The sequence below is a fragment of the Candidatus Pelagibacter sp. RS40 genome (genome assembly GCF_002101295.1).
Classification (GTDB): domain Bacteria; phylum Pseudomonadota; class Alphaproteobacteria; order Pelagibacterales; family Pelagibacteraceae; genus Pelagibacter.
Genome location: NZ_CP020778.1, coordinates 958,015 through 1,015,685, shown reverse-complemented (window position 1 = coordinate 1,015,685; position 57,671 = coordinate 958,015). Strand labels below are relative to the sequence as shown.

At 31.6% G+C, this 57,671-nt stretch carries 48 protein-coding genes (2 of these 48 only partly in view); 21 read left to right on the top strand and 27 right to left on the bottom strand.

The window, feature by feature from the left end; translation table 11 throughout:
• Positions 1 to 8,429, bottom strand: partial view of a VCBS domain-containing protein gene (locus B8063_RS05275; RefSeq protein ID WP_085070195.1) — the 5' portion only. 256 nt of this gene lie to the left of the window's left edge; only the first 8,429 of its 8,685 coding nucleotides appear in the window; it begins with the start codon at positions 8,427 to 8,429; the stop codon falls past the left edge of the window.
• 174 nt (positions 8,430 to 8,603) lie between these two features.
• Between B8063_RS05275 and B8063_RS05270 the strand changes: the two genes are divergently transcribed.
• Together B8063_RS05270 and B8063_RS05265 are read left to right on the top strand one after the other, a co-directional pair.
• Complete coding sequence (locus tag B8063_RS05270; RefSeq protein ID WP_085070193.1) at positions 8,604 to 11,096, top strand: TolC family protein; 2,493 nt, start codon at positions 8,604 to 8,606, stop codon at positions 11,094 to 11,096.
• Entirely contained in the window at positions 11,096 to 11,341 is a 246-nt protein-coding gene (locus B8063_RS05265) for a hypothetical protein (RefSeq protein WP_085070190.1), read from the top strand. The genes B8063_RS05270 and B8063_RS05265 overlap by 1 nt, the downstream gene beginning before the upstream one ends.
• A 1-nt stretch (position 11,342) precedes the next feature.
• Here the strand turns inward: B8063_RS05265 and B8063_RS05260 are convergent, their stop codons facing one another.
• The 9 genes from B8063_RS05260 to B8063_RS05220 form a co-directional block, all read right to left on the bottom strand.
• Complete coding sequence (locus tag B8063_RS05260; RefSeq protein ID WP_085070188.1) at positions 11,343 to 12,281, bottom strand: hypothetical protein; 939 nt, start codon at positions 12,279 to 12,281, stop codon at positions 11,343 to 11,345.
• Positions 12,282 to 12,353: 72 nt separating this feature from the next.
• Entirely contained in the window at positions 12,354 to 12,773 is a 420-nt protein-coding gene (locus tag B8063_RS05255) for a secondary thiamine-phosphate synthase enzyme YjbQ (RefSeq protein ID WP_085070186.1), read from the bottom strand.
• 5 nt (positions 12,774 to 12,778) lie between these two features.
• On the bottom strand, positions 12,779 to 13,828 hold the full coding sequence (zapE, locus tag B8063_RS05250; protein ID WP_085070184.1) for a cell division protein ZapE: 1,050 nt from the start codon (positions 13,826 to 13,828) through the stop codon (positions 12,779 to 12,781).
• Positions 13,828 to 14,259, bottom strand: a complete 432-nt coding sequence (locus B8063_RS05245; protein ID WP_075521367.1) for a hypothetical protein — start codon at positions 14,257 to 14,259, stop codon at positions 13,828 to 13,830. The genes zapE and B8063_RS05245 overlap by 1 nt, the downstream gene beginning before the upstream one ends.
• Positions 14,259 to 15,533, bottom strand: coding sequence for an outer membrane protein assembly factor BamB family protein (locus B8063_RS05240; protein ID WP_198150952.1), 1,275 nt, complete (start codon positions 15,531 to 15,533; stop codon positions 14,259 to 14,261). The genes B8063_RS05245 and B8063_RS05240 overlap by 1 nt, the downstream gene beginning before the upstream one ends.
• A complete protein-coding gene (locus B8063_RS05235) occupies positions 15,526 to 16,167 on the bottom strand; it encodes a hypothetical protein (RefSeq protein WP_085070180.1) in 642 nt (213 codons plus the stop codon). Before B8063_RS05235 ends, B8063_RS05240 begins: the two co-directional genes overlap by 8 nt.
• Positions 16,167 to 18,836, bottom strand: a complete 2,670-nt coding sequence (gene acnA, locus B8063_RS05230; RefSeq protein WP_085070178.1) for an aconitate hydratase AcnA — start codon at positions 18,834 to 18,836, stop codon at positions 16,167 to 16,169. The genes B8063_RS05235 and acnA overlap by 1 nt, the downstream gene beginning before the upstream one ends.
• A gap of 2 nt (positions 18,837 to 18,838) precedes the next feature.
• On the bottom strand, positions 18,839 to 19,429 hold the full coding sequence (locus tag B8063_RS05225; protein WP_085070176.1) for a LysE family translocator: 591 nt from the start codon (positions 19,427 to 19,429) through the stop codon (positions 18,839 to 18,841).
• A gap of 5 nt (positions 19,430 to 19,434) precedes the next feature.
• A complete protein-coding gene (locus tag B8063_RS05220) occupies positions 19,435 to 19,776 on the bottom strand; it encodes a tRNA-binding protein (protein ID WP_085070899.1) in 342 nt (113 codons plus the stop codon).
• Between the two features lie 27 nt (positions 19,777 to 19,803).
• Here B8063_RS05220 and argE point away from each other — a divergent pair, with 27 nt between their 5' ends.
• The gene (argE, locus tag B8063_RS05215) at positions 19,804 to 20,982 is read left to right on the top strand and encodes an acetylornithine deacetylase (protein WP_085070174.1); all 1,179 of its coding nucleotides are present in this window, start codon (positions 19,804 to 19,806) and stop codon (positions 20,980 to 20,982) included.
• On the opposite strand, the gene B8063_RS05210 is transcribed toward argE, so the two are convergent.
• Both B8063_RS05210 and speB read right to left on the bottom strand, forming a co-directional pair.
• Positions 20,979 to 22,412 carry an aldehyde dehydrogenase family protein gene (locus B8063_RS05210; RefSeq protein WP_085070172.1) on the bottom strand — a complete coding sequence of 478 codons (1,434 nt, stop codon included), beginning with the start codon at positions 22,410 to 22,412 and terminating at the stop codon, positions 20,979 to 20,981. The two genes, argE and B8063_RS05210, sit on opposite strands and share 4 nt — an antisense overlap.
• A gap of 20 nt (positions 22,413 to 22,432) precedes the next feature.
• Complete coding sequence (gene speB / locus B8063_RS05205; protein ID WP_075521374.1) at positions 22,433 to 23,392, bottom strand: agmatinase; 960 nt, start codon at positions 23,390 to 23,392, stop codon at positions 22,433 to 22,435.
• Positions 23,393 to 23,445: 53 nt separating this feature from the next.
• On the opposite strand from speB, the gene B8063_RS05200 reads away from it, so the two are divergent.
• Entirely contained in the window at positions 23,446 to 24,174 is a 729-nt protein-coding gene (locus B8063_RS05200) for a putative zinc-binding metallopeptidase (RefSeq protein WP_085070170.1), read from the top strand.
• Positions 24,171 to 24,821 carry a peptidylprolyl isomerase gene (locus B8063_RS05195; protein ID WP_085070168.1) on the top strand — a complete coding sequence of 217 codons (651 nt, stop codon included), beginning with the start codon at positions 24,171 to 24,173 and terminating at the stop codon, positions 24,819 to 24,821. Before B8063_RS05200 ends, B8063_RS05195 begins: the two co-directional genes overlap by 4 nt.
• Here B8063_RS05195 and B8063_RS05190 read toward each other — a convergent pair.
• The 5 genes from B8063_RS05190 to B8063_RS05170 form a co-directional block, all read right to left on the bottom strand.
• Positions 24,814 to 27,036, bottom strand: coding sequence for a 3-hydroxyacyl-CoA dehydrogenase/enoyl-CoA hydratase family protein (locus B8063_RS05190; RefSeq protein ID WP_085070166.1), 2,223 nt, complete (start codon positions 27,034 to 27,036; stop codon positions 24,814 to 24,816). The two genes, B8063_RS05195 and B8063_RS05190, sit on opposite strands and share 8 nt — an antisense overlap.
• A 50-nt stretch (positions 27,037 to 27,086) precedes the next feature.
• A complete protein-coding gene (locus B8063_RS05185) occupies positions 27,087 to 29,120 on the bottom strand; it encodes an ABC transporter ATP-binding protein (protein ID WP_085070164.1) in 2,034 nt (677 codons plus the stop codon).
• Between the two features lies 1 nt (position 29,121).
• Entirely contained in the window at positions 29,122 to 30,006 is an 885-nt protein-coding gene (locus tag B8063_RS05180; protein WP_075521379.1) for an ABC transporter permease, read from the bottom strand.
• Positions 30,007 to 30,963, bottom strand: coding sequence for an ABC transporter permease (locus B8063_RS05175; protein ID WP_085070162.1), 957 nt, complete (start codon positions 30,961 to 30,963; stop codon positions 30,007 to 30,009). It abuts the gene before it with no gap.
• Between the two features lie 87 nt (positions 30,964 to 31,050).
• On the bottom strand, positions 31,051 to 32,538 hold the full coding sequence (locus B8063_RS05170) for an ABC transporter substrate-binding protein (protein ID WP_085070160.1): 1,488 nt from the start codon (positions 32,536 to 32,538) through the stop codon (positions 31,051 to 31,053).
• A 133-nt stretch (positions 32,539 to 32,671) separates the two neighbouring features.
• Here B8063_RS05170 and B8063_RS05165 point away from each other — a divergent pair, with 133 nt between their 5' ends.
• The 8 genes from B8063_RS05165 to B8063_RS05130 are packed head-to-tail and all read left to right on the top strand — an operon-like array spanning position 32,672 to position 41,019.
• Positions 32,672 to 33,898, top strand: a complete 1,227-nt coding sequence (locus tag B8063_RS05165; RefSeq protein ID WP_085070158.1) for an aminomethyltransferase family protein — start codon at positions 32,672 to 32,674, stop codon at positions 33,896 to 33,898.
• Entirely contained in the window at positions 33,898 to 34,587 is a 690-nt protein-coding gene (locus B8063_RS05160; protein ID WP_085070156.1) for a Type 1 glutamine amidotransferase-like domain-containing protein, read from the top strand. The genes B8063_RS05165 and B8063_RS05160 overlap by 1 nt, the downstream gene beginning before the upstream one ends.
• Positions 34,584 to 35,741: an alpha-hydroxy acid oxidase gene (locus B8063_RS05155; RefSeq protein ID WP_085070155.1), complete on the top strand. Its 1,158-nt coding sequence runs from the start codon at positions 34,584 to 34,586 to the stop codon at positions 35,739 to 35,741. The genes B8063_RS05160 and B8063_RS05155 overlap by 4 nt, the downstream gene beginning before the upstream one ends.
• A complete protein-coding gene (locus tag B8063_RS05150) occupies positions 35,742 to 37,484 on the top strand; it encodes a thiamine pyrophosphate-binding protein (RefSeq protein WP_085070153.1) in 1,743 nt (580 codons plus the stop codon).
• 3 nt (positions 37,485 to 37,487) lie between these two features.
• Complete coding sequence (locus B8063_RS05145) at positions 37,488 to 37,823, top strand: hydroxyisourate hydrolase (RefSeq protein WP_085070151.1); 336 nt, start codon at positions 37,488 to 37,490, stop codon at positions 37,821 to 37,823.
• 15 nt (positions 37,824 to 37,838) lie between these two features.
• On the top strand, positions 37,839 to 38,984 hold the full coding sequence (locus tag B8063_RS05140) for a dimethylsulfoniopropionate demethylase (RefSeq protein ID WP_085070149.1): 1,146 nt from the start codon (positions 37,839 to 37,841) through the stop codon (positions 38,982 to 38,984).
• Between the two features lie 26 nt (positions 38,985 to 39,010).
• On the top strand, positions 39,011 to 40,135 hold the full coding sequence (locus B8063_RS05135; protein ID WP_085070147.1) for a thiolase family protein: 1,125 nt from the start codon (positions 39,011 to 39,013) through the stop codon (positions 40,133 to 40,135).
• A 5-nt stretch (positions 40,136 to 40,140) separates the two neighbouring features.
• Positions 40,141 to 41,019, top strand: coding sequence for a branched-chain amino acid aminotransferase (locus tag B8063_RS05130; RefSeq protein ID WP_085070145.1), 879 nt, complete (start codon positions 40,141 to 40,143; stop codon positions 41,017 to 41,019).
• 8 nt (positions 41,020 to 41,027) lie between these two features.
• Here B8063_RS05130 and B8063_RS05125 read toward each other — a convergent pair whose 3' ends face one another.
• The 6 genes from B8063_RS05125 to B8063_RS05100 all read right to left on the bottom strand — a co-directional run bounded on the left by B8063_RS05125 (position 41,028) and on the right by B8063_RS05100 (position 47,488).
• A complete protein-coding gene (locus tag B8063_RS05125) occupies positions 41,028 to 41,882 on the bottom strand; it encodes an ABC transporter permease (protein WP_075521585.1) in 855 nt (284 codons plus the stop codon).
• A gap of 2 nt (positions 41,883 to 41,884) precedes the next feature.
• Positions 41,885 to 43,147, bottom strand: coding sequence for an ABC transporter permease (locus tag B8063_RS05120; RefSeq protein ID WP_075521586.1), 1,263 nt, complete (start codon positions 43,145 to 43,147; stop codon positions 41,885 to 41,887).
• Between the two features lie 63 nt (positions 43,148 to 43,210).
• Positions 43,211 to 44,335, bottom strand: coding sequence for an extracellular solute-binding protein (locus tag B8063_RS05115; protein ID WP_085070143.1), 1,125 nt, complete (start codon positions 44,333 to 44,335; stop codon positions 43,211 to 43,213).
• A gap of 106 nt (positions 44,336 to 44,441) precedes the next feature.
• Complete coding sequence (locus tag B8063_RS05110; RefSeq protein ID WP_075521588.1) at positions 44,442 to 45,527, bottom strand: ABC transporter ATP-binding protein; 1,086 nt, start codon at positions 45,525 to 45,527, stop codon at positions 44,442 to 44,444.
• Between the two features lie 44 nt (positions 45,528 to 45,571).
• Positions 45,572 to 46,741, bottom strand: a complete 1,170-nt coding sequence (locus B8063_RS05105) for a M24 family metallopeptidase (protein ID WP_085070142.1) — start codon at positions 46,739 to 46,741, stop codon at positions 45,572 to 45,574.
• A complete protein-coding gene (locus tag B8063_RS05100) occupies positions 46,742 to 47,488 on the bottom strand; it encodes a maleate cis-trans isomerase family protein (RefSeq protein ID WP_085070140.1) in 747 nt (248 codons plus the stop codon).
• A gap of 58 nt (positions 47,489 to 47,546) precedes the next feature.
• Here B8063_RS05100 and B8063_RS05095 point away from each other — a divergent pair, with 58 nt between their 5' ends.
• Genes B8063_RS05095 through B8063_RS05085 form a run of 3 tightly spaced genes read left to right on the top strand, consistent with a single transcriptional unit; the run spans position 47,547 to position 50,011 of the window.
• Positions 47,547 to 48,407, top strand: a complete 861-nt coding sequence (locus tag B8063_RS05095) for a DMT family transporter (RefSeq protein WP_085070137.1) — start codon at positions 47,547 to 47,549, stop codon at positions 48,405 to 48,407.
• Between the two features lie 2 nt (positions 48,408 to 48,409).
• A complete protein-coding gene (locus B8063_RS05090; protein WP_085070135.1) occupies positions 48,410 to 49,351 on the top strand; it encodes an NAD(P)-dependent oxidoreductase in 942 nt (313 codons plus the stop codon).
• Between the two features lie 18 nt (positions 49,352 to 49,369).
• Positions 49,370 to 50,011: a glycerophosphodiester phosphodiesterase gene (locus tag B8063_RS05085; RefSeq protein ID WP_085070133.1), complete on the top strand. Its 642-nt coding sequence runs from the start codon at positions 49,370 to 49,372 to the stop codon at positions 50,009 to 50,011.
• On the opposite strand, the gene B8063_RS05080 is transcribed toward B8063_RS05085, so the two are convergent.
• Entirely contained in the window at positions 50,008 to 51,135 is a 1,128-nt protein-coding gene (locus B8063_RS05080) for a TauD/TfdA family dioxygenase (protein WP_085070131.1), read from the bottom strand. The two genes, B8063_RS05085 and B8063_RS05080, sit on opposite strands and share 4 nt — an antisense overlap.
• Positions 51,136 to 51,315: 180 nt before the next feature.
• Between B8063_RS05080 and B8063_RS05075 the strand changes: the two genes are divergently transcribed.
• From B8063_RS05075 to B8063_RS05060, 4 genes are read left to right on the top strand one after another with little or no spacing between them, the layout of a single operon-like run.
• Positions 51,316 to 52,341 carry a quaternary amine ABC transporter ATP-binding protein gene (locus B8063_RS05075; protein ID WP_085070129.1) on the top strand — a complete coding sequence of 342 codons (1,026 nt, stop codon included), beginning with the start codon at positions 51,316 to 51,318 and terminating at the stop codon, positions 52,339 to 52,341.
• Between the two features lie 9 nt (positions 52,342 to 52,350).
• Positions 52,351 to 53,202 carry a HalD/BesD family halogenase gene (locus B8063_RS05070; protein ID WP_085070127.1) on the top strand — a complete coding sequence of 284 codons (852 nt, stop codon included), beginning with the start codon at positions 52,351 to 52,353 and terminating at the stop codon, positions 53,200 to 53,202.
• Positions 53,202 to 54,422 (top strand): Coenzyme F420 hydrogenase/dehydrogenase, beta subunit C-terminal domain, encoded by a 1,221-nt coding sequence (locus B8063_RS05065; RefSeq protein WP_085070124.1) that lies wholly within the window; start codon positions 53,202 to 53,204, stop codon positions 54,420 to 54,422. Before B8063_RS05070 ends, B8063_RS05065 begins: the two co-directional genes overlap by 1 nt.
• On the top strand, positions 54,423 to 55,205 hold the full coding sequence (locus B8063_RS05060; RefSeq protein WP_085070122.1) for an SDR family oxidoreductase: 783 nt from the start codon (positions 54,423 to 54,425) through the stop codon (positions 55,203 to 55,205). It abuts the gene before it with no gap.
• Here B8063_RS05060 and B8063_RS05055 read toward each other — a convergent pair.
• Genes B8063_RS05055 through B8063_RS05045 form a run of 3 tightly spaced genes read right to left on the bottom strand, consistent with a single transcriptional unit; the run spans position 55,202 to position 57,438 of the window.
• Positions 55,202 to 55,609, bottom strand: a complete 408-nt coding sequence (locus B8063_RS05055; RefSeq protein ID WP_085070120.1) for a GFA family protein — start codon at positions 55,607 to 55,609, stop codon at positions 55,202 to 55,204. The two genes, B8063_RS05060 and B8063_RS05055, sit on opposite strands and share 4 nt — an antisense overlap.
• Positions 55,610 to 56,551, bottom strand: a complete 942-nt coding sequence (locus tag B8063_RS05050; protein ID WP_085070117.1) for a 3-hydroxyacyl-CoA dehydrogenase NAD-binding domain-containing protein — start codon at positions 56,549 to 56,551, stop codon at positions 55,610 to 55,612.
• Positions 56,551 to 57,438, bottom strand: a complete 888-nt coding sequence (locus tag B8063_RS05045; protein WP_085070115.1) for a 3-keto-5-aminohexanoate cleavage protein — start codon at positions 57,436 to 57,438, stop codon at positions 56,551 to 56,553. The genes B8063_RS05050 and B8063_RS05045 overlap by 1 nt, the downstream gene beginning before the upstream one ends.
• A gap of 35 nt (positions 57,439 to 57,473) precedes the next feature.
• Between B8063_RS05045 and B8063_RS05040 the strand changes: the two genes are divergently transcribed.
• Positions 57,474 to 57,671: the 5' portion of a class II aldolase/adducin family protein gene (locus tag B8063_RS05040; RefSeq protein WP_085070101.1), read on the top strand. The gene runs 528 nt beyond the window's last position; 198 of the gene's 726 nt are visible here — the first part of the coding sequence; it begins with the start codon at positions 57,474 to 57,476; its stop codon lies beyond the right edge, outside the window.

Genomic DNA, 57,671 nt, shown 5'->3' with positions numbered 1-57,671 from the left:
TCAACTTTTACCCATTTAGGAATTTTGTCTCCATTTCTTAAAACAGCAATTCCTTTTTCAAGATTTGATTTAATTTCATCAGGTAAATCAATAATATATTTATTATCTCTAATATAAGGTTTTGGTTTTAAAACTTCACCTTTTACAATTTTTTCAATTAATTTTTTAGATTTTAATTTTGCATCGTTGCCATTTATTGATTTATTTTCTGTTTCATTATTTGTTTGTTCCTCATCAGATTGAATTTCTACATTTCCATCTTGATTGACTGAAATTCTTTCTTCAATTTCACCTGCAAACTCTCTTGCAAGTTCTCTATTTTGTCTTAATTGACTAGCATCAATTAGAACTGCAATTTCATATTCATTATTCTTTTCATCAATTCCGATTACTTTAAATTCTAATAAATCTACATCAAATGGAATTTCAGCAACAACAACACCTGTTTTTGGATTTACTTTTATCCAACTTGGTAATTCACTACCATCTTTCATCTCACCTTTGTATTTTACAAGTTTAACACCTGGATCATTAAATACTGAAAACTGTAGAACCAAAGTATCCTCGGGGTTACCCTCAGAAAATGTAGTATAGTTTCCATCTTTATCTATAAATTGAGCTCGAAGATCAATTAGTTTTAAAGCTTCATTAAATCTTAATATTTTAAATTGTCCTTCATAAAAATTTGTAAATGGTAGAGGTTCTCTATCTGGCAAAAGATAAGGATCTAATTCATTTAAGGATGCTCTTTGAACTAATGATCTAAATCCATCATCTAAAACTGCACCTGGATAGTTTGTGGTTCCAAATATTTCAATTGTAAACTGTGCGCTTGCTGTAAGACCGCTTATATCACTAATTGTATAAGTAAAATATTCATATAATTTTTCTCCTGGTTTTAAGGTATCTCTTAAACCAGAATTAGATATAAAGTTGTAACCTCCATCATTATAAAAAGTTATTCTGCCGTAGTTAGTTGTATATTCAGTACCAAAAGAAATTGTTGATCCAGTCTCACTTGATTTTCCAGTTCTTATAGAGTTCAGTGTAATATTATCGAAACGGTCATGATCAATATCATTATATTTTAAGTATTTATTTTCATCGTCAAAATGCTCTAATTCTGTATTTGTATCTAGGTCTAATGTTTCTTTATCATCTACAGCTTCTGGAGCATCATTAACTCCATTAATACGAATTTTAATTTCTGCAGTATCAGTTTGACCTGTGTCATCTGTAATTGTGTAAGTAAACGTTTCATAAATGTATTCACCAGCTGGTAGTTTTTTTAAATCTTCACTGTTTGGATCTAATTCATATGTATAGCTTCCATCTGAATTTAATATTAAAGTTCCATAAGTTCCTGTTAATGATGATCCAACAGTCCCTTCAGTTCCAGATCCCTCCTCTGTTCCTGTTTTAACTCCATTTACAGTTAAACTCGATCCCTCAACATCATTATCATTCGAAGTAGTACCATTTGTTGAGTTTTTTGAGATTGAAGGCCCACCAACAGTAATTTGATCATAGTCATCTCTTGCTTTCGGAGGCTCATTTGTTCCATTAATTGTAATTGTTAAAACTGCAATATCTGTGTCACCGTCTGTATCTGAAACTGTGTAATTAAAGGTATCAGTAACCGTTTGGCCACTAATTAATCTTGAACCTGATACTTCAATGTCATTATTTGCTTGATAGGTATATGAACCGTCTGCAAAAACAGTAAGTTTTCCATAAGTGCCTTCTAGTGGATCTCCTATTGTTCCAGCTGTTCCAGCTCCCTCAGTATCTCCTAATCTTATTGCAGTAATTTGATGTGTTAAGTAAGTATTCGCTGTGTCTACATCTGTATCATCATAATCTAATGAATAAGTAGAGTCGTATCCTCTTTTAACTGTTGCACCTTCTGTAACACTATCAGTATCATCTACTGCTATAATATCATCGTTTATACCAGTAATTGTAATTACTATGTTAGCTGTAGAAGCGTTAACATCATCATCATCTTTAATTTCGTAAACAAATGTATCTGTTACTGTTGCATCTTTTGTGATCGTTTCTGCTGCAGATTGATCGGCTGTATAAGAATATTCACCTGTACTATAAAGTGTTAGGGTTCCATAAGTTCCAGTAATATCTGAAGATCCTCCTGAAGCAACTGTTGTATAAGATCCTCCATCTGGTTTTGCTTGTGTTACTCTTAATGATGCATGCTCTGCCTCATAGGACGATCCACCATTATCATCATTGCCTAAAACACCTGTTCCAGAAACGCCAGCTGTACCAGTTGCAGCAGAGCCTCCTTCAGTAAATGCTGCTGTGTCATTCGCTGCTAATGGACCAAGTCCAGTAATTGTAATTGTTAAAGTTGCAGTTTCACCTCCTGCAGTGTAAGTAAATACATCCGTTGCAGTAGCTCCTACAACAAGAGCATCCTCATTATTGTCTAAATCTGTTAAATAAACATATGAACCATCTGCAGCAACCGTTAAAGTACCATACCGACCAATAACAGCAGAGCCTGCAGACGCCGAATTACCAGTGCTCGAAAGAGCAGTTCCATTTCCATCTGTTCCACTTGTATGTGCAACACTCGTAACTGTAGATACACCAAAATCATCTACTAATAAGTCTTCATCATCACCATCACTTACAGTGATGTTTGCATCTTCATTTACTGCATCTGTGTCATTTGTAAGATCTACTCCTTTACCAATAATTGTAATTGTTAAAGTAGATGTATCTGTTCCTCCTTGAGTATCACTTGTAGTAAATGTAAATATATCTGTAACAGTTTCACCGTTATTGAGAGATGCAGCATCGTTTGCTATATAGCTATAAGATCCATCTGCATTTAAAGTTAAGTCTCCGTAAAGTCCATCTATTTTAGCACCAACATCTGCCGTCTCATTATTCTTCGCAACTGATGCGCCCGCTGTATTCGTTCCACCGTTTTGTGTAACTGTTCCAACAACAATTAATGTATCATTTGCATCAACATCTGTATCATTTAATAACACATCCCCTGTATTACTTCCTGTTGAGGTTCCAGAAACAGCTGATCCACCATTTGAAACTGTTAATGTTCCACCTTCATGAATATACCCAGTATCATTTGTTGCAGATGGAGCATCGTTTACTCCAATTACTTTTATTGTGATTAAAGCGGTGTCCGTTCCAGTTCCATCAGAAACGGTGTAATTGAAATAGTCATAAACAATATCACCCGCATCCAATGCTTCTGTAGCTGAAATGCCTGTATTTGCTGTATAATTGTACGATCCATTAGCATTTAATGTAAGATCTCCATAAGTCCCTGTAAGAGCTTGCCCTAAAGTTCCTGCTGTACCAGACCCCTCTGTTGATCCTGTTCTAACTGAAGAAACTGTTAAAGTACCACCATCTGTATCTGTGTCATCCTCTAAAACATCTCCGTCATGCTCTCCATCTAAATCAATTAAATTGTATGGTGTTCTTAAAGCATACTCTTCAACAGTATCGTTACCATCTATTTCATGAACAAACATTTTAGTACCACCGGCACCAAATGTTATTCCAAATGGCATCGTACCACTATTTAATAAATTTATATTTCCATCTAGAGTTACAGATCCTGGTGTTACGTCAAAAGCATTATCTAATGAAAACTGATATATTTTATCATTAGACTGGCAGCCTACAAAAAATCTTTTTCCATCAGCGCTAAATGTAAAACTTCTTGGTCCACTAACTGCAGCAGCTAAAGAATACCCAGTTTCATAAGATGCAGTTGATAAATCATATGCAGTTGTTAATTTTATCTGTTTTAATACTTTATCTCCTCTATCAATTATATGAAATTTTTTACCATCATTACTTACACTTAAATTTAAATGTGCGTCCGTGTATCCTGTATCAAAGCTTGTTGAAGATGTTGGTGCTGCTATTGTTAATGATGAAACTTCAAAAGGAGATGAGGCATCATATGAACATATACGGTAAGAAGCAGTGCTATCACCAGCGACACCTCCATCCCAATTAAGTACAAAAAGTTTAGTACCATCAACATTCCATACATGACCTCTTGTCCAATCTCCCTGATCATTACTAAAATCGTCATCACCTGAATTATCTACACCGTTCCAATTAGTGCTTTTGGATACTAGATTTGATTTTGTTGAGGGATCAAATGCAGTACTTAAATCCCATTGATAAATTTTGTTTTGAGCATGTCCTGTAATATACATCTTCTTACCATCGCTACTAAAACTAATTCCAGTTCCATCATTTTCTTGTGCATGAACTGCAAAAGAATCTGAACCACCAGCATGTGTTGCTGCTGTTTCAGCATTAACGCCTGCACCATCTGCAACTGTTAAAGTGCTATTTTCCTCTACTGTCGCAATATTATCTGCAGCAGAAGGTGCGCTTATTCCAACAATTGTTATTGTAATTGTTGCAGTATCGTCTGCAGTATCTCCATCACTATCTGTAAGAGTGTAAGTAAAAACATCTGTAACAGTCTCACCACTATCGAGTGTGCTTATATCTTCGTTTGCAGCGTAAGTATAAGATCCATCAGCTGCCAAAGTTAAAGTTCCATATATTCCAACAACTGAACTTGATCCTGCTTCACCACTATTACTATTACTAGCTAAAGCGCCTCCAGAAGTATTAGTTCCTGAAGTGTGCTCATATGATGTTATTGACATTGTGCTATCACCATCTGCATCAGAATCGTTTTCTAAAGCACCGCCTGATGTGTCACCACTTTCATTATTATTGTTATCATCGGTACCATCTACACCTTCATCTGCCTCAACAGTTAAAGTAGATGCCTCTTGAATATAACCAGTGTCATTAACTGCTGCAGGAGCATCATCAACTCCTAAAATTGTAATAGTAATTGTTGCGGTATCAGTTTTACCAGTGCCATCAGTTACTGTATAAGTAAATGTTTCAGTTGCAGTTTGACCAGCCAACAATGTTCCAGCATTATTAGCATTGTAAGTATAAGAACCATCCGCATTTATTGTTAAATCACCATAATTTCCTTGAAAAACAGAGCCTATTGTACCAGATGCACCTGGAGCACTTTCAGATCCTAATTGAATACCAGTAACAGCTGTTGAAGATCCTGTATCGTTTTCCAAAACATCTCCTGTATGGTCTCCACTCTCGTTATCTTTATCAGTATCACTTCCATCTTCACCAGATGATCCATCAGTAACAGTTAATGTTGAGCCTGCATTTATTCTTCCTGTATCATCGGCTGCACTTGGAGTTCTGCCAGTAACTGTAATTGTTAAAGTAGATGTTCCACTTGGGTTTGTTTTTAAAGATCCACTGCTATGCTCAGTTAATTTTGAAGTTCCATCATTAAATATATAAGTGAATACATCATCGGCAGTTTCACCATCTGCAAGCGCTATGGTATTTGCATTACCAGTTGGATCATATGTGTAGCTTCCATTAGAGTTTAAAACTAATGTTCCGTATTGTCCTGAAACAGTCTCTGTATTACTAGAAAAAGTTGTTTGAGCTGAACCGCCAGCTGTTGTTGCTGTGATACTTGTAATTGTAAAATCATTTTCATCATCATCACCATCAACATCGGTATCGTTACCTAATATATCGTAACTAGATCCATCAGTTCTATTTAGAGATGAGCCAAGTGTAACTGAATCAGTATTTACAACACCTACAGGATCATCATTGATACCTTTTATAGTAATTGTTAGTCTAGTATATGCTTCATCAGTTCCATCTGTTGCTTTATAATCAAATTTATCAACAACCGTATCATTCAAATCCAATTCATCTGTATTGGTATTTGTTGCAGCATAACTATAAGAGCCATTAGGATTAATTGTAAGAACTCCATAAGTTCCTGTAATACTTGTTGAACCAGATACAGTAGTAAAACTTGGTGGATCAGCCAATGTATCTACATAACTTGCAAGTCTTACTCCATTAATTGATAAAGTATCTCCATCATCATCAACATCATTTCCTAATAGATCTCCCGTATGATCTCCATGATTACTATTAAAATCAGAGTCTGCTGCAATCTCTTGATCCCCTGTAAATGGAGATGAATCTAAACCATCATTGGCGCTTGCACCATCTGCAACTGTTAAAGTAAAATCTTCATAAACATAACCTGTATCAGCTTTTAAGTCGGGTGCATTATTAGCATCTGCAACACCAACAACTTCTATACTTAATTTTCCAATACTATTTTTATCCACTGGAGTTTCAATTGGTCTGCCCTGTTGTAGCGTTCCAATATTTGCTTCGTTGCTATCATCTTTAAGTATATAGGTGAAATGATCCTCTACTTCTTCTCCTGCTGCTAGACCGGAGTCTGTGAAAGCTGTATAAGTATATGTTCCATCTCTATTAACTGTTAAATTTCCATAGTTACCTGTCACTGTTTGTTGTGTAACCGTAGCTGATAATTCGCTTCCAGATGAAGCATGATTCTCATCTTCCCCTGCTTTTATTTCAGAAATATAAAAACCATTCCCAAAACTATCATTTGAGTCTCTATCGATGTCATTGTTGAGTAAATTATCTGAGGTCGAAATTGTTCCACCTTCAATTGTTGAAGCGGAATCGTTTACTGCAATAGGTGTATCATTTGCTCCATTTATGGTAATTGTTATTGTTCCAGTATCGGTACCACCATTACGATCATCAATTGTATAGGTGAATGATACCGTTTTACTTTCTCCAGCATTAATTGTATTTACCTCGTTAAATTGAGCCTTATTTACACCCCAACCTGTATAAGATAAAGATTTTTCATTATCATCGTACTTTTCGATATCAGGAGATGATTGTCTTACAGCATTAAATGCATACTTACCAGTTGATTGATGAATAAACAAATTTCCATACTTTGTATTAACAGAATTCCAACCCGAGGTTAAATCCTGTTCTTTGCCAATTTCAATCTCACCTGAATCTACTTTGTCATTACTGTTAGAGTCTGTAAATTTATCATATTTAATTTTTGTAATCGTTACTGTATCACCATCAGGATCTTCGTTGCCTGTTATAACATCTCCATAACCTCCATTAAGAGCTGCGTATTCATTTTCAGTTACTGATTGAGTGCTATTAGATGCAACAGGATCTTTATTTACAGCAGGAGGAGATGCAGCATCAACTATAATTCGCAGATAGTCACCAGGATCTTTATTTTTTGCACCACAAGTAATAGTTTTGCCTGAAAACGAAAACCAATCATCTTGTGTTGTTTGTGATGAACCACCATCTTCAAAACCTCTCTTTGATTCTGAGCCACCATAAGTATAACCACTTACCTCAAAATTCATTGTTCCAACTGTTTTTTTTCCTGTTTCTTGTCCATACATCACTGCTTTAATATTATTATCAAAGGTTACGGTAGCCACATTATTTCTGTCTGATTTATCATTTCTTTTTGCATTTAAAAAAAGAATGTAACTGTCATATTGAGTACTGGTGCTTGCTGTAAGAGGTGAGCCACTCGCAAATCTAATATCACCGTCACCAGCCTGAATTTTTCCTGAGCTTATTCCTGCTTTTTCTCTTGTAACATTCCACCAACCTGAATATGTTTTTGAGTTACCTTCGGTGTTTGATCTTAGATCCTTTATTGTATGGCTACCTGTATAAGCTGTAACATAACCTCCACTTACGCTTGCAATTCCATCTTCACCAACAGTATTTTTAGAGATTAAGAGATAAGATTTATAATCTACTACTTGAACATTTTTAGTTTCAACTATTCCATATTTTTTCTCTAAATCCCAATCCCCAACTTTACCCGTTAAATCATTGGATGCTGCAATATCTGCTTTTGTAAAATTGGATATTTTTTTTAATAAAGCTTCCCCTTTATCGTTTGCTGCAATGTTGCAACCATAAAAAAGGATATCGCCTTTTTTTGTTAAACTTTCACCAATACTACCTAAAGTTGATTTGTAATTTTCAATACTTTCATTTGTTAGGAGTGCATTTCCAAATAAAATTTGCCCTGCACTACCATGCCCAATTATATGTATGGCTGAATATTTTTTTCCGTTTACTAAAGTTTGCTCAATTTTTTTAAATCCATCTTCGTTTGTTTCAATAAAGTGAATTTCAACATTTTTTCTAAATGACTTTGCTAATTTTTCAAAATCTGGAACTTGTTTATCAATGAATACGATTTGTTTTCTTTTTAATTGATCTCTTGGAACATTAGTAAATGGAAGTTCTTTTGATCCATTTTCACTTTTTAACTCTTTAAATTTTTTAACTTCTTGAATACTTTTATTTGAATTGTCAGCTTGTGATCTTTCATCTATTAGATCTAGAAAAGTAGACGATCCTGCACCATCAAGCATGATCCTTTGTTCTAAAGGCTCAATGAATACTTTCTTATTTTTTATAATTTTTTTTTTCTTAAATTTATTCACAAAAAAAAGTTTAAAAGATAAGAAAAAATTTTGTAAAAACTGTTTTAAAAATTGCCCATAATGAGCACATAAGTAAAGAATACTTCCAAAATGAAAAAAAAAATTGACTATAAAAGACCCATAATGGACGTATATGAAATAGACCAGGACTCTAAATAATTTAATAACAATTTAATGTTAAAATATTTATTAAAAATATTGTTAGTTTTATCTCTTGGGGTGGTTGTTTCGTGTGCAAAGCGAAATCCTGAACCTATTACATCTGAAGATTTTATAAAATCTGCAGAAGATGATTTGGCTAAAATACAAGAGATTAAAGAGCAAAATGATCTTTTTAATAAAGATTTAAAAATAGATTTATATACAGCAATCGCTCTTGCAATTGAAAATAACAAAGATTTAAAAGTCAAACTTTTAGAAACATCACTTGCTAATAGAAAAATAGAAGATGTAGAGTTTGAAATGCTTCCAACGATGGCAGCAAATGCAGGTTATACTGGAAGCGATAGATATAAAACTACAGCAAGTGCAACAGTACCAAGTACTGACTTAGCGGGAAGTATTGGATCCTCATATTCAACCTCAAGAGATAGAGATGTTAATGAACAAGATGTCGGTTTTTCATGGAATGCACTTGATTTTGGTCTTTCATATATAAGAGCAGGACAAAGCTCAGATAAGTTTTTAATATCAAAAGAATTAGAAAAAAAAGCAGCAAATAATATTACAAAAGATGTAATAAGAGCTTATTGGAATGCATTATCGGCAGAAAAATTAATTAAAAAATATGATCCATTATTAATTAAAGTAAATAATGCATTAAACGATAGTCAAAAAATAGAAGAGCTTTTGTTACAAAAACCAATGGATGCTCTTTTATATCAAAAAGAATTATTAGATATTCAAAGAGCTCTTCAAAGCCAGAAACAAAGCTTTATTAACGCTAAAATAGAATTAGGTGCCCTAATGGGACTTCTTCCAAACGAAAAATTTGTACTTGTTCAAACAGATCAACCATTAAACGAATTAAATATGAAATTAAAGCATATGGAAAAACATGCTTTAGTTAATAGACCAGAATTAATTGAAAATCATTACGAAGAAAGAATATCAATTGCAGAAACAAAAGCAGGTATGAGATCGTTATTGCCTGGATTAAATTTTAATGCAGCATGGACAAGTTCATCAAATGATTATTTAATGAATAAAACTAACTTTGAGTATGGTTCATCAATTGGTGCAAATTTATTAAATGTATTTAGAGCTCCAAGATTAAAAGAAGTAAATGAAATGAATACTGAAATTATTAAGGAGCAAAGACTGGCTTTATCAATGGCAGTATTATCACAAGTTCATATATCAAATATAGAATATCAAATGGCATTAGAGGAATATGAAACAGCTGATCGTTATTATGATGTTTCAAGAAAAATTACAGAGCAAGTTAGAAATGCGCAAAAGATTGCAAGATTTGGTGAATTAGAATTAATAAGAGAAGAAGCAAGTTTGTTGGTTGCAGAACTTAGAAGAGATATTGCGTTTTCAAAAGTTCAATTCAGTGTAGCACAAGTTTATACCTCTGTTGGTGTTGATGTAACAACAAGAGAAAGTTTACAAATAGGAACAAAAGAATTTGCAGAAATAATTAAAAAGAATTTTAAAGATACAGGTAAGAATTTTAAAGCAATTGTTAAAAAACCAATTAACAAACAAAAGCCTGTAGTAACAAACGATGATTTAAATATTTCAAGTTTTGAATTTGCAAAAAATACATTCAAATTAGATGGAAAAGGCAGAGTTCAATACAGTGCCAAATTAAGTAATAACGCCCCTCTTCCTGAATGGATAACTTTTTTACCATCTCAAAGAACTTTCTTAATTGATAGAAAAAATAAGGGAAATATTGAAGAAATTGACCTTACCGTCAGTGCTAGAAACATAAATACAGCAACTGAAGATACTTTTACATTAGTAGTTGATCCAGATCTAAGAAAAGAAAGGCTGGCAAAAGAAAAAAGGATTAAAGAAGAAAAAGAGTTAGCCGAAAAACGTAAGAAAGAAGAGAAAAGACTTGCTGAAAAACGTAAGAAAGAAAAAGAGAAGAAATTAAAAGCGCAGAAATTAAAAGAGAAAAAAGCAAAACTTAAAGCAAAAAAACTTGCTGAGAAAAAAGCTAAGGAATTAAAAACTTTTGATTTAAATGAAAGAGTAACTATAAAAGATGGAAATCAATTTACCTTCTTTAGTACTGAAGAGATCAATGATCTTATTAAAAACCAAGAAAAGAAAAATAAAAAATTAAGAAAAAAATTAGCGAAAATTAAGAAAAAAGAAGAAAAAGAAAGAGCTAAACTAGAGAAGAAAAAGAATAAAAAGAAAAAAATAAAAAAAGAAAAGGTAATAAAGAAAACTGAACCTGTGTTAGAGACACCAAAAGAAATGGTAAAAAGTATTGTATCAACAGATCCAGAAAATTATTTAAATGTTTATTTAAAAGCTGAAGAGAAAAATGGAAGTAATTATAAATTATATTCGGATGAAGAAATTGCAAAATTTATAAAGAAACAAGAAAAAAAGAACAAAAAGCTAAGAAAGAAATTAGATAAAATTAAAAAGAAAGAAGCAAAGAAAAAAGCTAAAAAATTGAAAATAAGTAAATTAAATTAATGAGTAAAGACGACATTAAAAAATTTATAAGCTCTCAAAAGAATATTAATATAAAAATTGATGCAAAAACCGGTAAAGCTGAGGGCAACTTGTTTAAGCCAAAACCAGTAGTATCAAATAATCCAACTATAAAAGTAGGACAAACTTTATCTGGTAAAATCGATTTTAATAAAAAGAAAAATAATACTCATAACGTAAAACCTGGCCAGTCAATATCTGGTAAAATTTCAAAACCTAAAAAATAGTTTATATTGCTATTAAAGTTTTATTTACGTTTTGGGAAATCACTAATTGTATTTTTTTTAATGTTTCTACGATTGATTTTTGTTGACTTGTGTTTTTTGGAACATAAAAAAGATTTCTCCTAGTATCTTTTTCAAGTGCTTTTGACTTTGTTAAATTTTTTAAATTTCTAATAACTGTTTGTCTTGGAATACCCGTCAAATCAGAGATAGTTGTTGGGTTTAAACCTCTACTTGTCTCTTCTCTTGTTAAATTCAAAAAGAAATTTTCAGTGTTATCAGGATGAAGATCTCTAAAATTTTTAGAGTCTTTTAAGTTATACATTTGATTTAAACCACAAGTTCCAAAAATGAACCAATTTTCCATGGACTTTAGAAATTTTCTCCAAATTAAGGATAATTCTATCATCATTGACATCAAATTAATCCAACATTTTGAAAAATTATTTAACAAGCAATCTTCAGTTATACTTTTTTTGGTAATTGTTTTGTCGTCACTTAAATTATCCACAATAATGTTCAAACATTTTGAATATTTATTTATTATTGTATCTAAATCTTTTATTTCAAATGATTTCCTATTAATATCTATATTGCCATCAACCATATCAATAAAATTTTCTTTTTTAAGATCTTCTAATTTTCGTCTAATTGTTTCTCTTGGAATTAATAATTCTCTTGATAATTCAGCTTTTTTTACTTTTCCAATGCTGATTTGTTTTGTTTTTATAAATTCTTTGTAAGATTTTTTTTTGTTATTTTGGTTATAAATTCTAAGAGCTTTAATCGTTAAATTAGAGAGAATTAAATTTGTCTCTAAATCTTTGCCTAGATAGTTTTTCCAAAGGTACAAAATTTGATACGAAAGTGGGTAATGAAATTTATTATATTCTTTATAATTTTTATTAATTATTTTAGTTATTTCTTGTTCTTCATTGGTCATCAACAAAGCTTAATATGCCCAATATGGTCGTTTGTAAAGTTAAATTAAATCAGATGATTTATGTCAGTTCTATTATTCACCTAGAAAGTGATGAATTATCGATCTTTTTTGAGGATGAAGACGATGCTCAAATAAATACAAACCCTGCCAAGTTCCAAGTAGCAACTCACTATTTTTAATACTTAATGATATTTGATTATTAGTTAATGCAGATTTTATATGAGCAGGCATATCATCTTTTCCTTCAGTGGTATGAACATATAATTTGTTATCCATAGGAGCTAATTTATCAAAATAATTAATTAAATCTGTTTGAACATCTGGATCTGCATTTTCTTGAACAATTAGGGATGCACTGGTGTGCTGAATACTTAAATTCAACATTCCATTTTTAAAATTATTTTTACTTATCCAATTAATAGTTTCATCGGTAAATTCATATAACTTTTGTCCATTTGTGTTTACTTGAAGGTTAAAAAATTCCTGTTTCATAAATATTATTCTCTAGATGTCAGTTCATATAAACGACTAATGGTACGTTTAAATGGTTTTTCTAATAATCTTGATGAAGTAAACTCATCTAAACTTTGATTACTTGTTACTGCAATTGAAATATCTTTATCATAAATTACATCTAGTAGAGTAATAAATCTCTGTTGTTGATTTGAATTAGTATCATTAAATTGTGGAATTTGATCTATTACGATAAATTTGCAGTTTTTAATTATTTCTAAATAATCTTCTGCACCTAGATTTTGATCACAAAGATCATTGAAATTAAATCTTGCAATTCCTTCATAAAAATTTTCTATTTTAAAATCTCTTCCCTTTACATTGACTGTAATTTTAGATTGATTTTTATCTTTTGTAATTGTTCTGAAAAATTTATTAATCTTAAAGTTTGTCTCCTGGTTTAGAGGATAAAAATATCTTTGTTTTTGATTATCGTTAGATTTTCTATAATCATCCTCAATTTTAAGTTCGTGTTCAATTGATTGATCTTCCATAATTTTTATGAAAGGTTTAAACTGATCTTGCTGAAGACCGTCTTTATATAATTCTGAGATTTTGGTGTTTGAAGTTACAATAATTTTTATATCCTCTTTAAATATTTGATCAAATAATTTCCCTAAAATCATTGCATCTACAATATTGGTTACTTGAAACTCATCAAAATAAATTAATGACGCTTTTGATTTAATATTTTTAACAAATTGATTTATTACATTTTCTTCATTTTTATCTTTTCGTTCATGAACAAAATTGTGAAAACTTAACATAAACTCATTAAAGTGTTGTCTTAATTTTTTTTGATCTATTTGATCAAAATAAAAATTTAAAATCATCGTTTTTCCAACACCCACCCCTCCAAATAAATAAAAACCTTTTTTGAAATTTTGTTTTGAAAATATCTTTGAAAAAAAGGATTTAAAATTTGATTGATGATATTGCTCTAGTTTTTTTATAACTGCAATTTGATTAGGGTTAACCTCTAGTTCTTGATTATTACAATAAGATATAAAATCTTTCTCAAATGTCTTTGGCATTAATTTTTTTTAGTTTTAAAATCAATACCGTACTCTGATCTTGGTCCTTTTCTTAAACCAAATGGACCTGAAATAAAAATTGTCATTGGTCTTGTCCCTGGTTCAAGATCAACCCTATGAAATGCATTAGCAGATCTAAAACCAATGTAACCTGGTCTTCTCCAAAACTTACCTTTAATTGTAGTTTCCCAATAACCTCCTCTAATTATGATTGTCATATAAGGAAATAAATGATTATGAACACCATCTCCATGATCATCATCTAGCATTTCATGAATTAAAATATTAAATGGAAACCATCTAGGTCTATTTCTAAATAAAATATAATACCTATTCATCCAAGGTTTTGCTTGATCATAATTTGGATGTGAAGGGCCTCTATCTAAAACAACCTTTTTTCGCCCTAACTTTTCAAGTAATTTTAACAACATTATTCAACTTTAATAATAGCATTACTCTTTAAAATGAACATGCCATCATCAAAAACGTTTGGTCTATTAATTTTAGATTTTCCTATTTTATAAAACCCCTCCTCATTTCCTGAAACAGCATTCAACTTTATCAATTTTCCATTATTTAAAGAGACATAAATCTTATTTTGCGCAAGGATAAATCCAGTTGGTTCAATTTGATTTTTCTTATTTTCAATATTTTTAAATATATTTGTAATTCTTAAAACATTTCCAGTTTTATCATCGATTACAAATAAAAAACCTTCTTTTGAAATTGAGAAAACATAATCCTCAATAACAGTTGGTCTTAGGCTTGAATTGATAGTTTGTTTGTATTTTAAAACACCTGATCTTGCATCAATTGCAAAAAACTCATTTCTATTATTTGAAAAGTAAATTGTATCATTTGCAAAAATAATATCTGAATTTTCTAATGTAAACGCATCTTGAAAAATTAATGTACTTTGTGTAGGTGTTTGCCAAACTAAACTTCCATCATTTGCATTTAAAGCAGTTACATCACCAATACTATTTATGAAAAATACTACTTCTCCTTTTGTAACAAGAGATAATTTTTTCTGAGATTTAATAAATGGGTTATCAGTATCAAAATTCCAAAGCTCTTTTCCATCTTTTACTGAAAAAGCTCGTATTACATTATCAAAGTCAACAGCGACAACACTATTTTTAATAATTTTTGCATTTGAATTAAATCCAACTTTACTTTCAATGTTCCAATTTAATTCTCCAGTTTCTAATTTTATAGAATAAACTTTTGAAAGATTATCAAGAACCAATATATCAGATCCAGATTGTGCAAAATATAAAATTGGTTTTAATTTTTTCTCTTTTTTTGTGTAGTGATTTACTTTCCAATATTCTTCAAAATCTGTTGAAGTTTTAAAGATCTCTCCTTTGCCTGTAAAAAATACTAAACTGTTATCTTCGGTAAATAATATTTCAGGTTGATTAAATTTAAATTGATCAATAGTTGAAAATTTATATGAAAAAGCGTTTTCAAAATTTGAGTTAAAGTCTGAATTTCCACTGTTGTTTGAATTACTTGATAAAAAGGGCTCACCCTTTGTAATTGTTGATATTTTAATATTTAAAGTAGGATTTAATTCTTGTTCTATTGGTTTTGATTTTTCAAATAAAGTTATTGCATTTGGATTTTCTTCAACCTTTTTATCCTTAAAACCACAATTCGATAAAAATAAAAGTAAAACAAGATATAAAAAAAACTTATTCACCAAAGTCTACACGTAATCTTTTTAGCGCTTCTGTTTTAATTTTTTGACTAGCATTTTCTAAGTTTGCTAATTGTTGAAAAAACTCTTTAGATTTTTGTTTTTGATTGTTTGCAAAATAATATTCTGCCATTAAATATAAACCATGAGGCTTCCAAATACTTTCCGACTTAATTACAGGATTTAAAATATTTAAAAGCTCATTTTCATTTGCAAAATCTGAATTAAATAAACCCTTTTTGAAGATGTTTAAATTTTTTGTTTCTTTGTCTAATCCACTGTCATTAATAATAACATCAAAATATTGGTTTATTTCCTCATTTGAAGTTATGAGCTGATTATCAATTAAGAAATAAAAAGCTAAAGGTGAGTAAGTACTATCTTTTTCATTAATAATTGTTTTTAATTCCTCAAGAACATCTGTTTGACCACTTTCATATTTTATTACTGCTAAATTATATTGATCAGCAAGTTTTGCTTTTTTTCTTGTTTGAAGCTCTTCATAAAGAAAGTAACCACACAAAATCAAGATTAAAACAACAAAAACTGAGATAAGAGATTTTCTATTATTAATAAAAAAATTCTTAATTCTTTCGTTACGAGTATTGGTATTTATAATATCTATTTCTTCGTCCATTAAATCATGTTCCTTAAAACGTACTGTAAAATGCCACCATTTTTATAATATTCCAATTCATTTTTAGTGTCTATTCTACATAACATTTTGATCTTTTTAATATCTCCAGATTGATATTTAAATTCAACTTCAACCTCATCTCTTGGGTTAATGCCTTTCTCAATATCAATTATTGAAATAAGTTCAGATCCTTTTAAGTTTAAATTCTCCCTATTCATATCACCGATAAACTGTAAAGGTAAAACTCCCATTCCTATTAAATTTGATCTATGAATTCTTTCAAAGCTTTCAGCGAGAACTGCTTTAACACCTAAAAGTTTTGTGCCCTTAGCTGCCCAATCTCTTGAAGAACCTGTGCCGTATTCTTTTCCACCAATAACAACTAAATCAGTTCCTCTTTTTTTATATTCAACCACCGCATCATAAACAGGCATTACTTTTTCCTCTGGATATAATTTTGTAAACCCACCTTCAGTTCCGGGTGCCATCTCATTTCTAATTCTAATATTTGCAAAAGTTCCTCTCATCATAACTTCATGATTTCCTCTTCTTGAACCGTAAGAGTTATAATCTTTCGGTAGAATTTGGTGTTTCATAAAATATTCACCTGTTGGACTTTCTTTTTGAATAGAGCCTGCTGGAGAAATATGGTCTGTTGTGACACTATCTCCTAAAATTAAAAGAGGTCTTGCATCTTTTATTTCCTTAAATCCTTCTGGTTCATCAGAAAGATTATCAAAGAACGGGGGTTTCTTTACATATGTTGAAGTATCTTCCCAATTATAAATACTGCTTTCCTCTGTTTTAATTTTTTGCCATTGTTCAGGTCCTTCTGAAACATTTGAATATCTTTTAATAAACATTTCAGCATTTAAAGATTTTTGTAAAGTATCTTCTATCTCTTGATTTGTTGGCCAAATATCTTTTAAGAAAACATCATTACCATCTTTATCTTTTCCAAGTGGGTCTTTGTATAAATCTTTGTTCATAGATCCAGCAATTGCGTAAGCAACAACTAATGGGGGTGATGCTAAGTAATTTGCTTTTACTAAAGGCGAAATTCTTCCTTCAAAGTTTCTATTGCCAGATAAAACTGAAACTGCATAAATATTTTTATCTTTAATTGCATCAGAAATATTATCAGGTAATGGACCTGAATTTCCAATACAAGTAGTACAACCATAACCAACTAAGTTAAATCCAAGTTGATCGAGATAAGTATTTAAACCTGCTTTTGCTAGGTAATCTGTTACGACTTGTGAGCCTGGCGCTAATGATGTTTTAACCCAAGGCTTTGTGGTAAGTCCTTTTTCAATTGCTTTTTTTGCAAGTAAACCTGCTCCAATTAAAACACTTGGATTTGAAGTATTGGTGCAAGATGTAATTGCTGCAATTACAATATTTCCATCTTCTAAATTATAATCTTCTCCACTTACTTTTGCAGAACTTGGTTCTTTCTTTTTAGTTATTTCCTCATAAACTTTTTTAAAATTTGAAGATGCTTCGGTTAATAAAACTTTATCTTGCGGTCTCTTTGGGCCAGATATAGTTGGAACCACTTTTGACATATCTAAAGAAACTGTATCAGTAAATTCAATTCCATCACTCGCCCATAATCCCTGTTCTTTTGCATAAGCTTCAACAATATCTACTGTTTGTTTATTTCTTCCTGAAAAGTTTAAATATTTTAAAGTTTCATCATCAATTGGGAAAAATCCACAAGTTGCACCGTATTCTGGTGCCATGTTTGCAATAGTTGCACGATCTGCAAGGGTAAGATTTTTTAAACCTTCGCCATAAAATTCAACAAACTTACCAACAACTCCTTTATCTCTTAGCATTTTAACAACTGTTAAAACTAAATCAGTTGCAGTAGTTCCCTCTGGAAGCTTATTAGTTAATTCAAAACCAATTACTTCTGGAATAAGCATTGATATTGGCTGACCTAACATGCCCGCTTCTGCTTCAATTCCTCCAACTCCCCATCCTAAAACTGACAAGCCATTTACCATTGTAGTATGACTGTCTGTTCCAACTAATGTATCTGGAAAAATATAATCTTCATCTTTATATTTTTCTGACCAAACAACTTTTGATAAATATTCTAAGTTTACCTGGTGACAAATTCCTGTTCCTGGAGGAACTATTCTAAAATTATTAAATGCTTGCTGTCCCCACTTTAAAAAAGAATATCTCTCAGAATTTCTATTAAATTCAATATCTACATTTTCTTTTAAAGAATTTGTACTTGCAAATTTATCAACCTGAACCGAGTGATCTATTACAAGATCAACTGAAGATAAAGGATTTATGGTATTTGGATCTTTATTTTTTTCTTTAACAGCTTCCCTCATTGCAGCAAGATCAGCAACTGCTGGAATACCAGTATAATCTTGAAGTAAAACTCTTGCAGGTCTGTAAGCTATTTCAGTTTTAGATTTTTTTGTTTTAAGCCATTCTTTAATAGCTTCAATTTGATTTTTAGTAACACTTAAATCATCTTCATATCTTAATAAATTTTCTAATAATACTTTAAGAGATTTTGGAAGTTTGCTTACCCCATCAAGACCATTGTTTTCAGCAGCTTTAATTGAATAATATTTATATTTTTTTCCACCGATTTCTAAATCAGATAAAGAGTTATAAGAGTTTTTTGATCCTGGTTTCATGTTTATATATAAATAGTTACAATGCTTAGCAAAAGAAGCAGTGACATAGCATAATTAAAGTAATTTATAAATTTATCATTTGTCGCGAATTTCCTTAAAAATTTACCTATAAATGTCCATAAAGTAATACTCGTGCTTGAGAAAATAAAGGCAAGTAAAACGATTTGAATCGCATAACTTAAATAGTTTTCTCCAAGCTCTAAATAAGTTGAAACAATAATTATTCCAAACAAAACTCCTTTTGGATTTAAAAATTGAAAGAAATAAGTATCAAAAAATGTAACTGGATTTTTTTTTTCTTCTTCTTTCGAACTTTTAGAAAGAGAGATCTTATAAGCTAAATATAGCAAAAATAAGGTTCCAAGGTATTTAAGAATATTTTGTAAAATAGGAAAAATCTTGAAAACATTTATCAGACCAATGGTTAGAAAAAATATTAATGAAGTAAATCCAAGGGTAACACCTAAGATAAGAGGAATTGTTTTTGTAATTCCAAAATTAAATCCAGAATATGATGCAACTACGTTATTTGGACCAGGCGTAAAGGCGGCAACAAACCAAAAAAGAGCTATTGATAATATTTCTGGATGCATACTTATTATGCAATCGGTAGACCATTTTCAGCTTTTTGAGAGGGATGAACTAAAGTTACTTTTCCATCAGCATCAATTGCTCCTAAAACTAAAACTTGCGAAACCACTCCAGCTATATTTTTTTCTGGAAAATTACAAACCGCAATTACTTGTTTGCCTTTTAAATTTTCTTCATTGTAATAGTGAGTTATCTGTGCAGAAGACTGTTTAATGCCGATTTCATTACCAAAATCAACCTCAACCACTAAAGATGGTTTTCTTGCTTTTTCATTTTTCTTTACAGATATAACTGTTCCAATTCTAATATCGACTTTGTCAAAAATGTCGTAGGTTATTTGTTCTTTAATCATTATAAAATATGTTAAGTTAAAAGTATGAGTATAGAAAACAATTTATACGAAAAATCAATCAAGATTTTAACTGATCTAATTGGATTTAAAACTGTATCAGGTCAAGATAACAGCGAATTAATCAGTTACTGTGAAAAAATTCTAAATGGCATTGGGGCTACAACTTTTAAAGTGTTCGATGATGATAATAAAAGGGTAAATTTATTTGGAACGTTAAAAGCAAAAAAAACTAACGGCAAAAAACCAATAATTCTCTCTGGTCATACTGATGTTGTTCCAGTTTCAAAAGGTTGGTCTAGCGATCCATTTGTTGCAACTATAAAAGGGGATAAACTTTATGGGAGAGGTTCGTGTGATATGAAAGGTTTTATTGCATGCACACTTGCTTATGCGCCCATTTTTAAAGATAGTGATTTAGATAGAGATATTCATTTTTGTTATACATTTGATGAAGAGACGGCTTGTATTGGTGCGCCTTTATTAATTAAAGAATTAAAAAAGAGAGATATTAAAGATGGTATTTGTATCATTGGCGAGCCCACAAATATGAAAATCATCGATGCTCATAAGGGCATGAATGAATATACAGTTCATTTTGGAGGACTTGCTGGTCACAGTTCTAAACCTCACTTAGGAGTAAGTGCAGTTGAATATGCATCAAGATATGTAAATAAACTTTTAGAAATTAGAGAAAGCTTAAAACAAAGAGGACCAAAAGATTGCATCTTTGATCCACCACATTCAACTTTATCTGTTGGAGGGATTAAAGGAGGTATAGCTCACAATGTTATTGCAGATAAGTGCAGTGTTGAATGGGAAACAAGACCAGTTGTAAAAAAAGATGCAGATTTTGTAACTCAAGAAATTGATAAATATGCTAATGAAATTTTATTGCCTGAAATGAAAAAAGTATTTCCAAATTCATTTATTAAAAAAGAAGTAATTGGTGAAGTTATTGGGTTTGATAGATTAGATCAGTCTGAAGCTTGTGAGTTTGTATCAAGTATTACAGGAGATAATTCAAGACAAGTTGTATCCTTTGGAACTGAAGCTGGTTTATTTCAAGAGGTAGGTATTAGTACTGTCGTTTGTGGACCAGGTTCAATTGAACAAGCGCATAAAATTGATGAATTTATAGAACTGAATGAATTAAAAAAATGTCTTAAGTTTTTAGAGGGTGTGAAAAATAAATCTATAAATTAGTTCCAACCACCAACCGATTTAACTTCCAAAAATTCAAGTAAACCCTCTTTACCAGCCTCTCTACCAATACCAGAATGTTTAAAGCCACCAAATGGAGCATCCACTGCAATACCAGCACCGTTAACATCTACCATTCCTGATCTAAGTTTTCTTGCTACTCTTTGAACTTTATCGTTATCTTGGGTTTGAATATAATTTGTTAATCCATAATCAGTATCATTTGCAATCTGAATAGCTTCCTCCTCAGTTTCAAATGGAATAACAGATAAAACTGGACCAAAAATTTCAGTTCTTGCAATTTCCATGTCATTATTAACATCTGCAAATACTGTAGGTTTTACATAGTAACCATCATTTAATCCATCGGGTTTTCCTGGTCCACCAGCAACTAATTTTGCTCCCTCATCAATTCCTTTTTGGATAAGTCCTTGGATTTTATTAAATTGTGTTTCTGAAATAACTGGACCTATGTGTTCGCCCTCTTTATTTGGATCGTCTACTTTAAATTCACTTGCATACTTTCTTAATCTTTCAACAGCTTCATCGTAAATTGGTTTTTCAACCAACATTCTTGTTGGAGCATTGCAAGATTGTCCTGAGTTTCTAAAACATCTTAAAGCACCTCTTTCAATAGCTTCTGCATCTGCATCTTTGAATATAATGTTTGCACCTTTTCCACCTAATTCTAAACTTACTCTTTTAAAATCTTTTGCTGCATTTTGGGAAATTAAAGCCCCTGCTCTTGTTGAACCGGTAAATGAAATCATATTTACATCTGGATGACTTGTTAAGGCATCGCCAGTAGTTGCGCCGTCTCCATTTACCAAATTAAATACACCTTTTGGAAATTTTGCTTCATCTATTAATTCTGCAATAATCATAGCAGATAAGGGTGCTAACTCTGATGGTTTTAAAACCATTGTGCATCCAGAGGCCAAAGCTGGAATAACTTTCAATGTAACTTGGTTAATTGGCCAGTTCCATGGTGTAATTAATGCACAAACACCTTTTGGTTCATATATCAATCTTTGATTTTTTGCGTGTTCACCTAGTGGTTTTTCAAATTCAAATTCTTTTAAATAACGAATGAATGATTTTGTGTGACTAGCGCCAGTCCCTGTCTGAAGTTTTAATGCAAAATCTTTTGGTGCTCCCATTTCCTGAATAATTGCATCCGTAATATCGTTCCATCTTTTTTTATAAAGTGCGTAAAAGCTTTCTAATAAACTTAATCGCTCCTCTTTTGAGGAAAATCCCCAAGTTTTAAAAGCTTCTTTAGCAGCTAACACTGCATCATTAACATCTTCTTTTCCACCTAAGGAAATAACTGCACAACTTTTTTCAGTTGCAGGATTTATAACTTGAATATCTTTTGGATTTTTTGGTGCAACCCACGAACCATTAATATAAAAATTTTTCTTTTCAATCATGCGCACAAATTATCCCTTCTTTATGATTTTGCAAATAAATTTGTTAATTCGTAAACAATTGTAGCAGCAGCAAGAGAAGTAACTTCAGCATGATCATATGCAGGTGCAACTTCTACGACATCTGCCGAGATCAAATTTAAACCTGACAATCCTCTTAGGACATTAACCATTTCTCTAGTGGTCATCCCTGCTATTTCAGGTGTTCCTGTTCCTGGTGCAAAGGCTGGATCAAGCACGTCAATATCAATAGATAAGTACAAAGCATTATCTCCAACTCTTTTTTTAATTCTTTCTGCAATTTTATCTGTTCCCTCTGTTTGAAATTCGTCACAATGAATAATTTTAAATCCAAAACTTTCATCATTCTTTATGTCATCTCTACTGTATAACGGACCTCTTATACCAACATGCATAGAGGCATCATCTAGAAATAAATTTTCTTCTCGGGCTCTTCTAAAAGGAGTTCCATGTGTGTAGGGTGCACCAAAATAAGTATCCCAAGTATCTAAATGAGCATCAAAATGTACCAAAGATACTGGACCGTTATTCTTTTTGTTTGCAGCTCTTAATAGTGGCACTGCAATTGTATGATCACCACCAAGACTAATAATTCCACCCACTTTATTCAATAAATCTGTTGCACCAACCTCAATTTGTTTAATGGCTTCATCAATATTAAATGGGTTACAAGCTATATCGCCTGCATCTGCAACTTGTTGAACCTTAAACGGCTCAACATCATAACTTGGGTGATAATTAGTTCTTAAATGTCTTGAGGCTTGTCGAATACTTTGAGGTCCAAATCTTGCGCCCGGTCTGTAACTTGTTCCACTATCAAATGGAATTCCAACAATTGCAACATCACAACTTTCAACATCTCTTAATTCTGGTAATCTTGCAAATGTGCTTGGTCCTGCATACCTTGGAACTTTTGTTCCACTAACTGGTTGAACTGGATTTTTATTTCTTTCTTTTTTCATTTTATAAAAATCTAAGATAATATTATCTTGTCTAATTCGTCTATAATTAATTAATGAGAATTTTAATATTATTGTTGTTTTGTTTAAATATTACTTACGTAAATGCTGATGAAATTTATAACTTGCTTAAGATACCAAATTTAGAAATTTTCAAATTAAAAAGTAAAAATAATATTCGATATTTAAATACAAATAATGATTTTAAAATTGGTGTAGATGACAACATTACTTGTAAAAAGACAAAAAAAATTAATTTAGATAAAAAATTTCCAGTTATTGAAAAAAATCTTAGTTTATATAATTCAAATTTTCTAAAAAAAATTCAGCTAAAATATATAGTTTTGTGTGAGGATCTATTTATTTCAGAGATAAATACTGGCGGAATACCTGATGCTCAGAAAAGAACACTTATATTGGATATAAATTTTAATCAAAAGTATTTTGAAAGAATGATCCATCATGAAATATTTCATATGATTCAAAGCAGTCACCGAAATTACTTTGATGAAGAATTATTTTCAAATTTTAATGAGCCAAACTTCACTTATGCTGAATGCTCTACCTGTTCCAATAGACTTAATTTAGATTTATATGAAAATACAAAGGGATTTTTAACTGAATATTCAATGTCAATTCCATCTGAGGATATGGCAGAAATTTTTTCTTTTTTAATGACTAATAAATCTAAAGTTAACGAAATTACACAGAAGGACAATATTTTAAAAAATAAAGTTGAGTTAATTAAGTCTGGATTATCTAAAATTGATAACAATATTTTATGATCAAAGCGGTTAAGGCATCACTTTCAGAAAAAATATTATTTATGTTTTTAATTTGTCTTGGTATTTTTGCTGTTACATCTTTTTTTTTACTAAAAAATAAATGTCTATCCGTTAAAGAAGTAAATTTAGAAAAAGTAAATTTTCCTGATCCTGAAAATATAGCAATTATGAATGTTGAGTGTGGGAATGTGGTGATTGAATTATATCCTGAAATTTCACCTAACTCTGTTGAAAGATTTAAAACTTTAATTAACAAAGGTCTATATGATGGGTCAGCTTTTTATAAAGTTATTGAAAATACTTTAGTACAGGCAGGAGATTTAGAATATGGAAAAAAAGAATATTTGGATTATTCAAAAATAGGAAGTGGTAAATCAAAACTTGGAACCCTTAAATCGGAACTGAATGACGATTTTGAGTTTACGGAAGGTAGTGTTGGATTTGCAAGATCAACAGAATTTAATACAGAGGATAGTGAGTTTTTTATTACACTAAAAGAAATACCTATTTATCAAGGTGAATATACTCCGCTTGGTAAAGTGATATATGGTTTAGATATTTTAGAGAGAATAAAAACAGGCAATAAAGCAATATACGTGCTTAGGCCTGATTTTATTAACTCTTTTAAAATGTTAAATGCTAATTAACTAAAGGTTTACCTTTAGAAAGTGTGTGCTTAATTCTGTCTTTAGTTTTTTGAGTTTCAATTAAATTCATAAAGGAATTTAATTCTAGTTTATATAAATCATCCTCTGACAAAGTTTTATCAATTGTAGTGTCCCCTCCACTTAATACGTTTGCAAGCTCACTACCAACGACCATTCCGTGATCTAAAATTACTTTGTCGTTGTATAATTTTTCCAACAATTTAACCATTTTTTCCTTTAACGGTTTTCCTGCTAATTTAAAAGTTGCTTCAGCTGGAGGGGTAAAATCTTTGTTCTCCTCCAAGATAGATCTTGAAACATTCAATAAACTATTTCTACTCATGATTTTTTTATTTTCAGGAAGCAAGTATTTAAGAGGTTCTGCCTCAACTGGTGAAGTTGCTGTTTTACCGTAACCTATAATATCAAAAACTTTTAATGGTGCATAATCTGGATCATTTTTTGCTTCCTCAGTTTGCGACCATCTCCATAACATTTCTTTACATCCTCCCCCTGCTGGAACTAAACCAACCATAGTTTCAACTAGCCCAACAACAATATTGGTATGGGAAGCCACAAAATTACTTTGCACCAGAACTTCAAATCCACCTCCTAATGTTAGTCCTGAAGGAGCTGAAACAACTGGATATTTTGAATATTTAAGTTCTTTACAGGTATCTTGGAAGTATTTAACGAATTTTTCGATCGAACTGTAATCACCCTTTTCTGCAAAATTCATTGTGTAAGTTAAATTTACACCTGCAGAAAATTGCATACTTTCATTAATAATAATTAAAGGCTTATCGGTTGCTTTCTTTAATGCATCCATCGAGTCGTAATCTAATGCGTTAGCTTTAGTTGTAAACTCAACTATATTAAAATCATTAAATCTATAAATCTCTGCTGAATTATTTCCATCTAACTTTATTGCTTTGGGTTTAATTTTTCCTAAAGTCTCTATTTCAGTATATTTTTGTCTTTCTCCATAAAAATCTTCATTTTTAGATTTTGAAAGTTCCTCTAAAAATTTATTGTTTTCAAAACCATCTAATTTTTCAAAAAAGTTACTGACACCAATTTCTTTTAACATTTCAAAAGGCCCTCTTGACCAATTGAAACCTAAACGCATAGCTTCATCTATATCGTTAAACTTATCTGTAATTCCTGGAACTAGAGACGATGCATATTTAATAATCTTTGAAATAACCGACCATGCATAATCTCCGTATTTATCACCTCTGTTTATTAATTTTAATAAATCAACTTTTTCTGATTTAATATCTATTTTTTGTGATGGTGAATATTCTCCTGTTTCTAAATTTATAGCCTCTAGAATTTTTGTATTATCAACTTTGTTCATTCTATAGAAACCACCTTTGCCTTTTCGACCTGTATATCCAGTATCAATTAGTTTTCTTATTAAAGGAATTTCTTTAGCTACTTCTTGAAAGTTATCATTTTCTGGAAGCTCTTTGATGAAACTTTTTAATACGTCTGCCATTAGATCAATACCAATTAGATCATAAAGACCAAAAACTCCTGTCTTTGGTATTCCCATAGGTCTACCAAAAACTGCATCTGCTTCTTCTATGGTAAGCTTCATTTTAAATGCTTCTGTCATTGCAATTTGCATTGCATAAACGCCAATTCTATTTCCTAAAAAACCTGGAGTATCATTACAAACAATAGCTCCTTTTCCTAAATCTTCTTCACAAAATAGTTTGAGTTTTTGAATTTTATCTAAATCAGTATTCTCGTTTTTTACAATTTCGAGTAAATCCATATATCGAACAGGATTGAAGAAGTGAGTGATACAAAAATCTTTTTTATCATCCTCTGTCAATTTCTCAGATAAAACGCTTATCGGAATTGACGAAGTATTTGATGAAACTATAGAGCCTTTCTTTCTTTGCTTAAAAATTTTGTCATAGATATCATGTTTAATATCAATACGTTCTACGACTGCCTCAACAATCCAATCAGCCTCTGATACAATATTAAAATCATCATTAATATTTCCAACTTTAATCCCATCTATTTTTGATTTATCAATTAATAGTGGGGGTCTTGATTTTTCTATTCTCTCTTTGGCTTTTTGACTGATCTCTGTTTTTAAATCTAATAAAGTTACTGGAATATTTGCATTACATAGTTGCGCTGCTATTCCACTGCCCATCGTTCCTGAGCCAATGACAACTACATTATTAATTTTCATAAAAAAACTTTTATATAAGATTTAATTTTGTGTGTAACAAAAAAATTGTCCTAATTGATATTTTGTTGTTTTTTTAAATCCTCTACTTTTATATGGCAACGTATTGAGTTTCCATTTTCACCAATTTGCCATGGTGGGACCTCGTTTTTACAAATATCACCAAGGATTCTGGGACATCTGCCTTGAAAAGAGCAGCCTTTTTCGGGTGGCTTCTCTTCAACTATATCTTCAGCAACTAATTTTGGTTTTACATCTGGATCAGGCTCTAAAACTGCACCTAATAGAACTTCAGTATACGGATGTGATGGTAATTGATAAACATTTTTTGAAGGACCAATTTCACATAGTCTTCCTTGATATAAAACTGCAACTCTATCACTAATTGCTCTTACAACTGCTAGATCGTGAGATACAAATATATAAGTTGTACCAAAATCCTCTTTTAATTCTTGAAGTAAGTTTAATACAGCTGCTTGAACTGAAACATCAAGTGCAGAGGTTACTTCATCACAAAGAATAATATCTGGTTTTGCAGCAAATGCTCTTGCAACAGCAACTCTTTGTTTTTCACCTCCTGATAATTGTCTTGGGTATCTTGTTAAATAAAATTCCCCAAGTCTAACTTTTTCAAGCACTTCTATAATTTTTTGTTTTAGTTCGTCTCCCTTTAATCCAAAATATAATCTTAAAGGCTGTGATACTATTTCTTCAACAGTATGATTTGGATTTAAAGATTCATCTGGATTTTGAAATATCAATTGAATTGCTCTTAAAAAACCTGGATCTCTCATTTTTATATCATTTGATAAAACTTTATCTTTATCAAACTTTATCATTCCATCTTTTGTTTTTAATAATCCTGCAATTGATTTTAATATCGTTGATTTCCCACTACCAGACTCCCCTACTAGCGCGAGAGTTTCTCCTTTGTTAATATTGATATTAATATCTTGGACTGTTGGATTGCTATCATCAATTTTATTTAACAACTGATCGATAAACTTTTGTTTAGCATAACTAATTGAAACTTTTGAAATATCTAAAATTTCGTTTTGCAAAACATCATTGTTTATTGATTTTACAGTGTCTAGATTTGTTTCTTTTACGTTGATTAATTCTTTATATTTAAAACATCTAACGCTCGTATTTAAATCATCAATGTATTCTAAAGTTGGTGAATTATTTTTACATTTATCTTCTGCAAGATCGCATCTCTCATAAAAACTACACCCTGTTTTAATTGTTCCTGGCTGAGGTTGGCTACCTGACATAGAGTCTGGTAAACCTGGAGAGGTAAGTTTTGGAATAGACTTTAATAATCCAAATGTATACGGATGAATTGGGTTTTTTAATATACTTCTTACTGGACCATCTAAAACAATTTCACCAGAATACATAACAATTACTCTATCGCTAACTTGTGCTATTGCTCCAAGATCATGACTTACATAAACCATTGAGGTTCCTGTATCTTTTGCAATAAAATTTAATAATTCTAATACATGGGCCTGTGTTGTTACATCTAATCCCGTTGTTGGTTCATCTAATAACAAAAGTTCGGGATTACCTGCTAAAGCCATTGCAACAGCTACCCTTTGTTGCTGTCCGCCTGATAATTCATGTGGATATCTTTGGGCCATTATCTCGGGCGAAGGCAATCTAACTTTATTCAGTAATTCTGATATTTTTTTATCTCTTTCCTCTTTTTTTAAATCTGTATGTAATTTTAAAGCCTCATCAATTTGATATCCAATTTTAAGATTAGGAGTAAGTGATTGACCGGCATTTTGTGGGATCATTGCTATTTTTCTACCCCTTATATTTTCTAGATCTTTATTTTTCATTTCTAGAAGATTATTTGAATGGAATAAGCACTCTCCAGAAATGGTATAAAGGCCGTGTTTTACATAGCCCATCATAGCTAAAGCTAGAGTACTTTTTCCTGAGCCAGACTCTCCAACAATCCCAACAGTCTCACCTTTTTTAATGGTGGTTGAAATATTTTTTAGAATGGAAATCTGTTTTCCTTTTTGACTTGTAAATCCAATTGTAAGATTATTTATTGTTTGAACCGCACTATCCATTTTAAACGGGTGCCTTTGTTGATCTGTCTATTCCAAGTGCTTTTGCAAATGCATCAGCTGTTAAATTAATTCCAATGATTAATGAACTTAATCCAAATATTGGAGCTAACACTGCCCAGTACGCAAAAGACATTAATCCTCTTGCATTTGAAATCATTAAACCCCAATCTGGTGTTGGAGGACTTACTCCAAATCCTAAAAAAGATAATGAACTAAATCCAAGTAACATCCATGACCATCTCATAGCTCCTTCGACCATAATTGCATCTCTTACATTTGGTAAAATTTCATTCCAGATTATTGATAAGTTGCTATGACCTCTTGCCCTTGCTGAAACTATAAAATCTTTAGCAATCACATCGTGTGTTGCTGCCCTTGCTACTCTAACAATACCTTTTCCATAAAAGAAACCGAGCGCTGGAATTAAAACAAGTGTAGTAGTTCCTAATAAAGAAACAATTAAAAGCATTGCTAAGATCCATGGAATCGACAAAAACGCGTCTATAATTCTCATAACAACGTCATCTATTTTTCCACCAACCAGTCCACAAAATATTCCCAATGCACCACCCCAAAGTAACGCAATTAAAGAACCAAAAAATGTAACTGTTAAAGCAGTTCTGCCTCCTAAGATGGTCCTAGTAAAAACATCTCTTCCTAAACTATCAGTTCCAAACCAATATTCAGATGATGGTGCTTGAAGCATTAACGAAGGATCAATCGCTTTATAATCATAAGGTACATATAAAGGACTTGTTATTGCAAGTATCACATGGAACAACAAAATACTTAAACCAATCAAACCTGAAGGTTTTGAAGCCATAGTTTTTATTACCTCATATACTTTTTGTAGATTATTTTTCTTTTGTTCTTTTTCTAATGTCATTTATTTTTTAATTTGTAGGGATTTAAGTCTTGGGTTGAGCATTAACGTCATAAGATCTGCAATTAAATTAATGCTCACATAAATTGATGCTAAAATAATTGCTAGAGCTTGAACAACGGGCAAATCCCTATTCGAGATAGATTCTATTACTAATCTACCAAGACCTGGGTAGTTAAAAACAACTTCCGTTACAACAACTCCCCCTAACAACCATGCAATTGTAAGAGCCACTACATTTATTGCTGGTAGTAAAGCGTTAGGAAGCACATGCTTAAATACCATTGTCCAATATGGAACTCCTTTTAAAATTGCCATTTGAACATAGTCACTTGCCATAACTTGAATAACACTTGATCTGACCATTCTTGCCATGTGCGCAGTCATAATCATTGAAATTGCAATTACAGGTAAAATGATATTGGGTAATAATTCTGAAATTGATGCACCCGTTGGTACAATTACAATTCCAGGAAGCCACTCTAACCAAATAGCAACAATTAAAATTAATAATGTTGCACTAATAAATTCAGGAATTGTCATTGAAAAAATTGTAATTGTTGAAATTATAATATCTGGAAGTTTATCTCTCCAAAGAGCAGTTATAATTCCAAGTAATAAAGCAATAGGAATTCCTATAAGTATAGAGGCAGATGCAAGAACCATAGAGTTTTTAACCCTTGGTCCTAAGACATCGTTTATTCTCATTTCACCACTTAAAGAATAACCAAAATCACCTTGAAGAACTCCAGCTGCCCATGAAATATATCGTTCATGCGCTGGTGTGTTTAAACCTAATCTTTCATAACATGCCTCTAAAGCTGCACCGTATGCTTCTCTTTCAAGATAAGTTGTACAAGCATCTCCGGGCAAAACCTCAACACCAGAAAACGTAATTAAAGAGACTATAAAAAGAGTGATAAAACCTAGAAGTATTCTCTTTAATACTAATAATAACATTGTTTAAATTTAAACTAATTAAAAATATTTTAAAGATAGAAGAAAATTTACAGGCCTAAATAATTAGGCCTGTAAATAAATTAAGTATTATTTCATTTTTACTTTATGCCAACGTACTGAGAAAACTTCAACTTCATCTAAATTTTTAACATTTGAAGAAGTTACAACTAACTTAGATACGTGGTAAGGAATCATAGTTCCAGATTCTTCCCATAAAGTCTTTTGAGCATTTTGATAAGCTTTTTTTCTTTTATTAAAGTTAAGCTCACCTCTTGCTTTTGCTAAATTTTCATCAAAAGCAGGATTTTTAAAGAATGACTCGTTCCATTTTGCGCCACTGTGATAAATTTCATGCAACGCACTGTCTGCTGGTCTTTCATTCCAACGTGTCATAGCAACAGGTTTTTTCATCCAAGTTTCTTTCCAATAACTCTTTGATGGAGTCATTTTCACTTCAGCTTTGATGTTTGCTTTTGCTAATTGTTGTTGAAGAACTTCAGCAATAGTTGGCCAAGTTGGTTCTTTTGTGGAAACGTGAATTACCATATCAATTCCGTTTGGATATCCAGCTTCCTTTAAAAGACTTTTAGCTTTTTTTATGTTTTGAGGACACTTCATTTTCAAACGATATTGATCTGAAGGAGCTACAGGAGTATCGCACGCAACAGTTGCTGCTCCACCCATAACTAAATCCACAAGCTCTTGTCTATCTACAGCTAAACGAACAGCTTTTCTCACTTTTGGATTATCAAAAGGAGCTGTGTCTGTTCTCATAACCATTCCTCTCCAGTTTCCAGTTGGAACAACTGAAACATTAAATTTTGAATTTCCATCAAAAATTTTCTTTTGGCTAAATGGTACGTATCTGTTCATATGAATTTGACCAGTAAGAAGAGCTTGAACTCTAGCTTCACCATCTGGTATTGCGATTACATGCACTTCAGCTAATCCTGGTGCACCTTCCCAATAATCAGGGTTTGCTTTTAGAATTGTTGTTCCTTCTGGATCAAATTTATCAACGATAAATGGGCCAGTACCAACTCCAGTTTTACCAATGGTATCTCCAGATCCTGATGGGATCATTCTTAACCTGTAGTCAGTTAGCAATAATGGAAAGTCAGCAAAAGAAGTGTTTAACTTCATTTTTACTGTATGTGCGTCAACAACCTCAATGTCTGTTACTGAACTCATACTTTTCTTAGCAGGAGATCCAATATCTGGATCTTTAACTCTCATTAAAGAATATTTTACATCTTCTGCATCAAAATCAGATCCGTCATGAAATTTTACACCTTTACGAAGATTGAAAGTCCATTCTGTTGCATCAGCATTGGCTGACCAATCAGTTGCAAGCTCAGCAGATGTTACTCCTTTAAGGTCTTTTCTTACTAAACGGTTTTGTGTCATTATAACAACCTGAAACAATCTTCCTTTTGAAATTGCATCAAGGTTTGTGTCTTTTCCAAAACCTAAATCATGTGAAATTTTAAATACTCCACTTGATGCATTAGCTAATGAAAAAGAGAATAACAACGATACCAGCGAAACTGATATCAATTTACAAATTGTTCTCATAATTATTTCCCTTTGTTAAAACAGAAAGTTAACAAGTACGAACTTTGATATCAACATAGAAAACCTATTGAGTTATTTGGGGTTTCCTGTTTATCAATTCGTAGTATAAACTATCGTAATAATAGAAACTTACATGCACGACTCCTTAAAAAAAGTACGTTTTTCAATAAAACCATCGATGATTGAAAAAGGTAGATCTCTTGAATTGGCAAGAACTTTACCTGTTCATCCTTTAACGTATCAGGAGCTACCATTTGACCCAGAATATTCACAGTACGCAGGAAGATTAACAACTGAAAAATTATCTAATGCAACACCAGATGAAATGTATTGGAAAACAAGACAAGAATTAATTTTAAGACACACTGGTGAATATCCTTATGAAGTTGCTGGCCCAGATGCTTTAAAACTTTTACAAAAAATTTTTCCAAGAGATATTTCAAAAGTAAATGTTGGAAGATGCTCTTATCAATTTGCATGTTATCACGATGGCGGAATGATTACAGATGGTTTGTTATTAAGAATTGAAGAAAATAAATTTTGGTTTGCTCAAGCAGATGGTGATTTATTTTCATGGTACAAAGCAAATGCACATGGATTAAACGTAAATATTACTGATCCAGATGTGTGGGTCAGCCAAGTACAAGGTCCTAAATCAATGGAATTACTAGATCACTTAATTGATGAAGACATAGCTAAAACTTGGAAGTACTTTGATTGGACAACAGTTACAATTAAAGGAGAAAAGCTAATTGTAAGTAGAACTGGCTTTACTAACGAACTTGGTTGGGAGCTTTATTTACGACCTGAAAACAACGCTGAATTAATTGGAGATTTAATTTTAGAAGAAGGAAAGAAAATGGGAATGATCTTAACCGCTACTCCCTCATTTAGAGGAAGGCGTATTGAGGCTGGACTTTTATCAGCTGGACAAGATTTTGATAAAAATACAAATCCATTTTCTGTTGGTCTTGGAAAATTTGTTGATCTAAATAAGGAAAATTTTATTGGAAAAGAAGCTTTAGTTGCTGCTGATAAAAATTGTAAAACTTGGGGAATAAGAATTAAAGATGGAATAGCACTAAAAGGAAATAGTCTTAATTTAAAAGACAAATTAGTTGGAAAAGTTACATCAAGCACATGGTCACCTTATCAGGTTTGTGGAGTTGGAATAGTTCATATGAAAAATAATGATTTAGGGCCTGGCGCAATTTTAGATGTAAAGTGTACAGATGGGAATATTAGAAAAGGTGAGCTTTGCAAACTGCCTATGTATGATGCTAAAGGAGAAATAGTTAGGGGAGTTAACACAGATATTCCATCACAACCAAAACCATGGGAAGGCCTTTCTAATAATTAATGGGTCAAAATCAAAAAAAAATTATTGCCATAGGCGGTGGTGGTTTTACTCATAGAAGTGATGAAGTTTTAGATAAATTTGTAATTGATCAGTGTAAAAAAAAACAAATTAATTTTGGTTTTCTACCAACTGCTAGCGAAGATAATAAAGATAAAATAAAATTATTTTATAGTGAATTAGATAAATATAATATTCAACTCTCACACTTTGAATTATGTTCCTCAAGTAATGGATTTGAAGAATGGTTAATGGCACAAGATATAATTTATATTGGAGGTGGTAACACAAAGTTTATGATTAAAGTTTGGGAGAAAAACAATCTCATAAAATTATTTAAAGATGCTTATAACTCTGGAATTATTTTGTCTGGAATAAGTGCTGGTGCTGTTTGTTGGTTTGATTGGATCTTATCAGATTCTGCAGGACCTGGTTACAATCCACTGAGAGGTATAAATATTTTATCTGGCAGTTGCACACCACACTCATCAGTGTCCGAACGTATGTCACAATACCAAGCTGATATTAAAAATAGTAAGTTACCACCCGGCATAGCAATTGATGATGGTGTAGCAGTATTATTTGTTGATGGTTCTGCTAAAGAAGTTTGTGCTGCTAGAAATGGTTGTGATGCTTATTTCATTGATAAAAACAGTAAAATTAGTCTTAATGAGTATATAAATAAATTATGACCAACATCAGCCCAAGTAAAAAAATTCATAGTGTCGAAGAAGCAAGAATAGTTGCAAAAAAACGTGTACCTAAATTAATGTTTGATTTCGTTGATGGTGCATCTGGTGATGAAAAATTATGTGAGAACAACAGCAAAGCTTTAGATCAAATAAGACTTCAACCTAAAGTATTAAGGAATGTTGAAAAAAGAATTATTAAAAAAGATATTCTAGGTTTTGAATACGATCAGCCTTTTGGATTTGCTCCTATGGGCATGTGTAATTTAACCTGGCCTGGTGCAGATAAAATGTTAGCTGAAGAAAGTTTATCTAACAATATACCTATGTGTGTTTCAATGGCATCATCAACTTCATTAGAACAAATGTATGAGTATTCAAAAGGTCATGTTTGGTTACAACTTTATAATTTCCAAGATGAAGAATTTGTGATGGAATTATTAGAAAGAGCTGAAAAAACAGGATACAAAGTTGCAATTCTTACTGTTGATGTGCCTATTCAATTTAGGAGAGCTAAAGATAATAGAAATGGATTTACCGTCCCTTTTAATCTTGGAGTTAAACAATTTATAGATTTTGCAACTCATCCAAACTGGTCAATATCTACCTTGTTGGGTGGAATTCCAAAACCAATGAATTATGAAACTTCAAAGAGAGGGAATAAGTTTGTTAGAAGTGAAAGTAGAGGAGCTACTGATTGGGATACATTAAAAAGAATAAGAGAAAAATGGAAAGGTAAACTAATCATTAAAGGAGTAATGTCTGCAGAAGATGCTTTGAAAATAAAGTCTGAAGGGGCTGATGCTATTCAAGTATCTAATCATGGAGGAAGACAGTTAGACAGCGCTACTTCCTCAATAGAAGCACTTCCAATAATAAGAAATGCTTTGGGTAAAGATTTTCCTATCATATTTGACAGCGGTATAAGAGGTGGAAGCGATATTGTTAGAGCTTTAGCGCTAGGTGCAGATTTTACAATGGTAGGAAGACCTCTTATGTATGGTATTGGAGCTGATGGAGCGAAAGGTTTAAAGAGAGTAGTTGATATTATTAAAGACGAATTAAGTACTGCCTTGGGATTAGTAGGTTTAACTGATATAAAAGATATTTCTTCAGATATAATTGCAGAAAGGTTTATAAGGGATTTTAAATATTAAATGTCAGAAAAAAAAATTAGAGGCGGATCATTAATTGCACGAGCATTAAAAGATAAAGGTGTTCAACATGTTTTTACTTTGTCAGGTGGATTTTGTAATCCTGCACTTGAAGGATTTATGGAATGTCAAATGGAAGTAATTAATTGTCCTCATGAACAAATAGCTGGTCACATTGCAGACGGACATACAAGAATAACTAGAAAGCCTGCAGTTTGTCTTGTTGGTCCAGAAGGATTTGCTAATGCTGTTCCATCTATGATGGAAGCATGGGGAGAGAGATCGCCTGTAATTTTTATAACTGGATCAAGTAGTTTGAAAAGACAAGGGTCGGGTGGATTTAAAGAAATTGATGATGTTGCTATTGCGGCTCCATTAACAAAATATAGCGCAAGTATAACTGACGGTACAAGAATAAGAGAGTTTGTCGACAAAGCATATAGAATTGCAACAAATGGATATCCAGGTGCTGTTCACTTAAGTATGCCAGTTGATATTATGTTCTCATCTTTTCCAGAAGATGCAGGACTTGAAGAGAGACCTTTTTCTCATCAAACTAAACCAATTGCAAAAGCATGGCCTGATCCAACTCATATGGCAGAGGTGCTAGAGCTTGCTTGTAGCTCAAAAAAACCTGTTTTAATTGGTGGGCATGGAGTTTGGTGGTCTGGATCTGAAAAAAAACTAGAAGAGGCAGGAAGCAATTTAAATATCCCAATATTTAATATTCCTTATCATCAAAAATTACTTGGTGAAGAAGCTAATGCTTATATGGGTCTTGCTGATATTCATCAGTATCCACCTTCTAAATTTGCATTACATGAGTCTGATTTAGTTTTAATGGTTGGTGCAAGACTAGACAATCAGATGAATTTCGGAAACCCTCCACTATTTCCTAAGACAACTAAACTTGTTTGTATAAACGGATCTCATGAGGAAATAGAACTTAATAGAGCAGCAGATATAAATTTATTATGCGATCCCGGCGTTTTTTTTGATACCCTTAATAAGCTTAAGGCAAACAATAAATGGACTTTGGGTAAAGATTGGTTTGATCTTAACAGAGAGAAAAAGCAAGAATGGGTTGATAAAACTTTAAGCGATTTAAATAAAGAGACAAAAGAAGCAGAAGCAAATGGTGGGAAAATGCACCCACTTCAATTAGCTCTAGACGTTCAAGATGCTATTGGTGAAAATGATTGGCTAGTTATAGATGGGGGAAATACACACTTCTGGTCTGAAATTGCAATAAACATTGCAGGTTCAAAAGGAAAAAAAATGGGAGGAATACTCCATCCAGGCACATTTAGCATGTTAGGTGTTGGCGTTCCCTTTGCGCTTTCTGCAAAAAACACAAACCCTAATTCAAAAGTAATTTTAATAAGTGGTGATGGAGCCTTTTTATCGGGAGGATTATCAATTGAAGCTGCTTTTCAAGAAAATAAACCAATAATTGTTGTTATTGATAATAATGGAGGTCTCGATTGTATATCTCAACAACAAGAAAGATTATTTGAAAGCGGCAAACATTTTGCAACAGATTTTAGAGATATACCTTTTCATAAAATATTTGAAGGCTTTGGTGGACATGGGGAGCTTGTAACAAAAAGAGAGCAGTTGGCACCTGCATTAAAAAGAGCTATCGAAAGTGGTAAAACTGCATGCATCAATGTAAAAGCAAAAGGTGTAATTAGTCCAATTGTTGCGGCAGTAAGTGATAAAAGAGATAAAGCATCAATAGAATAAACTATGGCAACTTTATCCTCTCACCTTTTAAACTCAGTTAATGGAACTCATGCTGAGGGAATTAAAGTTATAATTTATCAAATAAATCCTAATGGAGATAAAAAAAATTTCTTTGAAACTGAAACTAGTAAAGATGGAAGAATTCTAAAAGATTTTGATTTATCAAAAGAAGATTGCGAATGTGATTACGAGATGATTTGCAAAACTGCAGACTACTTCTCGGAGAAAAAAATAGTTTCGGAAATATCAGTAAAATTTAGAATGGAAGATCCTAATAAAAAATATCATATACCAATTATTATTTCACCAAATGGATATTCTATTTGGTGGTCTAAATAATAAAAACATAAAACTATGTCAAAAAATATTAAATTAAATATGTCACGAAGAATAAGAAGAACTCCTTACACAAATATGGTTGAAGAGCATGGAGTTTCTGATTTTACAGTAGTAAATCACATGCTACTTCCAAAGGGATTTAAAAATACAGTTGAAACAGATTATTGGCATTTAAGTAAAGATGTTCAGATATGGGATGTGTCTTGTCAAAGACAAGTTCAAATAAGTGGACCAGATGCATCTAAACTTGTTCAAAAATTAACGCCTCGCTCAATTCAAAAAATGGAAACCGGAAAATGTTTTTATATTCCAATACTAAATGAAAGTGCAGGGATGATTAATGATCCTGTATTGTTAAAACTAGATGATGACATGTTCTGGATCTCTATTGCAGATTCAGACATTTTGTTATGGGCAAAAGGATATGCGATAGGGTTAAACCTTGATGTGAATATTGAAGAACCAGATGTATACCCACTAGCAATTCAGGGACCAAAATCTGAGGATCTAATGGTGTCAGTTTTTGGAGAAGATATTAAAAAAATAAAGTTTTTTAATTACAGAGTTATGGATTTTATGGGAACAAAACAAATCATTGCAAGATCCGGTTACAGTAAACAAGATGGATTTGAAATATATTTTAAAACTCATGATAAGCATTTTAATAGTGTTGAAATGGGTGAGGAACTTTGGAAGACCTTATGGCAAGCTGGTCAAAAATATAATATATCACCTGGTTGTCCTAACTTGATTGATAGAATTGAGGGAGGACTAATGTCTTATGGAAATGATTTCACCAGTGAAAACAATCCTCTTGAATGTAATTTAGATAAATATTGCAAAACTGAAGATGATCATTATTTTATTGGAAAAGAAGCGCTGCAAAAAATTCAAAAAAATGGAGTTAAGCAAAAAATTAGAGGAATATTATTTGATGGAGAGCCTTTAACTGGAATTGGTCAACCATTACCAGTTTTGTCTAATGAAAATAAAAAAATTGGACAAATAACTTCTGGTATCTACTCTCCTAGAATAAAAAAGAATATTGGTTTATCCATGATTTTAAAAGACTATTGGGAGATTGGTGAAAATATTATTGTCCAAATGTTAAATGGAGAAAAAAAGAGTGGAACTATTACCACTTTGCCATTTCCTCAATAAAAATATATAAAAATTTACTTAAAAAAATGTTTAAAGCAGTTATCGCAGGTTACTCAAGATCCCCTTTTACAATGGCAAGAAAAGGTGCGCTTATAGATGTAAAGCCAGTTAACATGCTTGCAGAAGTTGTAAAAAGTCTCGTTGCTAAATCAAATATTAATAAAGAAGATATTGAAGATATTGTAATTGGTTGCGCATTTCAAGTAGGTGAACAATGTTTTAATATTGGAAAATTAGTTACGTTTCTAACAGATATGAAAATTCAAACATCTGGTATGACTGTAGACAGATGGTGTGGATCCTCGATGGAAGCAATTCACATTGCTGCTGGAAAGATTGCAATGGGTTCAGGAAAAGTTTTTATTTGTGGAGGCGTTGAAAGCATGACTAGAGTAAATACTGGTTTTGACTCTTTACCGTATCCGTATGACGGCAAAGATAATCCTAATGTTTATTTTTCAATGGGTACAACTGCTGAAAATGTTGCAAAAAAATATAATATTTCAAGAAAAGAACAACAAGAGTTTGCAATTCAAAGTCATACAAAAGCACATGAAGCTCAATCAAGTGGAAAGTTTAAAAATGAAATTGTACCAATTGGTGACTGTGATGTTGATGGAAATATAAGACCGAACAGTACACAAGAAAAATTAGATGTATTAAAATTAGCTTTTGATCAAGAAGGTACAGTAACAGCTGCAACTTCTTCACCACTGACAGATGGAGCATCTGCAGTTTTAATATGTGAAGAAAATTACGCAAAAGAAAATAATTTAGAAATTTTAGGTAGAATTGTATCTACTGCTGTTGAAGGATGTAAGCCAGATTATATGGGGTTAGGTCCAATTGGTGCATCTAAAAAAGCTTTACAAAGAGCAAACTTAACAATTGATAAAATCGATATTGTCGAGATTAATGAAGCTTTTGCATCTCAATCAATTGCATGTGTAAAAGATTTAGGAATTGATCTTAAAAAAGTAAACTTAGATGGTGGTGCTCTAGCTTTAGGTCACCCCTTAGGTGCAACTGGATCAAGAATTACAGGTAAAGCATCTGAGCTGTTGATCAGAGAAAATAAAAAATACGCGTTATCTACCCAATGTATAGGATTGGGTATGGGTATTGCTACTATCATAGAAACTGTTCAGTAACATTAATGGAACATATCCCATTCGATAAACGATCTGGAAAAATTTGGTTTAATGGTGAACTTGTTGAATGGCAAGATACCAAAGTGCATGTAATTAGTCATGGAATGCATTACGCAAGTTTAGTTTTTGAAGGTATTCGAATTTATAATAAAAAAATATTTAAATTAGAGGAACACACAAAAAGATTGTTTCACTCAGCAAATATCATGGACATGAACGTTCCCTATTCAGAAGATGAGATGAATATTGCAACAAGGGAACTTGTGGAAAACCAAAATATAGTAAATGGATACATTAGACCTTTTATTTGGAGAGGAAGTGAGATGATGGGTGTTTCTGCACAAAAAACAAAGATAAACGTTGCAATAGCAATATGGGATTGGCCAGCCTATTTTGATCCAGAATTAAAGAAAAAAGGCATAAAGTTAAATATTTCTAGATGGCAAAGACCTCCACAAAATTCATCTCCTTGGAACAGTAAAGCTGCAGGTTTGTACATGATTTGTACATTGTCCAAACATGAGGCTGAAAAAAAAGGTTTTACAGACAGTTTGATGCTCGATCATGAAGGAAATATTGCAGAAGCAACAAGTGCAAATGTTTTTTTTAAAGATAAAAACAATGAATTAAATACTCCAATACCAGACTCGTTTTTAGATGGTATTACAAGAAAAACAGTAATTGATATTGCAAAGTCTAAAAATATAAAAGTTAATGAGAGAAAAATTTCACCAGATGAATTACAAAATTTTACTGGATGTTTTATTACAGGTACGGCAGCTGAAATAACTCCCATTGCAAGTATTCAAGATCACAAATTTGAAGTTTGTGATCTAATTTTAGATTTATCTTCCAGTTATGAAAAATTAGTTGGAAAAGAGTAATTAAAATTTTATCTATTAATTCCTCTTAATCTCTCAGATCTTCGTCTTAAAAGTTCAGCACTCACAAGAATTAAAGTTGATAAAACAATTAAACAAGTTGCAACCGCCAATATGGTTGGGCTTAATTGTTCTCTTAGTCCAGTCCACATCTGTATTGGAATTGTGGTATTTTCTAAACCCGCAAGGAACAATACAACCACCACTTCATCAAAAGATGTAACAAATGCAAATAATCCACCTGAAATTACACCTGGTAAAATTAATGGAAGTGTAATTTTCATAAAAGTATTTACAGGATTGCTTCCAAGACTTGAAGCAGCTCTTGTAACACTGTGATCAAAACCTGTAAGAGTTGCAGTAACTGTTATTACTACAAATGGTGTTCCCAAAATAATATGTGCTAGCACTATTCCTGTGTGCGTTGCAGCTAATCCAGCTTTTGCCATAAAGAAAAATATTGCAACACCAGAAATAATCAATGGAACGATCATTGGTGAAATTAAAGTTGCCATGATAATTCCTTTATAAGGCATGTATCTACTGCTTAAACCTAATGCAGCGAGAGTTCCTAATATGATTGATCCTATCGTTGCAAAAATTGCAATGATGAAACTATTTTTTGCAGCTAGACCCCATGGGTTTTTAGTTCCATAGATCATGTCTTTATACCATCTTAATGAAAAAGCATCTGGGTCTAAATTTTTCATCCCTTCAGAGAAAACTAAAAATTCTTCTGCATTAAAAGATAATGGAAAAATTACAAATAATGGTGCTATTAAAAATATAAAAACACACGCACAAATAAACAAATAAGAATAATGCCAAACTCTATAACGTGTTTCTGTGTATTTTGGTAAAGCCATAATTATCCTAATTTAATATTATCAACTCCAACTAATTTATTATATATCCAGTAAACAACTAAAACTCCTGTTAGCAACATTAGTCCCATTGCAGATGCAAAACTCCAATCTAATGTTGTCTTCATGTGATAAGCAATTTGGTTACTAATCAATGTTCCAGAGGCTCCTCCAACTAATGCGGGAGTTATGTAATACCCAATTGCAAGAATAAATACTAATAAGCAACCTGCTCCAATTCCTGGAATAGTTAATGGAAAGTATATTTTCCAAAAAGCAACGAACGGAGTTCCACCTAAAGATTTACCAGCTCTCATTAAGCTTGGTGAAATTGTTTTCATAACGCTATAAAGAGGAAGCACCATAAATGGCAATAAAATCTGGGTCATTGCAACGTAGGTGCCTACTTTATTATACATCATCTCCGGCCTGTTATCGTCTGCAACAAGTCCTATCATTACAAAGAAATCATTAACTATCCCCTGCTGTTGCAATAAAATCATCCAACTTGCAGTTCTTACTAGTAATGAAGTCCAGAACGGCAACAACACACAAATCATTAAAAGGTTGCTGTACTTCATGGGCAATGTTGCAAGCAAATGTGCAATTGGATAGCCCATTAAAAAACTGAATAAAGTAACAAAGAAAGCAATTTCTAAAGTCCTTAACCATAAAATTCTATGTATTCTTCTGTCCTCCTCAACCTGCATGATATTTCCATCAGGACCATAATACATATCCATTCCTTTCAGATATTTTGCAGTTGTGTAAGGTGGTGCTGTTCTTTTTATCGCCTGCCAATATTCAACATCTCTCCATCTTTTGTGAACTTTCATTATTTGTTCTTTAATACTTTGCCCCTCATCAATTTTGTTTCTTTGAACTTGTCTAAATAGTTTTTTAATAATCGAATTAAATCCATTTTTTTCTTTATTTAATCTTTGGGCTAACTTTCCGTGTTCTTTATTCTGAACTAAGATTTTAAAGTCTGAATAAAATCCTGCGAAAACCTCCTCTGGGGGCATTTCTTTACCATCCCATTTTTCCATAGCAGTAAATGTTTTAGGTAACATGTTTGTTACCATCTTATCGTCTATGCTTCTCATAAACATATCGCCAATGGGAAGGATGTAAGTAATAATTAAAAATAGTAATAATGGTACGACTAGTAAAAAAGCTTTTATTTTATTTTTTCTTTCAGCTTTTTTCAAACTTACTGAAAGAGGAATACCATCAGTCGTTAAAATCTGTTGTGTTTCGCTGCTCATAAAAAAAGGGCGGCTATTAAACCGCCCTTAAATATATATCTTATTTTTCTTTAAATTAAATTTTTAATTTAAAGTTGCTTTCATTGCTTCCCATTTTTCACCAATCTCAGTGCCATTATCAGCCCAATAGAATGGATCAACTAGGAAGTAGTTTTTAGTATTAGCAGGAGCTGTAGGCATTTGAGGCATCATTTCTGTTTTACCATCTTTGTACCAAGGCTCACCTGCTTTGATGATATCTAGAGAAGATTTTCTCCAAGGAGCATATGCAATGTATTTAGCACTTCCAGCTAACATTTCAGTGTTAGTCATCATTGCTAAAGCTTTTTTAGCATTTGCTTCATCTGGACCACCTTTAACAAGTGCGAAATACTCATAGTCAAGACCTTGACCATCCCATACTTGTGCTATTGGCGCGTTCTCTCCAACTTCAGCGTTAAAGAATCTTCCATTCCAGCCAGTTGCCATAACAACTTCTCCAGCAACTAATAGTTCTGGTGGTTGAGCACCAGCAGACCAGAATACACATCCTCCATTTGGATCTGTGCAAAGTTTTTTGATCTTGTTCATTGCTCTATCTACTCCACCTTCTTCTTCAAGTCTCTTGTAGATTAATGCTCCACCTTTACCCATTTTTACACCATCTGCAGCTAAAGCGATCTCTAAGTTTGTTAAAGCGCTTTTGTAGATAGCTCTTTTGCCTGGGAATTTTTTAGTATTAAAAAAGTCCTTAATTTTTTTAGGAGCTTTTTTTCCACCCCAAGCTCTTGTGTCGTAAGCATAGTTCCAAGAATATAAAATATTTCCTACAGCACATTTACTAGGCATGTCTGTGAAAAAATCTTCACTTGCAGGTGTTCCATCTGGAGCAGCTGGGAAGTCTTTGTCAAAATCAAATTCAACAAATAAACCTTCGTCACATCCGTTAATAGTATCGAATGCAAATAAGTCTATAATATCCCAAGTAATTGCTCCTGCTTCTTTTTGAGCTTTAATTTCAGATAATCCACCTGAGTAGTCTACCCAGTTGATCTCGATACCCAATTTTTTAGCAGTAGGATCACCGTACCCTAACTTTTGAGACTCAGTATAAGCTCCACCCCAAGACGCAACTGTTACTGCGTAAGATGATGTAGTTACTGAAAGAACAAAAGAAAGCGCAAGTAATAATTTACTAAGTTTTTTCATTTTTCCTCCGTTTAAACGTTAATATAAATTAATTTATATAACCAAAAGTACAACAAATAGGGCTGATGAAGTCAACAGCTCATTTTTACGATATATAAAGTGAAAGTTATTTTGGATCTAATGCTCTGGCATCCTGGCTATTCCAGCCAATATTAATTTTATTGCCAAGTTTAATATCTAAATTTTTTGAACTGTTTGGAACTTTTAAAATAAATTCAGAATTGCCCAATAAATTTAATCTAACTCGTGTATGGTCGCCATGATAAATTACTTCTTCAATTGTTCCAGCATGATTGTTATCCATTTTGTTTTCAGGATTTATTAAAGCTCTCTCTGGTCTTATTGAAACTGTTGTTCTATCCCCTTTTGATTTTACTGAAATTGGATTTGCAAGTATTTCTCCATGACTTAATTTTACTTTACACGATCCATTTGATAGATCGACAACTTCTCCACCAAATGTATTGTTTTCTCCTATAAATTCTGCAACAAAAGAATTTACTGGTTCTTCATATAATTTATCTGGTGATGATAATTGCTGAACTTTTCCATCATTAAAAACTGCAATTCGATTTGACATTGTTAAAGCTTCACTTTGATCATGTGTAACATATACAACTGTTACACCTATGCTTTCATGAATATGCTTAATTTCATATTGCATACTTTCTCTTAAATTTTTGTCTAACGCACCTAATGGTTCATCCATCAAAACAACAGCTGGATCAAAAACTAATGCTCTTGCAACAGCAACTCTTTGTTGCTGACCTCCTGAGAGCTGTGCAGGCATTCTATTTTCAAATCCAGATAGCGAAACCATTGATAAAGCTTTATCAACTTTTTTATCTATATCGTCTTTAGAAATTTTTCTAACCTTTAGTGGGAATGCTAAATTTTCATAAACTGTCATATGCGGAAATAATGCATAATTTTGAAATACCATTCCTATACCTCTTTTATGTGGAGGAATATTGGAAATTGGATTAGCGTCTAAATAAATTTCACCGTTAGTTGGAGTTTCAAATCCTGCTAACATCATAAGACATGTTGTTTTACCTGAACCAGAAGGTCCAAGCATCGTAATAAATTCTCCTTCAGCAATATCTAAATTAAGATCTTTAACGACTAAAACTTTACCATCGTAACTTTTATCTACTTTGTCGAACTTAACGAATTCTTGGTTTTTAGACATGAACAGGATTTAAAACACTTGTAGGTATGATTTTCAATAGCTAATTAACTCTTTATATGTAGTTCTTTTGGAAAATTGCAGAATAATTCAGAACCATTCTCCGTAACTCTTATTGACTCTGATGCTTCAACCCCCCAATCACCAAACTGCATCACAGCAATCATATGAAAACAAACATTTGGTTCAAGAACTGTCATATCACCTTTGTATATATTTAATGTATGCTCTCCCCAATCAGGTGGATAACCAATTCCAATTGAGTAACCAGTTCTAGATTTTTTTTCTATTCCATATTTGTCTAATACTTTCCAAAATTCTTGTGCAACATCATCTGCAGTGTTACCTGCTTTAATAACGCTTATGCCTGCATTCAACGCCTCTATTGTTTTATTCATTGTATCAATTTTTAATTGATTGGGTTTTCCAAGTAATACGGTTCTGGCCATTGGAGCATGGTATCTTTTATAAACTCCAGATAATTCAACAATTGTTGCCTCCCCTTCTACAAATTTATCTTGAGTTGCAGTCAAATGTGAAGCTGAAGTTCCTTTTCCGGTTGGAAGTAAAGTTGCAATACTTGAATATTCACCACCAAACTCCTCTGTTCCATAAAATAAAGTTTTTTGTATTTCACCAACAGCATCACATTGCCTTACTCCTGGTTTTATAATTTCCATTGCTGTTTTCATGCCTAGTTCAGATATTTTAGCAGCTGATTTCATAAAATTAATTTCGGTATCAGATTTTACGAACCTTGCCCAATTTACCAATCTATCACTGTCTTTAATTTTAGCGTTGGGTAATCCTTGTTTTAATTTTTCATAACAGAACGCTGTGAAATAGTGGGCATCCATTTCAACTCCAATTGTAAGTTTATCCCAATTTTTCTCTTTAATTATTTCTACTAAATAATCGTAAGGATGTTTTGGCCATTTATGAATATAATTTTCATCATAAACTAATACACTTTCATTTTTTAAATATGTTTTTATGTAAGCTCCTCCAGCATCTTGGGCTCTAACAAAACACAGAGGTTCTTCTGCATCTATGTGTACGATTGCACATTGGGCATAGTAAAAAGACCAAGCATCATAACCTGTTAAATAATTCATATTATTGGTATCATGGGAAATTAAAAGATCGATACCTTTTTCTTGCATCATCTTTTTAACTTTATATAATCTTTGTTTGTATTCTTCTTTGGAAAAGAGCATCTAATTAGTTTGGAATAATTTTCCAAACCCCTCTACTGAATTATTTTTTTTGATTTGAACTAAGGTGTCCCAAATCAAAGCCTGGTTGCTTGATAACACAGTAGTTTGTAAATTTTTTTCTAATTTATCTATTATTGGTAAAACAGGTAAGGCAGTGCAGGACACAAATAATGCATCTGCTCCATTAAGATCTAATTTAGATAAAACATCATAGAGATAATTTTGATCAACTTTGCCTATGTCGTAATCTGCTTCAATATCAAAATAAGAGTTTGAGGTAATTTCAAATCCTTCAGATTTAAAATATTCCACAACTTCATTGTTAAGTTTTTTGCTATAAGGTGTAAAAATACAAAGTTTTTTAATATTTAATTTTTTTAATGCTTTAATAGCTGCAGTACTAGGTGTTGTAACCTCAGCCATTGGTTTTGCAGCCTTTACCTTTTGCTTTATGGAATTATATCCTGCTGCAATAGTACCAGAAGTGCACCCATAAACTACACAATCGATATCTTGTTCGGGTAAAATATCCTTTGTAACCTCGGTTACTTTATTAGACATTTTAATTAAATTTTCTTTTGTAAGTGGATTGTAACATTCAATACGATTAACAAAGAAATCAATTTCTCGATCTTTAATTACATTTATGAAATCCCTCTCAATCATAAAATCACTTGCGAGTGCAATTAGACCAACTCTTGGGTTTGATTTGGTAATGTACTTTGGTTCTATTTTTGTTGAATTCATATTTTAAAAGGTGAATATACCATAAGTTCTTTAATTATCATTAATATTTAAAAACTATATGAATTTAAAAGATACTCTAGTTGCATCTCTGGTACCAATTTTTTTAGGCTTTGGTTTTGTAATTGCTAAACCAGCATTTGAATCTTTTCCCCCAGTATTATTAATGGGAATAAGATTTATATTTGCAGCTTCCATTTTAATTTGGTGGTTTCCAATACCAAAAGGATATTTAAAAAAAATATTTATAGCTTCTTTTATCGCTAATACTTTGCAATACAGTATCACTTATACTGGTCTTAATTATATTGATGCATCTGCTGCTGTGCTGTTGGTTCAAACAGAAGTCCCATTTGGTGTTATTTTTGCTTATTTTATGCTCAAAGAAAAACCAACTGTTAGAGCAATAGTTGGAATTGGAATTGCGTTTATTGGGGTTTACATTTTAACAGGATCTCCAAATCTAGATGGAAAATATTTTGGTATAGGATTAACAATTTTAGGTTCAGCAATATGGGCACTGGGTCAAGTTATTGTCAAACCGTTAAGTAAAGAAATTAATCCATTAGCACTAGTAGCCTGGCTTGCATTATTTTCGGGCCCGACTTTAATTTTTTTATCAACAATAATTGAGGGGAATACTATCGATCATTTAACAACAGCTAAATTTAATCATTGGATGATTGCATTTTATATTGGTTTTATCATGCAGCCAGTAACTTATGGTTGTTTCTATTATGTATTAAAAAATAATCCGTTGTACAAAGTTCTTCCAATTGTAACTATGGGTATTCCACCAACTGGTTTGCTTGCAGCAATTTTTCTGCTTGGTGAAAAGCCAACAACAGAACTATTTATAGGCGGAACTGTTATAATTTTAGGAGTAATAATGATTTTATATAAAAAGAAAGGTGAGGTTTAATTATGAAGGTAGGTTTTATTGGTTTAGGAAATGTTGGGGGGAAACTTGCTGGAAGTTTGTTAAGAAATAAATTCGATTTAACAGTTAGAGATTTAGACGAAAATTTAACAAAACCTTTTGTTGAGCAAGGAGCTAAGTTTGCAAATACCGCTAAAGAACTAGCAGAAAAAGTTGATTTAATTATAACTTGTTTGCCATCACCAGAAATATGCTCAGAAGTTATGGAAGGAAGTGATGGGATTTTAAATGGATTATCTGAAAACAAAATTTGGCTAGAAATGAGCACCACTGATGAGGCTGAAGTTAAAAGAATAGGACAAAAAGTAATTGAAAATAAGGCTATTCCTTTAGATGGTCCTGTAAGTGGTGGATGTCATAGAGCAGCAACTGGAAATATTGCAATATTTGTTGGGGGAGAAAGAGAAGCTTTTAATAAAATATTACCTGCCTTAACTGTAATGGGTAGAAAAATTTTACATACCGGTGAACTAGGCAGTGCATCTGTTTTAAAAGTAATTACCAATTATTTGGCATCTGTCCATTTAGTTGCGTTAGGTGAGGCATGGACTGTTGCTAAAAAATCAAATTTAGATTTAACAAAAGCATATAAAGGTATAGCAGTTTCATCTGGCAATTCTTTTGTTCATGAAACTGAAAGCCAGGTAATTTTAAATGGCTCCTATAATATAAATTTTACAATGGATCTTGTTTTAAAAGATACGGGTTTATTTGATGAGTTAGCAAAAAAACTAAATGCTTCTTTAGAAATTTCTCCAAAGATAGTTGATATATTTAAAGATGGGCAAAAAAAATATGGCTCTAGAGCTTGGTCATCTATGATTGTGAAAAGAATGGAAGATATAAATCAAATAAACTTTAGAGCTGAGGGATTTCCAGAAGAATTGGTAGATAATGAGCCTGAGAAAAAAGGTCATGAAATATAAATTCTTTATGTCTGATTTATGCATTTAATTCATAGAGGAATAGTCAGTAAAAAATATCACGAAAATCTTCTTAAATCTTTTGAGCAATCTTTTAAAAAGGGTTTTGGAATTGAAACAGACATTCATGCAACAAAAGATAATGAATTTATTTGTTTTCATGATTTTACTTTAACAAGGATATTTAAAAGAAAAGAAAGTGTAAAAAACTTAAGCTATTTGCAGATAAAAAATATCAGCGAAAAACAAAGAAAACCAGTTCCTCTTCTTAAGGAACTCTTAAAAAGCTCCAAAAATAAATACTTTTTATTCATTGAGATAAAACCAACTTTTTCGATTAAGCAAATAAAGAAACTATTAAATGAAACTAAAAAATATAAGAAATGTGTATTTATTTCATTCAAACATAAAAATATTTTTAATATTTTAAAATTAAATAAAAAAACTAAAGTAGGTTTGTCATTTTCTCCACCAAATAGTGCTCGGTCAATAATTCAAAAATCAAAAAACAAGAAAATTGATTGCTTAATTTTAGATAAATTCTATTTGAAAAATAAAAAAATAAATGAAATTAAATTAAATAAATATTTCTATACTGTAAAGAAACGTTCGGAATTTAAAAAGTACTCTAAAGAAAATAATCTTATATTTGAAAATCTTTAATTTTGTTTTAGGTATTTTAATCGTCCAATAATTTCATCTCTATCCATATAATAACCTTGAAGATGTCTATGTCCTGAATTTGGATCAAATTCAGTTCTTCCATGAAGCAATCTTCTATTATTAAATGAAAAAATATCACCTGGTTCTAACCTAAAATTAATTTGGAATTTAGGATCGTGCAATAAATTACCAAATCTGTGATGAGCTTTATAAACAGAATCCATTTGATCTGGATGACAATCCAAAGCGTCTAACGTTGCAATGCTATATCTGATATCATTATAATCTCCATCTTTAGTAAGAGATATTGCAGTTCCATGAACACTTCTAATTGCTTCTTGAGTATAATCTTTATCTCTAAATTTTAGAGGTGTATTAACTAAAATATCAAATATATCTTTTTCGTTATTTCTTAAATAATCTGCAACTGCAAAAGCATCTACAGCAGATGAGTCTCCACCTTTTGCAGAATTAACCAAACAATGTAAAAATTGGTAACCTGGTGGATTTTCAAACCAAGGTAAATCCATATGATTTCTTAGAGCGTGCGCTGTGTAAGCTGAATTATTAGGTTTTGGAATATTGATAACCTCAAATGGAGTTTTAAAAAAAGTTTCTCTAGTATGACTAATTCTATTTAAAACCTTTAAACCTGAATTTTTTTCTACAGGTGCATTTTTAACTATTGCAATTCCAGTATAATGTAAAAGTTCTAACCATTTTATTAATCCAGCTTCTGAATTAATAATTTCATCATGTTCTATTTGAATTGTTTCTAAATTTTTTTCTAATGAGCTATCCCAAAGTTTGTAAGGTGAGATATATTTTTTTTTGTTTTTGATTGTATAACAATTTTCTCTAAGCCATTTTGGATCATAGTAACTAGTATGATCGCCCTCGCTCCATTCAATTTCAAGTTTTCCATCCGAGCTTACATTATATTTTTTTGGATTAATATTTTGTGATACTTCAAGAATGTTGAACATTCTATGTCTTGAATCTTTATCGTGTGCAGTAGGACAGTTATCTCTTAACCATAAATAATTAAATTTACTTTCCTCACCATCACTCCAAACTACTTTCAAATAAGTTGAGTTTTTTTCTAATTTAGAAATTGACTGCATAGACCAATATTTAACTAAACTTATAATGTTTTCAATTCAATTAATAGTTGTAATTTAATTTTTGAATTTTTTTACAAAATTTTGGAAAAAGATTAATTAATAATGCTGAATAAAAGTCTATCTTAAATACGAAGAAACTTTACAAAGGAGATCTCCAACTGTTAGAAATGTCGAAAAATAATGTCAAAAATAGAAATTAATAACGTTTATAAAATATTTGGTCCAAAACCTAATCAAGTCTTGGAAATGGTTAAAGCTGGCTCAGGTAAAGATGAAATTCTAGAAAAAACAGGACATACAGTTGGCTTAGATAATGTTTCATTAAAAATTGAGGAAGGTGAAACCTTTGTTTGTATGGGATTATCGGGTTCAGGAAAATCAACTCTTATAAGACATTTAAATAGACTAATCGATCCTACCGATGGTGAAATATTAGTTGAGGGCACAAATGTTATGAGCCTTAATAAAGAAAAATTAATTGAATTTAGAAGACACAAAATGAGCATGGTGTTTCAAAGATTTGGTTTGTTCCCACATAAAACTGTTTTGCAAAACGTTGGCTATGGACTTGAAATGCAAGGCATTGATCCTGAAAAAAGAAATTCTGTTGCAATGGAAAAAATAGAAGCTGTAGGCTTAAGTGGATTTGAAAACCAATATCCAAATCAATTATCAGGTGGTATGCAACAACGAGTTGGTTTAGCGCGAGCTTTAGCAACTGATACAGACATCATGCTAATGGATGAAGCATTTTCTGCATTAGATCCATTAATTCGAAGTGATATGCAAAAACAATTATTAGATCTTCAAGCTCAATTGAAAAAAACAATAGTTTTTATTACTCACGATTTAGATGAATCATTGAGATTAGGAGATCATATTGGTATTTTAAATGCTGGAAAACTTGTTCAAGTAGGAACTCCTGTTGAAATTGTAATGAACCCAGCTGATGATTATGTTGAAGCATTTGTTAAAGATGTAAATAGAGCAAAAGTTCTTAAAGCAAAAATAATTATGAAAAATGCTAATGAAGTTAATGGAATTGATAAAAATAATCTTATTAAGGTCGGTGAAGATCAATTTATTGAGGAGTTTTTACCTCAAGTAGTTTGTACCAATGCAAATTGTGAAGTAGTAGATAAACAAGGAAATATTAAAGGATATATAACAAATAAAGAATTGCAAAAATCTTTAACTAGATCATAATATCCTTATATGTCTAAAAATTTAAAAGACATTATTGATTTAAATAAGTACCCTATCCACGATTTAAATTCTCCAAAAATTAAAAGTATTATAGAAAAATGTAAAAGTGATTTAGAGCAAGATAGTTGCTCTACTCTACCTGACTTTATTTTACCTGACTCATTAAAAATAATGAATAATGAATTAGAGCAACAGTTAAATGAAGTTTATATGTCTAAAGAAAGTATCAATGCTTATCTTTATGCAAAAGATGATCTGTCTTTACCAAAAGATCATCCAAAAAGAACTTTTATGAATAGATATAACGGATATTTAAACTCTGACTGTTTTTCAGAAAATTCTGAGATGAAATTTTTATATGAAACCGAAGAATTATTAAATTTTGTATCCGCTTGTTTAGGCGTTTCACCTATTTATAGATGGGCAGATCCTTTAGCATGTCATGCTTACAATGTGATGAAACCCGAAGGTATTTTGCCTTGGCACTTTGATAGTTGTGAATTTACTTTAAGTTTAATGATACAAAAAGCTGAGAAAGGTGGCATATTTGAATACTGTCCAAATATAAGAGAACCTGGAAATGAAAATTTTGAAGAAGTTAAAAAAGTATTAAATGGAGATCGCACAAGAGTGAAACAGCTTAAGCTTGAGCCTGGTGATTTACAAATTTTTAAAGGCAGATTTACATTGCATAGAGTGACCAAAATTGAGGGAAATTCATCGAGATATATGTGTATTCCTGCTTATGTTTTGGACCCCCACAGAGTAAATACACCTGAACATTCAAAAGCAATTTATGGAAAAGCACTTCCAATACATTATGAGAGAAACACAGCAAGATCAGATGGTCTTGCAGATTAATGTCTCAAATAAATAGCCTATCAGATATTACTAATAATGGTTTATGCATTGGCTGTGGAATATGTCAAAGCCTTGTTGGAACAGATAAAATTTCTATCTCAATGTCTGAAAAAGGAAGACTAGAGCCAAAGACAATCAAACCCTTATCTAATTTAGAATTTGAAAAAATAAAAAAAACATGTCCAGGAGTTATTGTTGAAGGGTTGCCACAAACAGAAGTAAATAATAATTCAAAGCATGATTTAATCTGGGGGTATTACAATTCTTTATTTTATGCTTGGTCTACTGATAAAGATATCCGGTTTCAAAGCTCCACTGGAGGTTTATTGAATGGTTTATCTTTATATTTATTAGAGACAAATAAGGTTGATTTTGTACTTCACACCGCTGGGGATCCTGATAATCCAATGAGAAGTCTTCCTAAGTTTAGTTATACCAAAAAAGATTTATTAAATTGTGAAAGTCGATCGAGATATGGGCCTGCTTCACCTTTAAGTAAATTTAATGAAGCTTTAGATACAAATAAGAAATTTGTATTTGTTGGAAAGCCATGTGATATCTCTGCTATAAGACAACTCTCTAAAATAGATGAAAGAGTAAATAAACAATGTTTGTATTTGTTAACACTCGTGTGTGGTGGATCAACCGAATTTACTAAATCTCAAGATTTTATAAACAGCTTTAAAGTTAAAGAAGAGGAATTAGATATATTTAGATATAGAGGATATGGAAATCCTGGACTTATGTATATTAAAACAAAAGATGGTAGAGAGCATGATAAAGAATATAATTCCTTTTGGGGAGATGAAAGCAATTGGAGAGTTCATTTTAGATGTAAAATCTGTCCAGATGCAATAGGAGAATGTTCTGATTTAGCAGCTCTTGATACATGGCCAGGTGGATCGCCAGCTGGAGAAGATGAGGGCTTTAATGCTGTAATTGCTAGAACAAAAAAAGGGATAAATTTATTAAATGATGCAATTAAAGCTGGCTATATTGAAAAAGGTGATGATTTAAATATTGATGATATTAATGATTTTCAGCCTCACCAACTAAATAAAAAAAAAGCTGTTTATGCAAGACATCTTGGATTGAAAAAAAATAACTTTCCAACTCCTCAAACTCAAAGATTAAGAATAAAAGAAATATATGATAATAATGATAAAAAATTTAATAGTGTAGAGGAAGAAGGTATAACTAGCAGAGTTGAAAAAATTTAAATGTCATCGTTAAAAAATAAAAAAGTAATTATTTCAGCAGGTGCCTCAGGTATAGGTTGGGCAACAGCAAAAGTATGCTTAGAAAAAGGTGCTATAGTTTTTATTTGTGACATTGATAAAAAATATTTATCAAAAGCAAAAAAACATAAACAAAATAATAAAAAACTTTTTGTGTATGAGTGTGATGCCTCAAATGAAAAAGAAGTAAAAGATTTATTTTTAAAAATAAATAAAAAAACAAAAAAGATTGATTGTTTAATTAATAATGTAGGCATTGCTGGACCTACAGGTACAATTGAAAAACTATCATCAAATGATTGGGAAAGAACTTTAAAAGTAAATGTGATAAGTCATTTTTATTTCACTAAGCTTTCAATCCCAATGCTTAAGAAAAATAAAGGTGGATCTATAATAAATTTATCATCTGGGGCTGGAATTATGGGATTTCCGCTTAGATCACCTTATGCAGCAAGTAAGTGGGCTATTGTAGGTGTGACTAAAACATTAGCTATGGAGCTTGGTAAGTTTAAAATAAGGGTAAATGCTATCTGCCCTGGAACAATTAAGGGCGATCGAATGGTCAGAGTTATAAGAGATAAGTCAAAATTTTTAAAAATTTCAAAAAAGAAAATCGAAAAGGAATTCATCTCTATGGCATCCATGAATTGTTGGATTTACGAGGAAGATATCGGAAAAACTTGTAGTTTTTTAATGTCTGATGATGCTGCAAGGGTATCTGGTCAAATTATTGCAGTAGACGGAAACGCAATAAGACTAGATTAAGTTTTTAATTCTCTTTCACTTATCTCCATAAATGGAAAATGTGAATCTTCATAAAAAATATTATATGCAGACTTTAATATACTAACATCGTCTAAAATACCTGCGTATAAATAAAATTTATCCCATTTAGATACGTAAGTTAAAATAGGTGCTGCACATTTTTTACAAAAAAACTTTTTAATTTTATTACCACTTCCACCACTGTGTTCATAAGTTCCAAGTTTACTTTTATCAATATCAACAGCATTTTCTCTCAACTGAATAATTGAGATAATTCCTCCAATTTTTTTTCTACAGTCTATACAATGACAATTAAAAACTCTTGGTTTTTCATCTAATAAAACATTGAATTTGTGTTCACCACAAAAACATCCAGCAGTTTTATCGATCATTTTTTTTTCCATTTATCTTAATTTTTTTTCGTATTTTTTTCTCATCATTTGAAGTTCAACTAAATATTCGTCTCTAATATTTGAAATCATTGAAACAGATTTTCCCTTTGATTGATTTTTTGTTCCACTAATTATTCTTGAAGATAAATTTTTAGTAAGTTTAGGAGCTTTTAGTTTAGTCCATGGAAGTTTAAGAGCTGGACCAAATTGTTCGAGCATATGTTTCATGCCAGCCTTTCCTCCTGCTAAGTGAAAAGTTAAAAAGGTACCCATTAATGACCATCTTAATCCTGGTCCATCTTCAATAGCTCTATCTAGGTCTTCAGTTGTAGCATATCCTTCATTAATTATATGAAGTCCTTCTCTCCACAAAGCTTCCTGTAATCTATCAGATAAATAGCCTGGCAATTCTTTTTTTACCATTATCGGGTTCATTGAGATTGATTTATAAAAATTTTTAGCTTGATTGAGATATCTAGTACTTGTTTTTTTTCCAGGTACAATTTCAACTGCAGGCAAAAGATAAACGGGATTAAAAGGATGTCCTATAAGTGATCTTTGAGGATTTTTACATTTTGAATAAATTCTAGTAGGCAAAAGCCCGGATGAACTTGAAGATATAATTGCGTTTGTTTTTGCATAATTTCCAATTCTACTCATTAATTTTGTTTTAAGGGCATAATTTTCAGTTGCACATTCTTGAATAAAATCAGCATCCTTTATTGTTTTCTCTAAGGAAGTAAAATAATAAAAATTTTTTAAATTGAGTTTATTTTTTTTGAATAGTTTTTTAACAAATGGCCAAGTTCTTTTAATTTCTTTAATTAAACTATTTTTAAGTTTTGGATCTTTATCAAATGCATAAACAATTTTATTATGAGCAAGGCATCTAATGATCCAGCCCGCTCCAATTACTCCAGTTCCTATAACTGCAACCTTTTTAATTGAAGGCATTACTTGTGTTTAACAAGTTTTAACTTTTCTCTTGTTTCAGCTGGTGTCATTATTGAAGCGCCTAAATCTTCAACGATACGAACTGCTTTTTCAACCAACTGAGCATTTGTTGCTAATTTTCCTTTTGATAAATATAAATTATCTTCCAATCCAACTCTTGGATTTCCGCCCATAACAACTGTTTGAGCTACATAAGGCATTTCATTTCTAGAGATTGCAAAACCAGACCAAACTGCCTCTTTAGGCATTGTGTCTTTCATTGCTTGCATTGCTAAAGGTGTAGCAGGTGCTCCCCAAGGAATTCCTAAACACATTTGAAACATTGGAGGATCACTTAATAATCCCTCTTTATATAATTGAGATCCAAACCACATATTTCCCAAATCAAATGCTTCTATTTCTGGTTTTACTTTTATTTCTTGTAATTTTTTCGCAGCTTTTCTTAAATCATTTGGAGTGTTTACTGTTATTACAGATCCATCACCAAAATTTAATGTTCCAGCATCAAGTGTGCAAATTTCTGGTAAAAACTGTTCTGCATTTGCAATTCGTTCCATAACGTTTGCCATATCTGTCATGGGTCCAAAGTCTAAAGGATTTTCACCTTGTCCAATATCTAAATCACCACCCATTCCCGTTGTTAAATTTAAAATGACATCTGTTTCACTTGATCTAATTCTATCAACAACCTCTTTATATAATTCTAATCTTCGACTTGGGGTACCGTCCTCTTCCCTTACATGAATATGTGCTATTGCAGCTCCAGCTTTTGCAGCTTCAATTGCTGATTTTGCAATTTGTTCTGGAGTTTTAGGCAAATCTGGATGTTTGCTAGCTGTATCACCAGAACCAGTCACAGCACAGGATACAAAAACTTTATTGTTCATAATTTATAATTCACTTATAGTTTAAAAAAGCAAAAATGGAAATAACTGAGTTACAAAAAGATTTAGCTGCAACATTTAGGTGGACAGCAAGACTAAATATGCATGAAGCGGTTGCAAATCACTTTAGTGCTTGTGTTCCTGGATCCACAGATTTCTACGTAAATAAAGCTGGTATTCATTTCAGTCAAATTAAAGCTAGTGATTTAATTTTAATAACAAAAGAAAATATTGAA

Coding starts and splice junctions, on each gene's coding strand:
- B8063_RS05270 (WP_085070193.1), top strand. CDS start 8,604: ATGTTAAAATATTTATTAAAAATATTGTTAGTTTTATCTCTTGGGGTG.
- B8063_RS05265 (WP_085070190.1), top strand. CDS start 11,096: ATGAGTAAAGACGACATTAAAAAATTTATAAGCTCTCAAAAGAATATT.
- B8063_RS05260 (WP_085070188.1), bottom strand. CDS start 12,281: ATGACCAATGAAGAACAAGAAATAACTAAAATAATTAATAAAAATTAT.
- B8063_RS05255 (WP_085070186.1), bottom strand. CDS start 12,773: ATGAAACAGGAATTTTTTAACCTTCAAGTAAACACAAATGGACAAAAG.
- zapE (WP_085070184.1), bottom strand. CDS start 13,828: ATGCCAAAGACATTTGAGAAAGATTTTATATCTTATTGTAATAATCAA.
- B8063_RS05245 (WP_075521367.1), bottom strand. CDS start 14,259: ATGTTGTTAAAATTACTTGAAAAGTTAGGGCGAAAAAAGGTTGTTTTA.
- B8063_RS05235 (WP_085070180.1), bottom strand. CDS start 16,167: ATGGACGAAGAAATAGATATTATAAATACCAATACTCGTAACGAAAGA.
- acnA (WP_085070178.1), bottom strand. CDS start 18,836: ATGAAACCAGGATCAAAAAACTCTTATAACTCTTTATCTGATTTAGAA.
- B8063_RS05225 (WP_085070176.1), bottom strand. CDS start 19,429: ATGCATCCAGAAATATTATCAATAGCTCTTTTTTGGTTTGTTGCCGCC.
- argE (WP_085070174.1), top strand. CDS start 19,804: ATGAGTATAGAAAACAATTTATACGAAAAATCAATCAAGATTTTAACT.
- B8063_RS05210 (WP_085070172.1), bottom strand. CDS start 22,412: ATGATTGAAAAGAAAAATTTTTATATTAATGGTTCGTGGGTTGCACCA.
- speB (WP_075521374.1), bottom strand. CDS start 23,392: ATGAAAAAAGAAAGAAATAAAAATCCAGTTCAACCAGTTAGTGGAACA.
- B8063_RS05200 (WP_085070170.1), top strand. CDS start 23,446: ATGAGAATTTTAATATTATTGTTGTTTTGTTTAAATATTACTTACGTA.
- B8063_RS05195 (WP_085070168.1), top strand. CDS start 24,171: ATGATCAAAGCGGTTAAGGCATCACTTTCAGAAAAAATATTATTTATG.
- B8063_RS05190 (WP_085070166.1), bottom strand. CDS start 27,036: ATGAAAATTAATAATGTAGTTGTCATTGGCTCAGGAACGATGGGCAGT.
- B8063_RS05185 (WP_085070164.1), bottom strand. CDS start 29,120: ATGGATAGTGCGGTTCAAACAATAAATAATCTTACAATTGGATTTACA.
- B8063_RS05180 (WP_075521379.1), bottom strand. CDS start 30,006: ATGACATTAGAAAAAGAACAAAAGAAAAATAATCTACAAAAAGTATAT.
- B8063_RS05175 (WP_085070162.1), bottom strand. CDS start 30,963: ATGTTATTATTAGTATTAAAGAGAATACTTCTAGGTTTTATCACTCTT.
- B8063_RS05170 (WP_085070160.1), bottom strand. CDS start 32,538: ATGAGAACAATTTGTAAATTGATATCAGTTTCGCTGGTATCGTTGTTA.
- B8063_RS05165 (WP_085070158.1), top strand. CDS start 32,672: ATGCACGACTCCTTAAAAAAAGTACGTTTTTCAATAAAACCATCGATG.
- B8063_RS05160 (WP_085070156.1), top strand. CDS start 33,898: ATGGGTCAAAATCAAAAAAAAATTATTGCCATAGGCGGTGGTGGTTTT.
- B8063_RS05155 (WP_085070155.1), top strand. CDS start 34,584: ATGACCAACATCAGCCCAAGTAAAAAAATTCATAGTGTCGAAGAAGCA.
- B8063_RS05150 (WP_085070153.1), top strand. CDS start 35,742: ATGTCAGAAAAAAAAATTAGAGGCGGATCATTAATTGCACGAGCATTA.
- B8063_RS05145 (WP_085070151.1), top strand. CDS start 37,488: ATGGCAACTTTATCCTCTCACCTTTTAAACTCAGTTAATGGAACTCAT.
- B8063_RS05140 (WP_085070149.1), top strand. CDS start 37,839: ATGTCAAAAAATATTAAATTAAATATGTCACGAAGAATAAGAAGAACT.
- B8063_RS05135 (WP_085070147.1), top strand. CDS start 39,011: ATGTTTAAAGCAGTTATCGCAGGTTACTCAAGATCCCCTTTTACAATG.
- B8063_RS05130 (WP_085070145.1), top strand. CDS start 40,141: ATGGAACATATCCCATTCGATAAACGATCTGGAAAAATTTGGTTTAAT.
- B8063_RS05125 (WP_075521585.1), bottom strand. CDS start 41,882: ATGGCTTTACCAAAATACACAGAAACACGTTATAGAGTTTGGCATTAT.
- B8063_RS05120 (WP_075521586.1), bottom strand. CDS start 43,147: ATGAGCAGCGAAACACAACAGATTTTAACGACTGATGGTATTCCTCTT.
- B8063_RS05115 (WP_085070143.1), bottom strand. CDS start 44,335: ATGAAAAAACTTAGTAAATTATTACTTGCGCTTTCTTTTGTTCTTTCA.
- B8063_RS05110 (WP_075521588.1), bottom strand. CDS start 45,527: ATGTCTAAAAACCAAGAATTCGTTAAGTTCGACAAAGTAGATAAAAGT.
- B8063_RS05105 (WP_085070142.1), bottom strand. CDS start 46,741: ATGCTCTTTTCCAAAGAAGAATACAAACAAAGATTATATAAAGTTAAA.
- B8063_RS05100 (WP_085070140.1), bottom strand. CDS start 47,488: ATGAATTCAACAAAAATAGAACCAAAGTACATTACCAAATCAAACCCA.
- B8063_RS05095 (WP_085070137.1), top strand. CDS start 47,547: ATGAATTTAAAAGATACTCTAGTTGCATCTCTGGTACCAATTTTTTTA.
- B8063_RS05090 (WP_085070135.1), top strand. CDS start 48,410: ATGAAGGTAGGTTTTATTGGTTTAGGAAATGTTGGGGGGAAACTTGCT.
- B8063_RS05085 (WP_085070133.1), top strand. CDS start 49,370: ATGCATTTAATTCATAGAGGAATAGTCAGTAAAAAATATCACGAAAAT.
- B8063_RS05080 (WP_085070131.1), bottom strand. CDS start 51,135: ATGCAGTCAATTTCTAAATTAGAAAAAAACTCAACTTATTTGAAAGTA.
- B8063_RS05075 (WP_085070129.1), top strand. CDS start 51,316: ATGTCAAAAATAGAAATTAATAACGTTTATAAAATATTTGGTCCAAAA.
- B8063_RS05070 (WP_085070127.1), top strand. CDS start 52,351: ATGTCTAAAAATTTAAAAGACATTATTGATTTAAATAAGTACCCTATC.
- B8063_RS05065 (WP_085070124.1), top strand. CDS start 53,202: ATGTCTCAAATAAATAGCCTATCAGATATTACTAATAATGGTTTATGC.
- B8063_RS05060 (WP_085070122.1), top strand. CDS start 54,423: ATGTCATCGTTAAAAAATAAAAAAGTAATTATTTCAGCAGGTGCCTCA.
- B8063_RS05055 (WP_085070120.1), bottom strand. CDS start 55,609: ATGGAAAAAAAAATGATCGATAAAACTGCTGGATGTTTTTGTGGTGAA.
- B8063_RS05050 (WP_085070117.1), bottom strand. CDS start 56,551: ATGCCTTCAATTAAAAAGGTTGCAGTTATAGGAACTGGAGTAATTGGA.
- B8063_RS05045 (WP_085070115.1), bottom strand. CDS start 57,438: ATGAACAATAAAGTTTTTGTATCCTGTGCTGTGACTGGTTCTGGTGAT.